Below are 41,163 nucleotides of genomic sequence, written 5' to 3' on the forward strand. Positions count from 1 at the left end.
AGCCTGCCGCCAGATCGCGCAGTGGTCGGCCGGCGAGACCGGCGACGTGCGGGTGGCGGTCAATGTGTCGAGCCGCCAGTTCGTCGAGGGCGACCTGGAAGGCGACATCCGCGCCGCCATCGGCAAGCACGGGATCGACCCGTCGCTGCTGGAACTGGAGCTGACCGAAAGCGCGCTGATGTCCAACGCCGAGCATACGATCAAGGTGCTGGGCAACCTCAAGCAGCTCGGTATCACGATCGCCATCGACGACTTCGGGACCGGTTATTCGAGCCTGGCGTACCTGAAGCGCTTCCCGATCGACAAACTCAAGATCGACATCGCTTTTGTACGCGAGGTGACGGTCAACCCGGACGACGCGGCCATCGCGCTGGCCATCATCGGCATGGCGCACTCGCTGCACATGCAGGTCATCGCCGAAGGGGTGGAGACAGCGGCGCAGATGGCTTACCTGCGGCGCCATCGCTGCGACGAAGTGCAGGGCTTTCATTTCAGCCGGCCGTTGCCGGTCAAGGAGTTCGGCGCCATGGTGCTGGCCAACCTGGCGCAGCCGCAGGAGCCGGAGTCGCCCGACAATCACCGCCAGACCTTGTTGATCGTCGATGACGATGTCAATGTGCTCTCGGCGCTGCACCGCTTGTTCAAGCGCGATAACTACCGGATCTTGACGGCGGTGTCACCGGCCGAAGGATTCGAGCAATTGGCGCTGCACACGGTGCAGGTGATCGTGTGCGACCAGCGCATGCCGGGAATGAGCGGAACCGAGTTTTTGAGCAAGGTCAAGGAGCTCTATCCGGACACGATCCGGATCATCTTATCCGGCTACACCGGGCTTGAAGCGGTGCTCGATTCGATCAACCGCGGGGCGATCTACCGCTTCTACACCAAGCCGTGGGACGAGACCCAACTGCGCGACAACGTGCGGCTGGCGTTTCATCATTACTGGCTGATGAACGGGCCGAAGGACGATCCGCATAATGCGCACTTTGTCGATGCCGGGCAGGTGGCGGCGGAGTAGGGATGCTCAGGCGCTGGCGAAGTGGTCGAACCCGGCCAGTTGCAAGTCGAGCGCCTGGCCGCGCGCATCGACCAGGCGCAGGCCCGGCGCCGCATCGATGGTCCCCACGCGCGTGACGGCGGCGCCGCTGGCGAGGCCGGCGGCCAGGATCGCTTCGCGCTGCGCCGGCGCGGCGCTAAAACACAACTCGTAATCGTCACCGCCGGCGGCGCAGAACTGGCGCCGCAGCGCCTGCGCCTGCGCGGCCAGCGCCGGCCCGGCCGGTAGCGCATCCACATCCAATGTAGCGCCGACCTTCGACGCGGCCAGGATGTGTCCGAGATCGCCCACCAGCCCATCGGAGATGTCGATCGCCGCGTGCGCCAGGCGCGCGCCGGCCAGGGCCAGGCCAAGCGCCACGCGCGGCGCCGGCATGTGCATGCGCGCGCCCGCCAGCAGCTGCGCGGCATCATCGAGTGCCACTTCCTTGCGGTACCCGGCCAGCGCCAGGCGGGCGTCGCCCAGGGTGCCCGAGATCCAGAGATCGTCGCCGGCGACGGCGGCATCGCGCCGCAAGGCGTGGCCGGGCGCCAGTTCGCCGAAGATGGTGATGCAGATCGTGAGCGGGCCTTTGGTGGTGTCGCCGCCGATCAGTTCACAGTCATGCAGGTCGGCCAGCGCAAACAGGCCGGCGGCAAATTCGCCGAGCCACGCCGGTTCGGCCGTCGGCAGCGCCAGCGCCAGCGTAAAGGCGACTGGCCGTGCGCCCATTGCCGCCAGGTCGGACAGATTCACGGCCAGGCATTTGTGGCCCAGCATGCGCGCATCGGCGCCGGCGAAGAAATGGCGGCCCTCGACCAGCATGTCGGACGAAATGGCCATCTGCATGCCGGGGGCGGGCGCGAGCAGCGCGCAATCGTCGCCAATGCCGAGCGCGGCCCGGCTTGGCTGTGCACGTTTGAAGTATTGCTTGATAAGGTCGAATTCTGAGAGCATGCGCAATTGTACTCCGGCATTCTCCGCCTTCTCCGCCCCCGGTGTGCCCCACCCCGGTGTCAGGTCTGACATTCGGACACGAACCCAGCCATTGGTTTTCAGTAAAGTCCAGCTCGTGTCCGTTTGTCAGACCTGACACCGGGGGTGGTGCTTACAGCTTGCCCAAGGTGACTTCGAGCAGGCGCCCCTTTTTCTTGAACTCTTCATTGACCGTCACCAGGATGCGTCCCTGGGCGTCTTCCGCGATCGAGGTCACTTCGCTGGTGGCGTCGGCACCCGTGCGCTTGTAGCCCGGCAGCAGGCTCGATAGGTCGGTCCATTTGTCGCCGTTGTCGTTCGACCACGCCAGGTAGGGCAGGCCATGCGCCTTGTCGAAACCGGCGGCGACGATCACGTTCGGCTTGCCCGCCGGCGAGAGCAGCTTGGTGATGTAGGGATAGCCGGTCCCGCCCGACAAGGGCTGCTTGAGCACGAACTTGTAGCTCTTGCCGCTGTCGTCGCTGCGCAGCAGGCCGCCTTCGACGCCGATGAACACGCGCTCGCTCTTGCCCAGGCTGGTGATCAGGTGCACATTGCGGTTTTCCAGCTCCGGCACGCTGATCGGCACTGGGACCATGGACGCCAGCGCCGAATTGTCGGCGTTCATGCTGTAGGCGCGCACGTAGGCCATGTCGAGCGGGCATTCGCCGCCGGTCAGCAGGCGACCACCGGCCACCTCGAAGGCCTGGTGGGTGCAGCTCATGCTGTCCATGCTGCCCATGATGGGCTTCCAGCTCAGGCCTTGGTCGTTCGAGACCTGCACGTTCTGGCCGGCGCCGCCGTTGGCGAACCAGCGCTTGCCGACTGCCTTGATGTCATTGACCTCCATGCGTTCGCAATAGGTCGCGTAGCAGATGCGGAAGTCTTTGTCCTTGGGAACGAAGGTCATCTTGGCCTGGTCGAGCTCGCATAAAGTGTGTTCGTCGGCGCTGCCCCAGGCGCTCTGCACCAGCATGGTCTTGCCGGCCAGCGCGCAGGTCGGCCGCGCGCCGCACTTCGACCTGCGCGCTGGCCGGCAGCTTGCACTCGCCCAGGGCCACGTTTTGCCAGGCCGACCTGGCGCTCACGCCGCGCGCGGTGGCGATCACCGCGGTGCCCTCGGCTTCGGTATTGGTCAGCGCGACATAGGCGTTCTTGTCGTCGATGGTGACGGCCTTCATGCCGCGCTCGTTACTCATCAGGATGTCGACGCGGGCCACCGGGTCGGGCGTCGGCAGCGGGGCGGGCTTGCCGGCGTCGCCACCGCCGCCGCCGCAGGCGGTAAGCAGGGTGGCGGCGATCAGGCCGGCGGGAAGGCATTTCTGGAAGTCGTTCATGGGCGTTGTCTCCGGACAGGTTGGGGCGCGCCGCGCGCGGACGGAGGTTCCGGCCGGCAGTGCCGCGATGTGGCATTTTCGGTCCGGGAGCGTCCCGGGATCTATTGCGTTTATGTCTAGGATTTGTATCAACTGTCGGCAATCTGTACCGTCTTGTGACGTCGAGCGAGCGTTCGCTTTGTTTTTCTTGCCGCAAAAAAGGCGTGTTTTACGGCAATTGACCCGCGCTTGGTGAAAATACGTACCTTGTTGAAAGATCACGTCTGATAAAATCGTCAGTCCCCGACAGTACACAGGAAGGCCGTACCAGCATGGATTCGTCACCAGAGAAGAAGGAAGAACTGCGCCAACAATTGCGCCTCGCCGCGCTCGAGTATCACGAGTGCCCCCGCCCCGGCAAGATCAGCGTCACCCCCACCAAGCAGTTACTCAACCAGCGCGACCTGGCCCTGGCGTATTCGCCGGGCGTGGCCGCGCCGTGCGAAGAGATCGTCAAGGATCCGGGCAACGCCTATAAATACACGGCGCGCGGCAATCTGGTGGCAGTCATCACCAACGGCACCGCCGTGCTGGGCCTGGGCAATATCGGTCCGCTGGCGTCCAAACCTGTGATGGAAGGCAAGGGCGTGCTGTTCAAGAAGTTCGCCGGGATCGATGTCTTCGATATCGAGATCAACGAGCAAGACCCGGACAAGCTGGTCGACATCATCGCGTCGCTGGAGCCGACTTTCGGCGGCATCAACCTGGAAGATATCAAGGCGCCCGAGTGCTTCTATATCGAACGCCAGTTGCGCAGCCGCATGAAGATTCCCGTCTTCCACGATGACCAGCACGGTACCGCGATCATCGTCGGCGCCGCCATCCTGAACGGCATCAAGGTCGTCGGCAAGGATATCCGCGAGTGCAAGCTGGTGGTGTCGGGCGCGGGCGCCGCGGCGCTGGCCTGCCTGGAACTGATCGTCGACCTCGGTTTCCCGATCGAGAACATCTATGTGACCGACCTGGCCGGCGTGGTCTACAAAGGCCGCGTCGAACTGATGGACCCGGACAAGGAGCGTTTCGCCCAGGACACCCCGTTGCGCACCCTGGCCGAAGTCATGCCGGGCGCCGATATTTTCCTGGGCCTGTCCGCCGGCGGCGTGCTCAAACAGGACATGGTCAAGGCCATGGCGGCCAATCCGCTGATCCTGGCGCTGGCCAACCCGACCCCGGAAATCCTGCCGGAAGACGTGAAGGCCGTGCGCGGCGACGCGATTATTGCCACCGGGCGTTCGGACTATCCGAACCAGGTGAACAATGTGCTGTGCTTCCCGTACATTTTCCGCGGCGCCCTCGATTGCGGCGCCACCACCATCACGCGCGAGATGGAAATTGCGGTCGTGCATGCGATTGCCGACCTGGCCCACGCCGAGCAGTCGGACGTGGTGGCCACCACCTACGGCATCAGCAATCTCTCGTTCGGCCCGGAATACCTGATCCCGATGCCGTTCGATCCGCGCCTGTTGATCCACATCGCCCCGGCCGTGGCCAAGGCTGCGTTCGAGTCGGGCGTGGCGACGCGCCCGATCGCCAACCTGGAAGCCTACGCCGACAGCCTGCAGCAGTTCGTGTACCGCAGCGGCACCTTCATGAAGCCGCTGTTCGCGGTGGCCAAGGCGGCCCCGCCGGAACTCAAGCGCATCGTCTACGCCGAGGGTGAAGAAGAGCGCGTGCTGCGCGCGGTGCAAGTGGTGGTCGACGAGAAACTGGCGCGGCCGATCCTGGTCGGCCGTCCGAGCGTGCTGGAGCAGCGCATCGTCAAATTCGGCCTGCGCTTGAAGCAGGGCGAGCATTTCGACGTCATCAACCCGGACCACGAAGACCGCTACCGCGATTACTGGCAGACGTATTACGCGATGACCATGCGTAAGGGCGTGACCCAGGAATACGCCAAGCTGGAAATGCGCCGCCGCCACAGCCTGATCGGCGCGATGATGATCCACAAGGGCGACGCCGACGGCATGATCTGCGGCACCTTCGGCACCACCAACTTGCACCTGCACTATATCGACCAGGTATTGGGCAAGCGCGACGGCGCCAATGTGTATGCGGCGATGAACTTCCTGATCTTGCCGGAACGCCAGATGGCCATCGTCGACACCCACGTCAACGAAAATCCGAGCGCCGAGCAACTGGCCGAGATCACCATCATGGCGGCCGACGAGATGAGCCGCTTCGGCCTGATTCCGCGCGCGGCCTTGTTGTCGCACTCGAACTTCGGTTCGGCCAACAGCGCCTCGGCCCAGAAGATGCGCGCGGCGCTGGCGCTGGTGCAGCAAAAGGCGCCGCAGCTGGAAGTCGATGGCGAGATGCACGGCGACGTGGCGCTCGACGCCAAGCTGCGCAAGCAGATGATGCCGCACTCGACCTTGCAGGGCGAAGCGAACCTGCTGGTGATGCCCAATATCGACAGCGCCAACATCGCCTACAACCTGCTCAAGACGGCGGCCGGCAACGGCATCGCGATCGGCCCGGTGCTGCTCGGCTGCGCCAAGCCGGTGCACATCCTGACCCCGTCGGCCACCGTGCGCCGCATCGTCAACATGACCGCGCTATGCGTGGTCGATGCGGTGTCGGAGCGCTGACCGGCAGCGAAGACCGCGCTTCGTTTTGCGCCAAGGACGGCCGCCATCTTCACGGATCGCGGCCGTTTTTTTGTAGTAAGAATGGCGCGGAATACCGTGTATTACTACATTTCATTACAGTTCAAGATAGGCGTAACAATCCGTAAGACGCTGCCCTTCTGCGTAGAAAACAGGCATAATATCCACGCAAGTCGTTGTTCATATTGCACGAAAGCCTTTTGCGTAAAGAATAGTCAAAACGATTCTGTTACAATGCTGAGTTGTTAACTGCGAGTCGGACGTGCAGATTACGGCACTCCAACTACACACGAATATCACGAATTATGCAAAAAACAACAAAAAAAGCCCTGATTACCGGAATCACCGGGCAAGACGGCGCCTACCTTGCGCAGTTGTTGCTTGAAAAGGGCTACGAGGTCACCGGGACCTATCGTCGCACGAGTTCGGTGAACTTCTGGCGTATCGAAGAGCTCGGCATCCAGGCGCATCCGAACCTGCGCCTGGTCGAATACGACCTGACCGACTTGTCCTCCAGCATACGCCTGATGCAGACCGCCGAGCCGGACGAGGTGTACAACCTGGCGGCCCAGAGTTTCGTCGGTGTGTCGTTCGAACAGCCGGTCGCTACCGCAAGCATTACCGGCCTGGGCGCAGTTAACCTGCTCGAAGCGATCCGCATCGTCAACCCGAAAGCGCGCTTCTACCAGGCATCGACCTCCGAAATGTTCGGCAAGGTCCAGGCTATCCCGCAAGTCGAAGATACCCCGTTCTACCCGCGCAGCCCGTACGGTGTGGCCAAGCTGTACGCCCACTGGATGACGGTCAATTACCGCGAGTCGTATGGCATTTTCGGTTCCAGCGGCATCCTGTTTAATCACGAATCGCCACTGCGCGGCCGTGAATTTGTTACCCGCAAGATTACCGATTCGGTCGCCAAGATCGTCCTCAACAAGCTCGACGTGCTGGAACTGGGCAACCTCGACGCCAAGCGCGACTGGGGTTATGCCAAGGAATACGTGGAAGGCATGTGGCGCATCCTGCAGGCCGAACAGCCTGACACCTTCATCCTGGCCACCAACCGTACCGAAACCGTGCGCGACTTCGTCACCATGGCGTTCAAGGGCGCCGGCATCGATGTCGAGTACAAGGGCAAGGGCGAAGCCGAGACCGGCCATTGCGCCCATACCGGCAAGCTGCTGGTGCGCATCAGTCCCAAGTTCTACCGTCCGTCCGAAGTGGAATTGCTGATCGGCGATCCGGGCAAGGCCTTGCGCGAGCTCGGTTGGGCGCCGAAAACCACCCTGGAGCAGTTGTGCCAGATGATGGTCGAGGCCGACATGCGCCGCAACGAACAGGGTTTTTCGTTCTGATATGACGGCCATGGTCACGGAAACGTCTCCCGCGCCCGGCGCCGAAGGGCAGGGCAAGCGTGCCCTGATCACCGGCCTGCACGGCTTCACGGGACGCTACGTGGCGCGCGAACTGGCCGCCGCCGGCTACCGCGTGTTCGGCACCGTGGTGCCGGGCCATGGCGATAGCCCCCTTGACACCGATGTGTTCGCGGTCGACCTGCTCGACCGCGCCGGCGTGGCTGCCATGGTCGAACAGGTGCGGCCTGATGTCGTGGTGCACTTGGCCGGCATCGCGTTCGTCGCGCATGCCAACGCCGAGCTGATCTACCGCGTCAACATCGTCGGCACCCGCAACCTGCTCGAAGCGCTGGCCGCCCAGCGCCACCAGCCATCGGCGGTGCTGCTGGCCTCGTCGGCCAATGTCTACGGCAACGCCAGCGCCGGCCAGATCGACGAGTCGCTCGCGCCCGCGCCGGCCAACGATTACGCCGTCAGCAAGCTGGCCATGGAACACATGGCGCAGTTGTGGAGCGACAAGCTGCCGATCATCATCGCGCGGCCCTTCAACTATACCGGTGTCGGCCAGGACGAGAACTTCCTGCTGCCCAAGATCGTCGCGCATTTCCGCAAGGCCGCACCCGTCATCGAACTGGGCAACCAGGCCATCGCGCGCGATTTTTCCGATGTGCGCATGGTGGCCGACAGCTACCGCCGCCTGTTGGTGGCCGACGTGGCCGGCCATGCCTTCAATATCTGCTCGGGCCAGGCGCACTCGCTGGGCGAGGTCATCGCGCTGATGGAGTCGATCGCCGGCTACCGGATCGAGGTCAAGGTCAATCAGGCCTTCGTGCGCGCCAAGGATGTGCTGGTCCTGATGGGCAACAATGAAAAACTGCGCGGCGCGATCGGCGGCCTGTCCCCGATTCCGCTGGCCGACACGCTGCGCTGGATGTACCAGGCGTGAGCCGCCTGCGCGTCGGCCTGGGAACGACCATGATCGAACCGGGCCTGACCGGCGGACGGCTGGACGGGATCGGCGTGTACACCCAGGCGCTGCTGCAGCACTTGCCGGGCGCCGGCTGCGATGTGGCCGCTTACTCGTATCCGCGTGCGCGCGGCGACGCCACGGCCATCAGCGTGGGCCGGCCCCTGCCGCAATCGTTCGAAGCGGCCAGCCTGACCGACCTGCTCACGCCGGCGGCGCACCGGGTGCACATGCCGGCCGATCTTTTTCACGCGACCGATTACCGTATCGTGCGCATGGATTGCCCGGTGGTGGCGACCCTGCACGATGCGCTGCCGATCAAGTATCCGCAGTGGTGCAGCCCCGGCATGCGGCGCGCCAAGAACTGGATGCAGCAAAAAGCGGCGCGCAAGGCACAACATGTGATCGCGGTGTCGAACTTTGCGATCGGTGAACTGGTCGAATGCTTCGGGGTCGATGAAAAGCGCATCAGCGTGGTGCCCAACGGTGTCGATGCGGCGTGGCTGCAAGCGCCCGATGCGGCCGCCGTGGCGCAGACCCTGCAGCGGAACGGCTTGCGTGCGGGTTATTTTTTGTTTGTCGGTACTTTGCAGCCGCGCAAGAACGTCGAGCGCTTGCTCAGTGCGTATTTGAGTTTGCCGGATGCGCTGCGCGCCGACCGCCAGCTGCTCATTGTCGGCGGCGCCGGCTGGCGCTGCGAAGAACTGATCGCGCGCATCGCCGCGGCGCAGCAGGATGGCGAGCAGGTGGTGTGGCTGAACCAGCTGACCGGCGCCGACGACTTGCGCCACGTGTATGCGGGCGCGGGGGTATTTGTGTTTCCATCCTTGTACGAAGGTTTCGGTATTCCCGTGCTCGAGGCGTTTGCGTCGGGGGTGCCGGTGGTGGCCTCGAATAGCAGTTCCTTGCCTGAAGTCACCCGGGGCGCGGCGCTTGACGTCGATCCGGGCAACACTGGCGAGATCGCCGCGGCGATGCAGGCGCTGGCGCGCGACGACGCGCTGCGGCAGCAATGCATCGCGGCGGGCCGCGCTCGCGCAGCCCAGTTGACCTGGCACGACACCGCGCTGCAGACCGCCGCCGTGTATCGTGCCGTCCTTTCCCAATAATCTGACGTCGACCTGAGCCATTTGCGAAACTATGCGTGTCCTACATTTCTATAAAACCTATTTCCCGGAATCGGTGGGTGGCGTCGAGCAGGTCATCCGGCAAATGTGCGTCGGCACCGGTCGCCTGGGCGTGCGCAATGAAGTGCTGACCCTGACGCGCCAGAAAGAAAAGCGCGACGTCGAGTTCGAAGGCCACAAGGTGCGCCTGCTGCCGCTCGACTTCGAAATTTCATCGACCGGGTTTTCGGTGGCCGCCTTCCGCGAACTGGCGCGCATGGCGGAAGATGCGGACGTGGTGCATTATCATTTTCCGTGGCCGTTCATGGACCTGGCGCACTTTATTTCGCGCATCAAGAAGCCGAGCCTGGTGACCTACCACTCCGACATCGTGCGCCAGAAACAATTGCTGCGCCTGTACCAGCCGCTCAAGCACCGCTTTTTGCAAAGTGTGGACACCATTGTCGCCACCTCGCCGAACTACATGGCCTCGTCTGCCGTGCTGGACCGTTATCGCGACAAGACACGCGTGATCACTTACGGGCTCGACAAGACTATTTATCCGGAGCCGGACCAGGCCCGCATGGACAAATGGCGCACCCGGATCGGCGAGCGTTTCTTCTTGTTCGTCGGCGTGCTGCGCTATTACAAGGGCCTGCATATTTTGCTCGATGCGGTTGCCAATACCGATTATCCGGTGGTGATCGTTGGTGCCGGTCCGATCGAGAACGAGCTCAAGGCGCACGCTGAACGGCTCGGCTTGACGCATGTGCTGTTCGTCGGCGCGCTCGACGAGGCCGACAAAGTGGCGCTCCTGACCTTGTGCTATGCGCTGGTGTTCCCTTCGCATTTGCGCTCGGAAGCGTTTGGCATTTCGCTGCTGGAAGGGGCAATGTACGGCAAACCGATGATTTCGAGCGAGATCGGCACGGGCACGACGTATATCAATATCGATGCCGAAACGGGCCTGGTGGTGCCGCCGAGCGATCCGCAAGCCTTTGGCGAGGCCATGCGCAAGCTGTGGGACAACCCGGAACTGGCGCAAGCGATGGGCAAGCGCGCCGAAGCGCGCTATTGGGAGTTGTTTACCGCCGAGCAGATGGCCAAGAGTTATACCGCGCTGTATCACGAACTGGTGGCGCGGCACGCAACGGTGGCGCTGGCCCAAGTGCAGGCCTAGGCCGGCCCGGCGCGGCGCTAGCTTGATGCCGCACCGTTGCCGAATACCGCCTCCAGGCCAGGGGCGTCGAGGCTGCGCTGGCACCACTGTTCGAGGTCCGCCTGGGTGGCTGCGGCGATACGTTGCGCCGCCGCTTCGGGCAGGTCGCCGAAACGCTTGCGCAACAGCTGCGTCAGCACGCCACGCAGGGCGCTGAGTTGTCCTTCTGTCAGACCTTCTGTCCTGCCCTTGGCCCAGCCTTCAGCCTGCCCTTTTTCGTTTCCCTTCTGAAAGCCGATGTCTTCGAATTCCTCGGCCCAGGTTGCATATTTACGTCCCATGTCGGTGACCTCCTCTGCACTGTCTAACGTGAACGACGCTGGCTCGCCGCGCCGCTTCGCCAGGCATTCGATCCATACCTCCACCGAGCGCATCAAGCTCGCTTGCGGCGCATCGTTGAACCAGGTGACGAGCGCGGGCAAGATCGTGTTTCTGACCTCGGAAGCGCTCGAAAGTTCCATCCGAAACAGCAGCGCCAGCAGGGTGACATTGGCTTCCAGCGCCGCCATGTCCAGGCGCTGCTGGTCGATCAGGACGTAGCGCTGGGATGGCTGGAACGGTGCCAGTTCGGTGGGCGCGTCCATGAGCAGCGTGGCCAGGTCGGTGCTGGCGCTCCACTGCGGCACGCCGTTGTAGAACACCAGCGGCAGCACCGGCGGCAAGTGCAAAGACGGCGGCAATTGATGCCGCTTGACCAGGTTCTGGCACAGCAAACCCACATAGTTCTGCATGCGCAGCGCCATCCAGCGGTCCACGCCGGACTGGAATTCGAGCAGGATGTACACGTACAGGAATTGCTCGCCGATCTTGACGCGCCAGACGATGTCGTTCTGGCGCGCCGCCAGGCCTTCGCTGACATACGCCGGATCGGCCGCTTCGAAGCAGGACAGCGCCACATCGTCGAACAGCTTGAACGGCGTGAAGCTCGTGACCAGCTCGCGCACCAATTCCGGATGGGCGAACAGCGAACGGTAACCGAGGTCGTGATGAGCGGACATGAGGCATTCTAGCCAGCGAACCCGCTGAACCTTTGCGCTGCATCAGTCGTGCGCGGCGTCGACGGTCTGCCATTCGGAACGGGTGTTGGCCGCAATCGTCTGGCAACTGTGCATCGGCGTTACGCGGCGTTTCCTGTAGTCGGCGTTAGGCCGACGCCGCTCTGTCGCCGAAGACGGCATCCAGACCCGGCGCGTCCAGGCTGCGCTGGCACCACTGTTCGAGGTCCGCCTGGTTGGCCGCGGCGATGCGTTGCGTCGCCGCTTCGGGCAGGGCGCCGAAACGCTTGCGCAACAGATGCGTGAGCACGCCGCGCAGTGCGCTTAGTTGCCCTTCGGTCCAGCCTTCGGCCTTGCCTTCTGCCTTGCCTTCTGCCTTGCCTTCGGCCTTACCTTCTGCCCGTCCTTCGATCTTGCCTTCCGCCTTGCCTTTTTCGCTTCCTTTCTGAAAGCCGATGTCTTCGAATTCCTCGGCCCAGGTTGCAAATTTGCGTCCCATATCGGCTATCTCCTCCGTACTGTCAAATGTAAACGATGCCGGTTCGCCGCGCCAACTCGCCAGGTTCTCGATCCAAGCTCCGACCGAGCGCATCAGGCTGGCCTGGGGCGCGTCCTGGAACCAGGTTGCCAACGCCGGCAAAACCTTGTTTCTGACCTCGGAAGCGCTTGAAAGTTCCATCCGAAACAGGAGCGCCAGCAGGGTGGCATTGGCTTCCAGCGCCTCGGCATCCAGGCGCTGCTGGTCGATCAGCACGTAACGCTGGGATGGCTGGAACGGCGCCAGTTCGGCGGGCGCTTCCATGAACAGCGTGGCCAGGTCGGTGCTGGCGCTCCACTGCGGCACGCCGTTGTAGAACACCAGCGGCAGCACCGGCGGCAAGTGCAAAGACGGCGCCAACGCATGCCGCTTGACCAGGTTTTGGCACAGTAAACCCACATAGTTCTGCATGCGCAGCGCCATCCAGCGGTCCACGCCGGACTGGAATTCGAGCAGGATATACACGTACAGGAAGTGCTCGCCGATCTTGACGCGCCAGACGATGTCGTTCTGGCGCGCCGCCAGGCCTTCGCTGACATACGCCGGATCGACCGCTTCGAAGCAGGACAGCGCCACATCGTCGAACAGCTTGAACGGCGTGAAGCTCGTGACCAGTTCGCGCACCAATTCCGGATGGGCGAACAGCGAACGGTAAGCGAGGTCGTGATGAGCGGGCATGAGGCATTCTAGCCAGCGAACCCGCTGAACCTTTGTGCTGCATCATTTGTGCGCGAGGCGAACCGCGCGCGGAAAGCGTCATTCACGCGACGACGGTCGGCGCGGCCGGCAGCGGCGCTTGCCTGTCCCAGGCGCAGCGCTGTATTTGTGCCGAAACATTGCTCTGCCATCAAAATGGCATCAATTCGTGCTCAGCAGCACGATTGCCGCCAAAAGCCGGGAACTGGTATGCTTGGCCGAGGGAATCGCAAAGGCCGGCCATGGTAAAGCAGTTATTACTTGTTGCGGGATTGCTGGCCGGCTCGCCTGGCCATGCCGGATTGCGGGAGGCGCCGCCGCAGCTCTTCATCACGACCGAACATGCACCGCCGGCCATCATGGTGGAGGGCGAGCGCGTGGCGGGCTACTCATCCGACAAGATCCACGAGATCATGGCGCGTACCGGACTGAGCTATTCGATTGACGTGTTGCCCTGGAAACGCGCGTTTACCTCGGCCGTGCAGCGTCCCAACGGCTGCGTCTACGCCACCACGCGCACGCCCGAGCGTGAGCCATTGTTCAAATGGGTGGGGCCGACCGACGAGGGCGCTTGGGTACTGCTGGGGCGGGCCGACCGCAACTATCAGCTGAGCACCCTGGAAGATGCGCGCGGGCTGCGCATCGGTACCTACAATGGCGACGTGCGCGACGACTATCTGCGCGCGCGCGGCTTCAAGGTCGATCCGGCCCCGAACGACATGCTCAACCCGCAAAAACTGTTGATGAACCGGATCGACCTGTGGGCGACCGGCCTGCGTCCCGGCGGCGGCGTGCTCGAACAAAACGGCTTCGCGGGGAAGATCGTTCCTGTGCTGGTGTTTAACCAGGTCAAGGCTTATCTTGCCTGTAACCGCGCCGTGCCGGACGCTATCATCGACAAGATGAGCGCCGCGCTCGATGCCATGAACCGCGACGGCACCTCGCGCCGGATCGAGCGCAAGTACGACAACTGGGCGCCGCGCAAGGCGAGCGAGGCAGAAGCCGGGCAAGCCGGGCCGGTGCGCTGAATTAAGTGTCAGGCCGGGTCGGCGCGCTTGAGCGCAATCGTCCTGCGCGCCGGTGCCGCCGCGCGGGCGCGCAGTTGCCCGCAGCCGCCATCGACATCTTGCCCGGCCGAATCGCGCAGCTTGGTCAGCACCCCGCGCCGATGCAAACTGGCCGCAATCGCGCGCGCGCTCTCCCAACTGGGCCGCTTGAACGCCAGGTCCGGGATGGTGTTGTACGGGATCATGTTCAGCACCGCGTACTTGCCTTTTAACAGGCGTACGATGCCGTCGATCTCGTCGTCCCCATCATTGACGCCTTCGAGCAAGGTCCACTGATACTGCACCGGATAACCGGTCAGGCGCGCATAAGCTTCCCCCGCCTCGACCAGTTGTTCGGGCGTGATGCGCGGCGCGCGCGGCAGCAACTGCTCGCGCAAGGCGGGCTTGGTGGTGTGCAGCGACAAGGCCAGTGCGGGTTTGACCACGCCCTGCGCCAAACGTTCAAACACGCGCGCATCGCCGACCGTCGAAAACACCAGGTTCTTGTGGCCGATATTGCCTTCCATGCCCAGCAGATCGATGGCCTCAAGCACATTGTCGAGATTGTGGGCCGGCTCGCCCATGCCCATGAACACCACTTTTTTCACCACGCGCTGGGTGCGCGCCAGCACCACCTGGGCGATGATTTCGCCGCTGCTGACCTGGCGGATCAGTCCTTCGCGTCCGGTCATGCAGAACTGGCAGCCGACCGCGCAGCCGACCTGGCTCGACACGCACAGCCCGTCGCGCGGCAGCAGCACGCTTTCGACCGCCTGGCCGTCGGCCAGCCCGACCAGCAGGCGGGCCGAGCCATCTTCGCCGGGATGCGAGGAAATCAGGCGCGCCATGCCTTGCAGCTCGGCGTCGAGCGCGGGAAGGGCAGTACGTACGCCAAGAGGCAGGAAGTCGTTGGGGCGGCGGCGTCCCTGGTCGTAGGGGCGGCCCTGGACCCAGTCGCGCAGCACGCGCTGTTCGTGCAAGGGCAGGGCGCCCAGGGCGCGCAGGCGCTGGCGGATCGTTGTAAGTTGCATCGCGCTATTTTATTGCATAACGCGATGCGGACGGCAGGATGCGACGAAAACGGCGCGCTCAGCGCGCCGCCGTACGGCCTTAGTACTGGACGATGCCGGAATGGTTGTTGCTGCCGTTCTGGCTCAGGCTGGCGGTATAGCCATTCCCGGTTTGCGTGATAAACGACACATTGGCCAGGGAATTATTGGCGTTGGTGCCGGTCTGGCTGACCGTTGCCTTGTTGGCGATGCCGTTCTGCGTCACCAGCGACTGGCTGGCATTGGCGTTCTGGGTCAGGGTGGTGAGGTTGTTGCTGCCTTTCTGATTGATGGTGCTGAGATTCTTGCTACCCGCTTGTTCGGTCAGGGCATTGTTTCCCGTGCCGTCCTGGGCAATGGTCGAATTGACGTTGTTGGCGCTCTTTTGGATCGCCTTGACGTTGTTGCCGGTGCCGGCCTGGTTGACCGTCACGGTGGCGTAGTCGGTTTGCGTCTGCGCCACCGTCACCCCGTTGGCCACGCCGTTCTGGGTGACAAACGCGCCCTGGTGGCCGGAATTGAGCTGGTTGACTGCCAGCTTGTTGTCGCTGCCGGTCTGCTTGGCAATGATCTCGAAGTCGGTCACGCCCTGCTGGTCGAGGATGGCGCTGTTTTTCTGGCCGTTCTGCGACAAGGTGGCGTTCGCTTGCGTGGCGCTGTCCTGGCGTACCGTGGCGCTGTTTTGATTGCCTGTTTGCAGCAGGGTTGCCGTCGTGCGCAGGGCTTTTTCCTGGCGGATGCCGGCATTGTTCTGGTTGCCCTGCTGGGTGATCGCGGCGCTGATATCCTTGTTGACGCCGATCTGGACAATGCCGCCGGTCTTGGCAACGGAGTCGCCCGCCTTGTTGTTGTCGCCCGTTTGCGTAATCGTGGCCTTGATCAGGCCAGTCGAATTTTGCTGCACCGTATAAGCGTTGTTGCCGGTGCCTTTTTGCGCGGTGATGGAATTGAGTTCAGCCTGGGCCGAGGTGGCGGCAAATGCCAGCGTCAGTGCGCTTGCCAGGGCGGATAAATGAAGTTTCATGAAATGCCTCCGTAAATGGACAGGGTCAGGATGGATACGATTCAGCGACCCCGGTAGCTGAATGCTGTGATGTTTTCTCAGTACTGGTGCACGCCGGCGAGGTTGGCGACACCGGTCTGCGCCAGCGCCGCCATGAATCTGTCGCCGTAGGGGGCTTGGCCGACCTGGCGGACACCTGCCTGGTTGCTGCTGCCTGTCTGCAGGATGTCAAGCTCGTTCCCGCCCACGCTTTGGCTCTGCACGACGACGTTATTGGTGCCGTGCTGGACAATCGCGCTGTTGTTCTGGACGCCGTCCTGCTCGCTGCTGGCGCTGTTGCCGGCGCCGCTTTGCGACACGGCCAGGTCGGTTCGCTCGCTGTCGAACTGGCTTGCCGTTGCGCGATTGGCATGGCCGGACTGCGCGATGCGGACCTGGGAAAATGCGAGGTAATAGTGCTGCCGCACCGCTGCCGTATTGCCAGTGCCGATTTGCGTCAGGCGTGCGCTGGAGTAATGGCAACCTTCCCGCTGAGTCATGTCGGCCTGGTTGGCGCTGCCGCTTTGCAGGGCGCTCACATGAATATGGCCGACATGGCTTTGCGCGAGCCGCGCGCTGTTTGCTATGCCGTCCTGCCCGACCAGCGCCTGGGTGTAATACACGACGTCCTGCACGATCGCGCCGCTGTTCGCCGTGCCGCGCTGTTGCACGCCGGCGTTGGTGAACGTTTCCGCATCCTGCCGGATCTGGCTGGTATTGGCGCTGCCCGTCTGGGTGGCGACGGCGTTGCGCTCGGCATGGGCCGGATGGTCCGGGAAAAACAGGCCGATGCTGGCGGCGAGCGCCGCGAAAAAGGTTTTCATGGAGATGCTCCGGGAGAGGAAAGGGGCGATACAGGATGCGTTCAGCGCCCCTGGTGCTGAATCAGCGTGGCAGTTTTTCCGCTGCCCGATTGGCTTATCCGCGCGTTGCCTTCGCGCCCGTATTGCGCGATGCGCGCTGTGTTCAGGCTGCCGTGCTGGTCGACATCGGCGCGGTGGCCGACGCCCTCCTGCACGATGCTGGCCTGGTTATCCTGCCCCGCCTGGCCGACGCTGGCGTGGTTGCCCTCGCCGCTTTGCAGCAAGTCCAGTGTGTTGGCGCTGCCTTCCTGGCGCAGCGTAGCGCGCTGCAACGAGCCGCGCTGCGCGAGCTTGATCCGCTGGCCGGCCCCGGCCTGGACCCCCTCGAAAACGTGCTGCCGCCCGGCCTGCTCGATGGTGGCGCTATTGCCCGTGCCTTGCTGGCGCAGCGCCAGGGCATGCGCTGGCGGCGCCGCGCCGGCCAGCTCGGACGGCGCCAGGTCGCCCGCGCGCGCCAGGCTGGCCGCGCACAGGCTGGCCAGGGCCAAGGCCAGGGCGGCGCGCAGCCGCAGTGTCATCCGCGCTGTCATGGCTGCGCTCCCGCGCCGCTGGCGGCCTGTTTCGCCGGCGCAAAAGGCGCGCGTTCGGCGAGGTAACGTTGCAGCACTGGATTGCTCCACTGCGACTCGTCCTGCAGCGCCCAGCTGCCTTCGCGCAGGCCCTCGACGATCAGGTGGGCGACGCCGGCTTCGAGCGCTTCGCTGACGCACAGCTGGGTCGGCTCGTTGCGCGTCATCCCGCCTTCCAGCTCAAGTAAATTTTTCACATTCACGAACTTAAAGACGCTCGGATGGATCTCATAGGAGTAGATCGTTTTTGTGGTCGACACGCTCTGCAAGACTTGCCCACCGCGAATATCGATGCTGCGCAGGTTCACCGTGACCTGGTCGACCCGGTATTGCGTGCTCATGCCAATGCCCAGGAAGCGTGCGCCCGCGCCGCCCGTGCGTACATTGCTTTCGTAGGCAACAATGCCGCCTTCGATCAGCAGCGACGCGGCCAGCAGCGGCGGAATCTGCACCGGCGCCGCGTCGGCCGGTTGCGGCATTTCCAGCGCGCGCACGATCTTGCGTTCGGTAAGCAGGTTTTGCAGGTTCTCGCGCTCGACCGGAATGAACCAGCCCGATTCCTTGAGCGCCTTGACCAACATCGACGACGCGCCCTGCGTCACGGCGGTGGAGAACGAGCTGTCCGGGGACGGCTTGTACTGTCCGGTCTGGTCGCGGATGCCATACACGGCAACGGCCACCTTGCCTTTTGGGGCGGGCAGGCTCAGCAGGTCGCGCGTGACCGGGGTGGCGGGCGCCAGTTGCGCCCCGGCCGTCACCGCCGATGGCGGATGGCGGAACGTGCAACCGGCCAGCAGGCTCGCTCCGGCGGCGGCGGCGATCGCCCAGCGCCGGGCGTTCATTGCGCCACCTCGAAGGTGGTGGTGGCGCCCGTGGACCTGTCGGTCGTGGTGATGCGCAACATCCCACCGCCGAGGTCGATGACGGTGATGGTGAAGTTCGCGGTGGAAAAAGTTCCGGGCACCAGCTTGCCATCCTGCCCCAGCAGTTTGGAGGTGGCCGCAGAGGCGAGTTGACTTAGCACAGTGCGTTCGAGCGTTTGATTGAACTGTGCGAGCGGCGACTGGTCGAAGATAGAAGAACCGCCCAGACCCGAGCTTTCCTTGTGCTTGCTCGTTGCGGTTGCACCGGCCAGCAGGTTGGCGCCGTTGGCGGGGTAACCGCCAAACGAGGGGTTCACTGGTTGGTACACGAGTTCGGTCGCGCTGGCACTGCTCGCCAGTACGGCGAGGCACAGCGTGGCTGCGCGAAAAATAGGGTGGAATGGCATGGCTGATTTCCTTACATATACTGAGTGGGTGGAGACAGCGTCAGAATTCGTCGGGCGCCAGGTCGGCGTCGTGGGTGCTCTTGCGCTCGGCGTCGGCTTCCAGCACCGCTTGCCAGGTTCGTTCGGCGGCGTCTTCGCTGAGCGATTTGATGGCCGCGCGGGCGGCCGGCAGGCGTGTTTCGAATACGCGGCGCTGGGCGAAGTCGATGCGCACTTCACTGCCGCGCCGTGCCGACGGGCGTTCGACGATGGCGAGGGTGAAGCGTTCACTGCCTTCTTTTTCGCGCCACGCGGCCATGAAGTACTGGCAGAAATCATGGCCGGCGACGGTGATCGACTGGCTGGTGACGACGCCGCTGTCGGTGTCGGACGCGAGGGCGCGCCTGCCCTGGTCCAGCGTGTCCCTTGCGTCTTGCGGCGCAGCTTGCCCGGCTGTCGCGCCGAGCATGCAGCCGAGCGACAGCGCGCACAGGGCGAGTAGGTTGGTGGTCTTGGGCATACGGCCTCGCGGTTTGTTGTTCTTGTGTTGTCGCCAGAAAAATCGGCGACGGCGGTGCTGATGGGGGCCTCGAAAAACCGTCGCGAGCGGTGCAAGTTTCGTCCGAGAAGCGCAGCCGTCCGAAGGTATGGTGAGCATCGCAGGGCGACAATTGCGCCGCGCAGTAGGTTTTTCGAGGCCCCCTGATGAGAGTCGAGTTTATCGAGCGAGACCCCGCTGGCTTTGATGGCTGTCAAAAATTCAAGGCCGGGATGTCAAGCGCTTCGGCTGGCTAAAAATCAATACTGGCGCGCGGAAATTTGACCCGGACAAGATCTGTCCCAAAAGAAAATCGCGCCGCCGTGAGGGCGGCGCGATCACGCTGCGGGGAGGAGGGGATGATGCTAACAACCTAGGGTGGGCGGCAGGCCTGTGTTGGCCGGCATCGTCGCGTGTTTGCGAGGCCGGCCATGCAAGGCCGTTCAGCGCGGTGCGCGGCGTTTGCGCGCGGCGTACAGGCCGCCCAGCGACAGCGTGACCAGCGCGAGCGTGCCCGGTTCCGGCACATCGCCGCGGCCAGGCAGGGCTGCGCCGGCGATCAGGAAGATATCGCCATAGCCGCCCGTGTCGCACGGCCCGACGGGTTTGCCGTCGGCCAGCGTCGGGCCGGACGTTTTGCCGCCGGTGCCGAAGCAACCCATCCATACCTGCACCGACAGCGTATCGTAGCCGGCGCCTTCGAGTCCTTTCAGATCGAGGCTGGGAATGTAGTTGATGAATTCCACGGCATCCGACGCCTGGTTGGTATTGACCAGCTGGCCGCCAGTGGGGCAGTTGCTGCCGTTCGGGGAGGGATACGATACCGTGTCGCTGACCACGCAGATCGCGCCGACCGTCAGCGCAAAGTCGGTCGAGCCTGGCGTGGTCACGCCGCTGCCGTTGAAGGTCTTTGTCGATTGAAACAGCGACGGGTCCTTGAAGATATCCAAGGGGTCGAGTTTCTGCGTTTCGAAGTACTTGTTGGCGAGGTTGCCGTCGGTATCGCGCAGCGTCACCAAGGCCCAGATCGGCAGGCTGGCGGTGCTGTTCTGCGGATTATTGAAGTCGAAAGCGATCATCATCTGGTGGTAGTCGCCATCGAAGGTCAGCTTGTTGTTCAGTGTGGACAGGCCCATGTCCCAGCTGAACGCGGTGTCGTTGGCCAGCAAGCCGTTGTTGGCGGGATCGTTCTGGTCGCCCGTGAAGAAGTAATCCTTCTGGCCGCCGTTGATGGTTTTGAAGCCATTTTCCGACGGCAGCGCCGCGTCGCCGTTGGCCAGCGTGGCGCCGCCGTTCGATGCGACCACGATCGCGTCGTGCAGCGCACCCTGCGCCGCGCTGAAGGTATAGTCGCCCGTGAAGCCACCGGCGCCACTGCCGGACAAGTAGTTCAGTACGCCCGTCGAACACGAAACAAAATTGCCGTAGGTTGCGCAGGCAGAGTTGGGCGTGGGGTAGGTGCTGGAGTAGATTGGCAGCGGTCCTGCCAATGCCGCGTTGAACGTGCTGCCGGCCAATCCCAGCAGCGCAAGTGCGACGCAACGACGTGTGATCGAGTTCATTTTGGGCATCCCTATGTGATTATTCTTATCGCATGGATGAGCATGGAACGTGCCAGTTTCGTAACTCTTTGTTTTGATTCAGATCATAAAAAATATTGCCTGGAATATGTAAAGAATTCCGACAGGTAAGTAATATTTTCAAATAGTAAGGGTTGATTTTCAGGTAAACAGGCGGTGCTCGGCGCAGGGGGCGGGGATTCGACGGCGCCCGGGCAGCGTGCCAGGGTCCGCCATCATCAATCCATCGCGCCAGCCAGGCCAGGCAGGTCCACGGCTGGCCCAAGCGCTCCGGCGATTCCCATTGCGTGTGAAATGACCGGCTGTGTCGCGGGTTGACATGTGAAGCCAAGGTGAGTGACGCGTAAATAGCGCGGCCCTGGGCGCGCATGGGCCGCCCGTGCCCCGCAAAGCGCGCCGATCGATGGTGGCACACCGCTTGCTCAAGCAGCTTGTAGCGGTACTCGTTCCGCCGCCCGCGTCGCCCCACACTCAAGGAGATTCTCATGACACAAGCAAGCACGCCAACCGGCATCAGCAGCGCCATCGACGGCGTCAATTCCGCCATCCTGAACGTCACCTGGGATGGACCTATCACCGACGGCAACGGCGCCTTCCTGATCCAGTTCTTCTCTCGGGCCAACCCGTCCGCCACCCCGGTGCAGGCGCCCAACCAGCCTGCCGGCGGCTTTCCCGTCAGCGCTGCCGGCAACAACTACAGTGTGGCGCTGACCTTCCTCTCGGCCGATGCGGCGAAGAACTACAACGAGAATTTCCAGGCCCAGGTGCAGGCCAACGCGACCGCGCCGAATACGCCGAGCGCATGGGGCTTGCAAGTCTGGTGGAATATTGGTTTCGCCATCACGGTGACGATCGGCAGCACCTCGCTCACGCTCAGGGAGCTGCCCAACGGTATCTACGTGCTGCCGGTGTCGGTCGACAATCCGCTGACGGTCACCTACGCCGACCTCAAAAGTTTTGTCGCTAAACTACCCGGCGCCATCAGCTTGCCGACCAATTTCCCGAATGGTCAACCGATCAGCAGCGCCCTGCAGGTCACCGCGTTCGCCATCGACGTCAAGCGCGCCACGTTCGAATTCGATTTCACCGCCCTCATCAAATGGGAAATTTTCACCGGGCTGACGGTCGACAGCATCGGCTTTGACATCCAGCGCACCAACGGCGTCAATTTGCTCGCTGCTTGAGCGAGTCCACGGGCCGCCGCACAGTTGCCGCGGCGGCCTGTCCCCTGGTTCTTATCTGGAGTCTTCATGCCTGCGCCTCCCGTGCCGCCCCTGCACACCGTGGTCCAGTTCGCGGCCTGTCTCGACATCGGTCAACGCAGGCTGCTGCTGGTCGGCGGCAATGCGCTCGCCGGGCAGCCACAAGTCTATGCCGGCCGCTTGCTGCCGGGCGGCGCGCCGTTTGACCTGAGGGCGTTCGCCAACACGATCCTGGGCGCCCTGTTTGACTTGAGCCTGCCGGCCGGCTTCCCCGCGCTGCCGATCGACACCTTGGACGCCACCATCACGCGCGCCGCGACGCCGGCGCAGTCGCGCTATCGGTTCGACGCCAGCTCCAGCGTCGTGGTCGGCAATCCGTTCCAGGCCGTGCTGCCGATTCCCGTGCAGTTCAACGGCTTCCAGATCGCACTGCGCTCGGACGCCGGCGCCGCCGGCAAGCAACTGCGCCTGAGCACCGTGGTCACTTCCAGCAGCGGCGCGCTGGCCGGCCTCGGCGACGTCAGCGGCAGCGTGGTGCTGGGCCAGGGTACGTATGCGCTCGGCGTGAGCATCGCGCACGAGGTCAGCATCTCAGGTTTACTCGGCTCCTTGCTCGATTGCCAGATCCCGCCCGCACTGGCGCTGTTCCTGCCGACCTTCAAGCCGCTGACCGCCGGCATGCCGCTGCGCATCTATTACGCCAACGCCGATGTCGAGGGCGGCACGCCGGCGCAGCCCGACAGCTATCTGCGCGGACTGCATGTCGACCAATGCGTGGTCGAGATCCTGGATCAGCAGTTCTCGATCGTCATGGACTGGCGCGGCGCCGCCGACTACAGCTTCGGCGCCAGCGTCGCGCCGCTCGACTTTGGCTTCTTCAAGTTGACCGGGCCGGCCGTGCCGCTGCTGCCGTCGCCCGGTCTGGGCGGCCCGCAGCTCACGGTGGGGAGCTCCCCGGCCGGTCTGGCGATCAGCCTGGGCGCGACGCTCGGTTTCCCCGACCTGGCGCCCCTGTCGCTGACGCTGACGGCGCAGGACCAGAGCAGCGCCGGCCAGGTGTTTTCCGGCACTATCGCCTACCAAGGCACGGTGCTCGGTGTGAGCAACCCGACCCTGGGCATCGCCTGGAGCAAGGCCGATGGTTTCCGGCTGGGTCCCTTTCCCGAGCCCTCAGGCCTGGACAGCTTCATCGATTTCGCCAAGCAATTGCAGGCGCTGTCGCAGCAACCGCGCAGCGGCTGCCAGGCGCTCACGTCGTTTGCGTTCAAGCGCGCCATCACCACCAAATTCCATTTCAATGCCGGCCTCGGCAGCGGCACGACGACGCCGCCATCAAGCGGCGGCGTCACCGTGTACATCGGCGGCACCTATGACATCTATATCCTGGGGCAACTGATCTGCACCATCACCTTCGACCCGATTTCGCTGACGATCGCCGTGCCGGGCAGCCTGGGTGACTTGGGCAACGCCATCGTCGCCACCCTGCTCGGCAGCGCGGAAGCGCTGGTGCGCGGCTTGTGGAACGACCAGGATGCGTTCTTCAAGTTGCTGGCGGCGCAGGCGCTGATCAAGGGCGGCCAGGAGGTCATCGACCAACTGATCTGCAACGCCGGCGGCGAGGCGGTGGGCAAGCCGGTCGTCGACGAGACCGCCGCTGAACTGGTGGCGGCGGCCGAGGCGGGAGCCATGGACACGCTGCTGGCGGCGGCCACGGTGCTGGCGGCGGCGACCGCGGCGCTCAGTTTCTTCGCCAGCATCTGGAAGTGCATCAGCGGCGAGCAGAAAAGAGAGAACGCCGCGGCGCAACGGCGCCATGACCAGGCCGTGCAGCGCATCGAGCAACTGCTGGCGATTAACAATTTTGTGGCCACATATGTGTTCGACGGCAGCCAGTGCCATGCCCAAGCCCGCTGGGATGGGCTCGATATCAGCGATCCGAACGCCACGCTGACGGCCACGTTGGTGGACTTGACGGGCGGCGGCGGCTCGCAGGATTTCCCTGTCGATATCAACGCCGACAGCTTGACGGCACCGATGGCGCTGCTGCCCGGCCGCAGCTACAAGCTGATGTTATGCGGCAGCTATTCCTTTAACGACTCACCCTGCTCCGGCATCCCGGTGGACGACGATATCAGCGTCGACATCCTGACACCGACGCTGACGGCCGCCTACCAGCCGGCCGCCAACCAGGTCGTCGCCAACTGGCCGCCGACAGCGGGGTTCAGCACGCCGGACGGCACGCCGGTGTCGGCCGTGCTGTATCTGCTCAGCCTGTGGGACACGGTCGCCGGACAGCCGGTGGCCGGCATCGCGGCATCGGTCCCGGTGAGCGGCCCGGCGCCCGCCGGCGGCTACCGCGCCAGCTTGTCGCTGCTGCCGGCGCAGCCGCCGTATTTCCACCCCCAGGGTGGCACACGTTACCAGCTGCAACTGCAGGCTTGCGCCAACCATGCGCTGTTTGACAGTGCCGGCGTGCGCGGCGACGCCTTCGCAGCCGGCCGGGGCATCGACCACACGCTGATCGGCATCAGCTTTGACGTTCAATAGGGAGGACAGCATGTCCAAGCAGACCGCAGCGGCCTTGAAGTCGTATTTTCTGACGGGAAGTATTCCGACCCAGGATCACTTTGCCGCACTGATCGACTCCGGCGTCAACCTGCTTGACGCCAACCTGACGATCGACGCGCGCCAGCGGCTCGGCATCGGCTGCACGCCGACGAGCACGCTGAGCGTGCAATCGCAATACAACCTGGCGCTGTCGGGCAGCGTGAGCACCACCAACGGCTCGGCCACGGTGCTGGGCACGCAGACCCGCTTCACGGCCGAGACCACGGTCGGCGCCGTGCTGAGCATCGCGGGCGGCCTGTACACGGTGAGCGCGATCGCCAGCGATACCAGCCTGAGCATCGACCCGGCGTTCCCGCCGGCGCCGGCCCCGGTGGCCAGCCAGGCGCCGGCGCTGGCCGACGCCGGCGTCTCGCTCAAGTGCGCCGATGCGGCGGGCCGGACGCGGCTGGAACTGCGGCCGGACGGCGCCTTGCAGGTCGGCGCCTTGCAGGTGGGCGCCGTGACGGCCGCCGGCAGCGTCAGCGCGGCCGGTTTCAGCGGCGATGGCGCCGGCTTGCGCAATATTCCGGTCGGCGCGCTGACGGGCACCTTCAGCGCGGCGCAGATTCCCGATATTCCGATGAGCAAAGTGGTCGGCAACCTGGCGGCGGCGCGCATCGGCGGCGTGCTGAGCATGGCGCAATTGCCGCCCATCCCCGCCGCCACCATCAGCGGCCAGTTGGCCGTGGCCCAGATTCCCGACCTCTCCAGCCGCGAGGTGCTGCTGTATGCGTCGGCGCCGCTGGTGCCCAAGGGGACGCGCACCAGCGTCAGCTGGCTGGCCGACTACGGCTACCAGCTGACGCTGGTGTTCCTTGGCGCGAATGGCCCCAGCACCTTGTCCGTGGGTCCCGGCCCCGGCAGCTACACCTTGCTGGTTAACCAACGCACCCTGTTCACACTGACCGCCACCAGCGCCAGCGGCGTGCTGAAGACGCAACGCCAGATCTGGATCGACACGTATTAACCCGCAGTACCCTTTCAACCACAGCAAGGAGATCATCATGACACTGCTCGAAGCGCTGCAAGAAAAAAGCCAGATCCTGCCCGCCAACCCCGGCTGGCAACAATGCCTGCAGGATGTCTTCACCGTGTATCAGCCAAGCGTGGCCGATTTCGCCCAGGCGATCTACACCACCTGGACCGCCGCTGGCGTGGCGCCGGCGTCGCGCGTCAGTTTCGTGCAATTGACGGCCGGACTGAACGGCATAAACGACGCGGCCGGCAACCCGGTTTACGGCATGGCCGCCATCGGGCCGGTCGTCAACGGCTTTTATATGGAAGTGATGATCTACGTCGATACGGTGACCCTGCGCAATGAAATCGGGACCAGCACACAGCAGCCGGGCAATACCAGCGCGCTGATCTCGATGTCGGACAACCACCCCAACGATGACCACGATCAGGGCGGCACCTGCGAACTGGACGACGAGGGGCTGGTGGGCAATATGACGATCCACTGGCGCGCCGCCAGCAGTTCCGCCGCCACCGACTCGGTGATGCTGACGGCCTTCCGGGTCAGCAACGGCAACTGGACCGACCTGGCGTCGATGCCGCTCAAGCTGGCCGACGGCAGCTGGGTAGCCTATGCCAATCCGGTGCCGACGCCGGACACCACCGTCACGTACGCCTTCGATTTCATGATCAACAACTGTACGGTGACGTTCTGGTTCGATCCCTACATTGGCGATCACGACAAGGGCAAGCAAGCCCCGGCGCTCGCCTGAGGGGACACGCCGGCCTGCGGGCAGGCGTGTGTCGATGGGCGCCGTTGCAGGGCGACGGACAACAAAAAACCCGCTCTCCATAACGGGGGCGGGTTGTAGGCGCTGTTCGACTTCAACTTGCTGTGTTCTGTGGTGCCGGGAGCCGGAATCGAACCGGCACGCTGTTTCCAGCGCGGGATTTTGAGTCCCGTGCGTCTACCTATTCCGCCATCCCGGCAACGCGACCCGCATTATGGCCCATTTGTCCGGTTCAGGCAACTATTTCGCGTTTGACACCGGCCTGAGCGTCCCTTGGGCGACAAGCTCATGCCAGGCCGGGTGGGTTTCGGACCTCGACAAGCCCGCATCGCCCCAGTCTTGGCGGAGGACGGCGTGCGCTCATTTCAGCCGCTGTTGGCGTTGCCTCGCTTCTCCACGGAAAAATCTTCAAGTTTGACGATGCGCTCTTCCATGCCAACATATCCGTCGATGCCTCGCTTTCTTGTCGTTCAAGCTGGTTCAAGCAAGTGTTCTTCGCCTTCGGACGCGAATTCGGAGGTCCAACGGTGATCAGTCTTCGAAACGATCATTCGACTATGGCTGATGCCGTCGATCGCATTGAGCATGTCGACGGCTGCCTCCACCTTGTCATCGCCATGATACTTTTGCGTATAGAGGAGCCGTATTAAAAAATCTTCAGCCTTGGGAATACGCCCTTGCTTTTCCCACTTTGCGACAGATTGCTCTGTGCACCCAAGTAACTTGCCTAACGCTATCTGGGATAGCGGTAATGCGCTGCGCAGGTATCGGAATTCAGCGCCTGTGAGCTTGCCAGGTTTATGCGCCAGTGCGAGGCATACGGCTCGAATAAGCCCGTCAAGGTCGTGATATGAAACGGCTATCCCATACGGTGTTTCTTTCTCGACGTAGCCATTTTTCAGCCATACGTTGCGCAAGCCTCCATCGGTAAAGTGATACATTTTTCCTTCTCCTATGCGTACATCGCGGTAACGACGATCAAGCCCGGGCCATCACTGACCGCGACGATGACAGCAAGCCGATTTCCGGCGCAAACGTGCGCCATTTTGCAGTCGATGGAACCCTTCATGGCGTTCGGTTCGGGAGTTCGCTTGATCCGCCCGGCTCTCAATGTTTCAAGCACGCATGCTTTCGTGATTCTTCTGGAACGCATTTGCTCCTCAACATGCTTTGTGAAGAATAGCTTGGAAGTATCTTTGGACTCATCCTGTATCAGGGCTTCAAGCTGCTGCATTGAGACACACGCCGCTGTCGTTGGTTCCGCAACTTGTGGGACCAGATGAGCCGCTGGAAAACGACGACGACCGATAAGCCAAGCTGATCGAAGCGCCGTTTTCAACAGGCGCCAAGCCCCATGCTACATTGTGGTTTTTTCAATGTGGCCATTCATGAAACAACGCATCCTCGGCTTCGACCTGGCCCGTTCCCTTGCCGTGATCGGCATGGTGATCGTCAATTTCAAGATCGTCATGCACGCCAGCACGCCCGACGCGCCTTGGTGGCTGGCGATCTTCGATGCGCTCGACGGACGCGCCTCGGCCCTGTTCGTGGTCCTGGCCGGGATCGGCCTGTCGCTGCTGTCGAAGCGGGCGCGCGAGTCCGGCGACGCGGCCGCACTGCGCGCCGCCCGCGGCGGCATCCTGAAACGCGCCGCCTTCCTGTTCGTCGCCGGCCTGCTGTACGTGCAGGTCTGGCCGGCCGACATCCTCCACTACTACGGCGCCTACATGGTCATCGGCGCGCTCGCGCTGTCGTGGCGCGGCGGCGCCGTGCTGGCCGCCGCCGCCGCCATGCTGGCCGGCTTCGTCCTGCTGGCCGCGCTGTTTGACTACGGCGCCGGCTGGAACTGGGACACGCTCGCCTACGCCGGCTTCTGGACGCCAACCGGCTTTCTGCGCAACCTGTTCTTCAACGGCTTTCACCCGGTGTTCCCGTGGGCCGGCTTCCTGTTGCTGGGAATGGCCCTCGGCCGGGTCGACCTGCAATCGCCCACGGCGCTGCAGCGGGTCTTCATCGGCGGCCTTGCGATGGGCGTCGCGGCCGAATCGGCGATGGCGATCGGCGCCCTGTTCGCCGCGCCGGCGGGCGGCATCTGGCAGCACCTGTGGTCATCCGGCCCGCTGCCGCCGCTGCCGCTGTACTGGATCGCCGCCGCCGGCGACGCCATGGCGGTGATCGCGGCCTGCGTCTGGATCGGCCAGCGCTGGCCCCACGCGCGCCTGCTCACGCCCCTGGTGCATACCGGCCAGCTCGCGCTCACCCTGTACATCGCCCACGTCGTCATCGGCATGGGCGTGCTCGAAGCGCTTGGCCTGCTCAATGGCCGCACGCTCGCCTTCGCGATCGGCAGTGCGCTGGTCTTTTCGGCCGCCGCGATCCTGTGCGCGCACCTGTGGCGCCGCCGCTTCGCGCTTGGACCGGTGGAGTCGCTGATGCGGCGCTGTACCGGGTGAGCGCGCGCTTACTTCCGCGCCACGCCGCCGACGGCGCGCGCAAGGTGGTCTGCCGGGCATGGCGCCGCGGCCGATGCCGGCCAGCGTGCAGTATCGGCACAAGCAGCAGTTGTCGGCGCGCGTGCGCACCTTTGCCGGCTGGCTGCGGGTGGTGTTCGCCGCCGCCTGAACCTGCCAGGCCAGCGGCTTCAGGCCCGCGGGCTCAGGGCGCGCGCTGGTACAGGCGGAAGCGTTCGTCGCGGTCGGCGGCGCGCCGGCCTTCCCACAGCAAGCGCCATTCGGCGCCCGGCGGCGGCTTGGCCGATTCGCGCTCGTCGTGCACTTTCACGCTGTCCTGCAGCAGGATCAGGTCGCACTTGCCGGCGCCGATGTGATCGAACGGCAGCTTGCCGTAAAACGCCAGCGACGCGCGCTGCGGCGCACCCACGTTCGAATTGATGCAGCCCGCACCGGGCGGCAGCGAGGCGGCGATCTGGCGCGCCACGACCGCGTAGCTCTTGCTGTAATTGAAGTCGGGCAGGAACAGCGTCATGAGCAGCACCCACAGCAAAATCAGGCCGCCCGAGGACAGCACCACGGCGCGCCACAGCACCGCCGGCTGGCGCGAGATGCGCCAGTGGACCAGCGCGATCCAGCCGATGGTCGCCCCCAGCGCCACCACGAACGCCAGCACCTCGACTTCCGGGCGGAAGCCGGGCAGCAGCTTGAGCGCGTTCTTGGCCAGCTGCGCCGGCCAGCCGGTCAGCTTGGCGATCCAGAACAGCCAGACGATCGCGCCGAGCATGGTCAGCACCATCACCGAGAACCAGTCGATGGCGTTGATGGCGCCGCGCTTCATGGTCGGCAGCCCGAACGCGGCCATGATGGCCAGCGGCGGCAGCAGCTTGAGCAGGTCGCCGTTTTCCGGCAGCGGATCGCACAGGATCAGCAAGGTGAGCGCGCCGACGAAAAACAGCGGCAGCACGATATGCAGCAGGTGGTCCTGGCGGCGCCACGCGTAAATGGCCCAGCCGGCGAATGGCCAGGCCGGCCAGAAGAACCAGATCCCGACCCGGAAGAAGGTCTTGATCGAGATCCAGCTCGGCAGGCCGATCTGGTTCGCGGTCCAGGCCAGCCAGCCGCTCACGGGATTGACGCCGTACGGCTGGATCGACACGGCCGGCAGCACCCAGAGCATGGCGATCGCCAGCGCGGTCAGCACCGCCAGAGCGAGGTGGCGCAGGGTCGGGGTCAAGGGCACCGACAAAAAGCGCGTGCACGCGAACAGGGCCAGCAGCAGGGTGATCGGGGTCAGCAGGCCGCGCGTGAGCACCAGCGCGCCCAGCGACAGGCCGATCAGGACGGCATTGCGCAGCGTCTGCGCTTCCACGTAGCGCACCGCGCGGTACAGGAAATAGGCGACCAGGCCGCCCTGCAGGGTGACGGCCAGGGTTTCGTGGCTGAACATCAGCAGGCCCAGGCAACCGAGATAGATCAGGGCGGCGGTGTCGGCCAGGGTGCGGCCATAGTCGTCCGGTTCGGGCTGGCCGCCGAAGGCCAGGCGCAGCGGCTGCGCATCCTGGCGCCGGCCCAGGTGGAAGGCGGTCCACCAGACCGAGGCCGTGCCGGCTAAAAAGATGCCGATGGTCGACATGCGCGCCGCCATCATGTCGCCCATGAGGCCGCCGAACAGCTTGATGCACAGCGCCCCCAGCCAGAAGGCCAGCGGGCCGTCGTCCGGCACGCGCATGCCGGCGATATTGGGCAGCAGCCAGTCGGCCAGGCCGCCGTGGGCCATGGTCCACATGATGCCGAAACTGCCGGCATCATCTTTCCAGTCGGCACGTCCAATCAGGCCGGGCAAGATGTACAGCAGGCCCAGCGCAAACAAGGCCCAGCGCGGCAGGGCCAGGGTGGCGGCGGCGGAAAGACGGACGGGTTTCATCGATAACGGGGGCATCGGCAATGGGGAAAAGACGTAGTATCAACGAAAAAAAAGCAGCCGGGGGCTGCTTTTTAGGTATGCACGGCAAAAACTTAGCCGTTTGCAACCGCGGTTTTGGAGCCGACGGCGCCAAATTTCTGACGGAACTTCTCGACGCGACCGGCGGTGTCGACGATTTTGTGCTTGCCGGTGTAGAACGGGTGCGATTCAGCCGAGACCTCGATCTTCACCAGTGGGTATTCTGCGCCCTCGTGGGTGATTTTTTCGCGGGTCTGGATGGTCGAACGGGTAACGAATTTGAAATCGCACGACAGGTCGTGGAAAACAACGTCGCGGTATTCTGGATGGATATCTTTACGCATGGTCTTGCCTCGGTTAGTTTGGTAGCCAAACTGCACTTCGTCGGTCGTCTTGCCTCGTGACCCGATTGCCGCTCACTTGCCAGGGGTTAAATACTGCAACCGGCGATTATACAGCTTTTTTAGGGGTCAGACCCCGGTTCTTCTTTTAGGGGGTCTGACCCCGGTGTCCCCGAAGTCACCGAAGTCCCCATCCTGGCGTATCCCCAGCGCAACACCGGGGTCTGACCCCCAAGGGAACAACCGGGGTCAGACCCCGGTGTTGCGCTGGGGATACGCTTCATGCGCCGCCGCCGTGCCAGAAACGAAAAAGGACAGCCGCGGCTGTCCCTTGTTGATGCTACGCGCAGGATTTACCCGCCCCGGCGCATCATGTCGAAGAACTCATTGTTGTTCTTCGTGGCCTTCATCTTGTCGAGAGGGGGAGGGGTCAGACCCCGGTTCTTCTTTTAGGGGTCTGACCCCGGTGTATCCGAAGCCACCATCGGGCGTATCCCCAGCGCAACACCGGGGTCTGACCCCCAAGGGAACAACCGGGGTCAGACCCCGGTGTTGCGCTGGGGATACGCTTCATGCGCCGCCGGCGTTGCCAGAAACGAAAAAGGACAGCCGCAGCTGTCCTTTGTTGATGCTACGCGCAGGAATTACCCGCCGCGCCGCATCATGTCGAAGAACTCATTGTTGTTCTTCGTGGCCTTCATCTTGTCGAGGATGAACTCCATCGCTTCGATCTCGTCCATCGAGTACAGCAACTTGCGCAGGATCCAGATTTTCTGCAACTGGTCGGCTTTGATCAGCAACTCTTCGCGGCGGGTGCCCGATTTGTTCAGGTTGATCGCCGGATACACCCGCTTCTCGGCCAAACGGCGCTCGAGGTGGACTTCCATGTTGCCGGTGCCCTTGAATTCCTCGTAAATCACGTCATCCATGCGCGAACCGGTTTCGATCAGGGCGGTGGCGATGATGGTCAGCGAGCCGCCTTCTTCGATATTGCGCGCCGCACCGAAGAAACGCTTCGGACGCTGCAGCGCGTTGGCGTCCACACCACCGGTCAAGACCTTGCCCGAAGCAGGGATGACGGTGTTGTAGGCGCGCGCCAGGCGGGTGATCGAGTCGAGCAGGATGATCACGTCTTTCTTCATTTCGACCAGGCGCTTGGCCTTTTCGAGCACCATCTCGGCCACTTGCACGTGGCGCGTGGCCGGTTCGTCGAAGGTCGAGGCAACCACTTCGCCGCGCACCGAGCGCTGCATTTCGGTCACTTCTTCAGGACGTTCGTCGATCAGGAGCACGATCAGGGTGCAGTCCGGGTGGTTGGCCGTGATCGCATGCGCGATGTGCTGCAAGATCACCGATTTACCCGACTTTGGCGAGGCCACCAGCAAGCCGCGCTGGCCCTTGCCGATCGGGGCGATCAGGTCGATGATGCGGCCGGTGATGTTTTCCTGGCCATTCATTTCGCGCTCGAGGCGCAGCGGCTCGTTCGGGTGCAGCGGGGTCAGGTTCTCGAACAGAATGCGGTGCTTGCTCGCTTCCGGAGATTCGCCATTGACCTTGTCGACCTTGACCAGCGCGAAATAGCGCTCGCCGTCTTTCGGGGTGCGCACTTCGCCTTCGATCGAATCGCCCGTATGCAGGTTGAAACGGCGGATTTGCGACGGCGAGATATAGATATCGTCGGTCGAGGCCATGTAGCTGGCGTCCGGCGAGCGCAGGAAGCCGAAGCCGTCCGGCAGCACTTCGAGCGCGCCGTCGCCAAAAATTTGTTCGCCCGATTTCGCGCGCTTCTTGAGAATGGCGAACATCAGTTCTTGTTTGCGCAGGCGGGCTGCGTTGTCGATATCGAGGCCAATCGCCATCTCCAATAGTGCGGAGACGTGCATGGCCTTCAGTTCAGATAAGTGCATGAGTTGAGTCCCGTGACGGGAAGTAAAGGTAGGGGAGGGAACTGCGTGGGTTAATCATCTGGGAAGAAGTCAGTCGAGGCCAACTCGCTTCCCGGCCGGACAAGACGGCAGCGCGGGCGCGCCGACGTCACATTGTACTAACAATCAGATATTGCTGTCGAGGAAAGCGGTCAGCTTGCCTTTGCCGTTGTTGCCGACCATGCGGGCCGCTTCAACACCGTTCTTGAACAGAACCAGGGTTGGAATGCCGCGAATGGCGAATTTGGCGGGAACCTGCTGGTTGGCGTCGACGTCCATCTTGGCAATGACAACCTTGCCATCGTATTCCTGGCTGATCTCTTCGAGGATCGGAGCGATTTGCTTGCACGGACCGCACCATTCAGCCCAGAAGTCGACCAGCACGGGACGGTCCGACTTGAGGACGTCCGCTTCGAAAGATGCATCGCTAATGTATTTAATATTTTCGCTCATGTTTTCCTCTAAATGAGGTAGGGGGTCAATAACGCCTGGAGGATAAGCCGACCCTGCTTCGGGGACCATCGCTATCACCAGCCAGTTCCTTTTTATCTTGCAACACTATGGTGGTGACGGTGTGCACAAATTCAATATAGGGAAGGGCGGCAGAGGGTATCAGGCGGGGATTTAGCCGAAATAATAACCTATTTTCCCGAAACGGGAGAGGGATTGTACAAATTCTCGTGTCCGGGCGCATTCGGGTCCTGCGCCGGCCCCCTCAGCGGACCGAGCGCGGCCTGCAATTCCAGGGCGCTGATCGGCTTCTTGAAGGCGCCCAGCACGTTCAGTCCGTGCGCCCTGGCCAGCCGTTCGGCCGCCTTGCGCACGCCGCTGTCCATGCCCGAGAGCAGCATCACGCCACCGCCGAAACCGGCCGCGGCGGCCGCCTGCATGAACTCGATGCCATCCATGTCCGGCATCGACAGGTCGCAGATCAACAGGGCCGGGGGATCGAGCGCCAGGCTGGCCAGGGCGCGCCGCGCATCCGATTCGGTGCGCACCTCGAAGGCGGCCACCCCGCCGCCGGCGCCGCCGCTGTTGCCCAGATCGGCCAGCATGTCGGTCAGCAGTTCCAGCATGAAATGATCATCGTCCAGCAGCAGCACGCGGATGCGTGGCGGCGTGGCCTGTGTTACGGGCTCGTCCATGGTTGTCTTTAGCGGCTGTTATTGTCGTTATCGGCAGCGCTGCGTCAATTTTGTAGCGCGTGCGCCACTATTATCACGGAGAACGCCCGCCAACGGCAGCCTTGTGCACGTTTTTTTAGGCGTCGCTGGCAAAAGTGGTGTTCTGCATGATCTGCTCGGTGATGCGCGCCAGCAGCGGCCACAGCTGCGCGACCAGGGCTTTCGCCTCGGCCCGTTCGGTGGCCGGGCTGCCGTGCGCCAGGTTTTCCAGCCGCAGGCACAGCTCGCCCATGCCCATCGCCCCCACCGTGCGCGCCGACGACTTGATGCGGTGCCCCAGTTCGCGCACGCGGGCGATGTCGCCGGCCGCCAGCGCCGCTTCCATCTCCTCGAAGCCGGCCTGGGTGGTTTGCAGGAACTTGAAGGCGAACTTGCGCACCTTGTCCTGGTTATAGCTGAGCAGCTTGGCCAGCACCGTCAGGTCGATCACCTCCGGGTCGCCGGCCACCGTGCGAAAGCCCGGCTGGGCCGGCAGCGCCGGCGCCGCCGCGGCGGCCGGCGCGCGCGCAGGCAGCCAGCGCGCCACCACTTCGCACAGCAGCGCCGGCTGGGTTGGTTTACTGATGAAATCATCCATGCCCGCCTCCATGCAGCGCGCCCGGTCCTCGCTGGTGGCCGTGGCTGTCATGGCCAGCACGCGCAGGCCGGCCAGGCGCGGGTCGAGGCGGATCAGGCGCGTGGCCTGCAAACCGTCCATGACCGGCATCTGCACATCCATCAGCACCACGTCGAAACCGGTCTTGGCCAGCAGGTCGAGCGCTTCCAGGCCGTTCTGCGCCAAGCACACCACACAGCCGGCTTCCTCCAGCATTTCGAGGGCGATCTGCTGGTTGAAGGTATTGTCCTCGACCAGCAGGATGCGCGCGCCGCGCAGCAGCGCATCCTGGCCGGGCACGCGCGCGCCGGCGCTCGCCTGCGGCTCCTGGCCGCGGCCCGCGCCGACGGCGGCCGATTGCACGGCGCCCGGATCGAGCTTGCCCACGCGCGCGGTGAACCAGAAGCAGCTGCCGCTGCCCGGCTGACTGTCGACGCCGACATCGCCCCCCATCAGCTGCGCCAGCTGCTTGCAGATGGCCAGGCCCAGGCCGGTGCCGCCGTACTCGCGCGTGGTCGAGGTGTCGGCTTGCTGGAACGACTGGAACAGCTTGGCCGTCTGCTCGGGCGTGAGGCCGATGCCGTTGTCGCGCACCTGGAAGCGCAACAGGCAATCGTCCGCGCGGTCGTCGATATTGTCGATCCGGATCGTGATGCTGCCGCTGTCGGAAAACTTGATCGCATTGTGGGTGTAGTTGATCAGCACCTGGCCCAGGCGCAGCGGATCGCCCTGCAGCGCGCGCGGCAGCGCCGGATCGAGCTCGAACACCAGCGCCAGGTCCTTGGTGGCCGCCTTGGGCGCGACCACGGTCGACAGGGTCTGGATTACATGGTCGAGCGTAAACGCGACCATCTCCACTTCCAGCTTGCCCGCCTCGATCTTGGAAAAATCGAGGATATCGTCGATGATACCCAGCAGGTGCTCGCCGGCGAAGCGGATTTTTTCGATGTAGTCGCGCTGGCGCGGATTGAGGTCGGTCTTGAGCGCCAGGTAAGCCATGCCGATCACGCCATTCATCGGCGTGCGGATCTCGTGGCTCATATTGGCCAGGAACTGACCCTTGGCCATGCTCGCTTCCTCGGCCACCTTCTTGGCCTGGTCCAGCTGCGCGGTGCGCTGCTGCACGCGTTCTTCCAGGTGCTCGTTCAATTCGCGCAGCTGCTGCTCGGTGCCGATGCTGGCGCTGATATCGACCATCATCGTGATCAGGTACTCGCACTGCCCCTGCTCGTTGCACACGGTTTTGCGGATGGTGCGCACATGCAGCTCGCGTCCGAGGCGCGCGTTGTACACCGTCTCCACATCGTCCAACATGACGCCGCCGGCAAAGGCTTCGCGCTCGCGCGCGCTCAGCGTGCCCTGCAAGCCTGGCTGCTCGCCGCCCAACTGCGCCGGCGCGAGCCCGAACTGGGTTTCGCAGGCGCTGTTCATCAAGGTCACGTGGCCCCCGGCATCCTTGATATACAGGCCGATCGGCATCATCTGCAAAATCTCGTGCAGGCGCGCCGCCAGCGTCTTGAGGGCCTGCTCGGCGCGCTGGCGTTCGCTGATGTCGCGCAGCGACACGATGGTCAGCTTATGCCCCTGCGACAGCATCGGCGTGCGGTTCACTTCAGCCGGGAACTGGCTGGCGTCGCGCCGCTGCGCCGTGATCACCCGGTTCGGCGCGCCCGGCTCGCGCACGCCGGGCGCCAGCCGCTCGGCCGGCATGCCGACCAGCGCTTGCACCGCATAGCCAAAACTGCTCGCGCACAAATGGTTGGCGTAGCGGATGCGGCCATCGGCGTCGAGGATCAGCATGGCCTCGGGCGAGGCTTCGAGCACGGCGCGCACGCGCGCCTCCTCGGCTTCCTTGCGGTCGCCGATATCGGCCATGGTGCCGGAGACGCGCAACGCGGGCGTGCCGGCGTCGCGGCCGAGCACGATGCCGCGTCCCAGCATCCACCGCCAGCGGCCATCCTTGCAGCGCATGCGGAACTCGCACGCCAGCACATTGTTGCTAGACGCCGGCGACTTCAGGCAGGCCGACAGGTCGCCCTTCAGGCGCGCCACGTCTTCCGGATGCACATGCAGCAGCCAGGCGTTGAAATCGACCGCGAATTCATCGGCCGCATAGCCCAGCAACTCCTTGAAGCGCGCCGACAAGGCCAGCTCGCCGCTGTGCTGGGTCCACTCCCAGGTGCCGTGGCCCGAGCCATCGAGCGCGAAGCGCAGCAGGTTCTCGCTGCCGGCCAACTGCACGCGCGTGTCGGCCAGCAGGGCGCGTTCGGCGCGCAGCGAGGCCGCCAGGCGGTGCGCGCGCAAGCAGGCCGCGGCGGCCACCAGCAGCAGCGCCAGCAGCGCCAGCGCCGGCAATACGCCGGGAAAGGCCAGGCGCGCATCGGGCCGCGCCTCCTGGTACAGGAAACCATCGAGCGAAAAATCGGCCGGCAGCAGGCCCAGGCCGGCGTAGGCCGAAGCGATGGCGCGCCAGCGCGCCGGATTGCTGTAACCCGGTTCCAGCATGTCGGCCTCGATCAGCGGCACGATCCCGCGCGCCTCGTACAGCAAGTGCTCGCGGCTGAGACGATGCGGATAGCGCGCGCGGATCAGGTCCACCGTCTCGGCCTGGTGCGCCAGCGCGTGCTCCCAGCCGCGCAGGGTGGCCGCGCGCATGGCGGCCGCGCGCGCCGGATGCTCGCGCAGCTCGGCCTCGCTGGTAAACAACAGGTCGCCGTAAAAATCGATGCCCGCCGCGCGCGGCGTGAGCGTGGCAAAGCGCGCATGTTCGCGCTCGAGCAGGTACGGCTGGTCGGTGCTGAAGGCCGACATGGCCGCGACCCGGCCGTTGGCCAGGTCGCCCACGTTGTAGCTGTGGCGCATTTGTCCATAGTTGGCCAGCGGCGGGCCGAACTTTTTCATGAACACCAGCAGCTCCACGCTGTTCGACGAAATCATCACCGTGCCGCTGGCGGGCAGCTGCGGCTGGCCGGTCGCATCGGCGCGCACCAGCAGCACCGCCGGCGAATGCTGGAACACCGACGCCAGCACCACCACCGGCTTGCCGCGCCCGCGCGCCACCAGCAAATTGGTATTGGCCACCCCGTACTCGGCCGCGCCCGACGTCACCGCCGACACCGCGTCGTCGCCGCGCTCGGCCTCGCGCAAGGTCACCTCCAGCCCCGCCTCGCGGTAAAACCCCTGCTCCTGGGCCGCGTAATAGCCGGCGAACTGGAACTGGTGCTGCCATTTGAGCTGCACCACCACCTTTTCGAGCGCCAGCGCCTCGCCCGCGGCCAGCGCCGCCGCCAACAGCGCGCACGCACGCCAGCGGCGCAGCGCGGCGCGGGGGCGGGTGAACGAGGTCGGAACGGACATGGCGCGGCCATCGGAAGAGGTTTAGGCTAAGCTCCATAGTAGCCATTTTTTGGCGCACAGAATTTACCAACAGGAATCTTCGCCTATCGTGCGGGTAAAAGTGTCGTATTTCTGCCGCGCGGGTGCGCTTGTCCCGCTCAGCCGACCTTGCCGGTGAACTGATACAGCTGGCCGGGATGCCACATTGTCACGACCGACGCGACCTGGCCGAGGGCCTTGGTCTGCCGCTTGAGCACCAGGCAGCACTGGCGCGGCCCGACCGCCAGCATGCTGGCGATGTCGCGCGGGGCGGGCAGGGCCTCGATGCTGTAGCTGGCGCTCTGCAGGGGCGCGGCCTTCATCAGATGCTCGTTGGGCGTGATGGCCGAAAAATCCTGGGCCAGGTACGCGGGCGCGCAAGCCGGATTGACCCAGCGGTCCTCGACCTGGATCGGCGCCTCGTTCTCGAAGTGCACGATCACCGAATGGAACAGCGGCTGGCCGGGCGCCAGCTCGAACTGGCGCGCCAGCAGCTCGCTGGCGCGGCCCTTTTCGAGCAGGTGCAGGCTGCTGCGGTGCGCGTGGCCGCGCGCGCGGATCTCGTCGGCGATGCTGTTGATCTCGACCAGCGTGGCCTGGTATTTTTGCGGAGCGACAAAGGTGCCCGACCCCTGGCGGCGGGTGAGCACCTGCTCGGCGGTCAGTTCGCGCACGGCGCGGTTGACGGTCATGCGCGAGACCCCGAACTGGCGCACCAGGGCTTGCTCGGACGGCACCACATCGCCCTCCTTCCAGCGGCCGGCGGCGATCTCGCCGAGCAGATAATCCTTGATGCGCTGGAAAATCGGCGTCGTATCTTGCGCAATCTGCTGTTCCAAACTACTCTCCGAAGGCCGGCTCAAAAACCGATTTTAGCACCGTGGCCGCGCGTCCGGATTCAAAAGCAAGCGCCGGGATGACCGCCCGGGCCGCGCCGCCTACGATGGATGCCTGCGAACTCGATCGCGAACCACAGCGGGAGCACAGCCATGAAACCAGCAATGAACACAATCGTTACCGACAATCCGGCCGCAAGCTACGACAACGACGACGCGCGCTGGGCCGCCGTGCAGCGGCGCGACGCCGGCGCCGACGGCCGCTTTTACTACTCGGTGCGCACCACCGGCGTGTACTGCCGGCCCTCGTGCGGGGCGCGCGCCGCCCTGCGCGCCAACGTCGCCTTCCACGCCAGCGGCGGCGACGCCGAGCGGGCCGGCTTTCGTCCCTGCCTGCGCTGCAAACCCGACCAGCCGCCGCTGGCCGAGCGCCACGCGCGGATGGTGGCGCACGCCTGCCACCTGATCGACGCCAGCGACGCCGAGCCGGACCTCGACAGCCTGGCCGGCGCCTGCGGCATGAGCCGTTTTCATTTTCACCGCATCTTCAAGCAGCACACCGGCATCACCCCCAAGGCATATGCGGCCGCGCGCCGCGCCGGCAGGGTCGATCTTGGGCTGGCCGGCGCCGCCAGCGTCACCGAAGCCATCTACGCGGCCGGCTACAACTCCAGCGCGCGCTTTTACGCCAGCGCCCCCGCGCGCCTCGGCATGACCCCCACCGCCTGGCGCGCCGGCGGCAGCGGCGCCGTGATCCGCTTCGCCATCGGCGCCTGCTCGCTCGGCGCGATCCTGGTCGCGGCCACCGACAAAGGCATCTGCGCCATCCTGATCGGCGACGACCCCGACCTGCTCGCGCGCGACCTGCAGGACCGCTTTCCCGCCGCCGACCTGCGCGGCGCCGACGCCGGTTTTGAGGCGACAGTCGCGCGCGTGGTCGGCCTGGTCGAAGCGCCCGGCGTGGGACTCGACCTGCCGCTCGACGTGCGCGGCACCGCCTTCCAGCAGCGCGTATGGCAAGCCCTGCGCGAGATCCCGGCCGGGCAGACCGTCAGCTACGCCGAACTGGCCGCGCGCATCGGCATGCCGACCGGCGCGCGCGCCATTGCCGGGGCCTGCGCCGCCAATCCGGTGGCCGTCGCCATCCCCTGTCACCGGGTGGTGCGCACGGACGGCGCGCTGTCCGGCTACCGCTGGGGTGTCGAGCGCAAGCGCATCCTGCTCGATCGCGAGAGCGAAGGCGGGGGTGGGGCGTGAATGCCAACGTGGCCGACTGGGGCCAGGTTGGCATCGACCTCGATGCGCACGGCTGCGCGGTCGTGAAGGGCATGCTCGACGCCGCGACTTGCCGCGCCTATGCCGGCGCGTATGACGACCAGGCGCGCTACCGCAGCCGGGTGGTGATGGAGCGGCACGGCTTCGGGCGCGGCGAGTACCGCTACTTTGCGTATCCGCTGCCCGAAGGCCTTGCCGCGCTGCGCACAGCGCTGTATGGACCGCTAGCGCGCATTGCCAACGGCTGGCATGAAGCGATGGGGCTCGGCGCGCGCTTTCCGGCGCGGCATGTCGAGTTCCTGGCGCGCTGCCACGCGGCCGGGCAGGAGCGGCCCACGCCGCTGATCCTGCGCTATGGCGAGGGTGACTACAACTGCCTGCACCAGGATCTGTACGGCGCACACGTATTTCCCTTGCAAGTGGCGGTGTTACTGTCGCGGCCGGGGGACGACTTCACGGGAGGCCAGTTCGTGCTGACCGAACAGCGTCCGCGAATGCAATCGCGGGTCGAGGTAGTGGAGCTGGGGCAGGGCGACGCCGTGATTTTTCCGGTGAACCAGAGGCCGGTGAACGGCACGCGCGGCGTGTACCGCGTCGCCATGCGCCACGGCGTCAGCCGCCTGCGCTCCGGGCAACGCCACACGCTCGGCATCATCTTCCACGACGCCGAATAGTCCTACAACCGGGGTCAGAGCTTTAATTGGTAATTGTTGCGCCTGTTCCATATTATTCCTACGGTCGTGATCAAAACTCTTATAACCCATGCCCTTATACATAAGTCGCCAGGACCCAATAAAGTCTTTTACATTCAATGAGTTGCAGAGGGGCTTGTAAACTTTGCCGAGATCGCGTTTACTCTTGCCTTTTGGGCGGCGCATTGGACA

General features: G+C 64.3%; 35 protein-coding genes and 1 tRNA gene (1 of these 36 only partly in view). 14 read left to right on the forward strand and 22 right to left on the reverse strand.

Annotation, left to right across the window (positions count from 1 at the left end; translation table 11 throughout):
• Window positions 1-1,018, forward strand: the end of a protein-coding gene (locus F0185_RS27335; RefSeq protein ID WP_167230079.1) for an EAL domain-containing protein. 1,568 nt of this gene lie to the left of the window's left edge; only the last 1,018 of its 2,586 coding nucleotides appear in the window; the start codon falls outside the window, past its left edge; it ends in the stop codon at window positions 1,016-1,018.
• Window positions 1,019-1,024: 6 nt separating this feature from the next.
• Here F0185_RS27335 and thiL read toward each other — a convergent pair whose 3' ends face one another.
• Together thiL and F0185_RS27345 are read right to left on the reverse strand one after the other, a co-directional pair.
• A complete protein-coding gene (gene thiL, locus F0185_RS27340) occupies window positions 1,025-1,993 on the reverse strand; it encodes a thiamine-phosphate kinase (protein WP_167230082.1) in 969 nt (322 codons plus the stop codon).
• A 151-nt stretch (window positions 1,994-2,144) separates the two neighbouring features.
• A complete protein-coding gene (locus F0185_RS27345) occupies window positions 2,145-2,987 on the reverse strand; it encodes a hypothetical protein (RefSeq protein ID WP_167230085.1) in 843 nt (280 codons plus the stop codon).
• A gap of 672 nt (window positions 2,988-3,659) precedes the next feature.
• On the opposite strand from F0185_RS27345, the gene F0185_RS27350 reads away from it, so the two are divergent.
• From F0185_RS27350 to F0185_RS27370, 5 genes are all read left to right on the forward strand, one after another.
• On the forward strand, window positions 3,660-5,972 hold the full coding sequence (locus tag F0185_RS27350) for an NADP-dependent malic enzyme (protein WP_166898028.1): 2,313 nt from the start codon (window positions 3,660-3,662) through the stop codon (window positions 5,970-5,972).
• Between the two features lie 323 nt (window positions 5,973-6,295).
• Window positions 6,296-7,342 (forward strand): GDP-mannose 4,6-dehydratase, encoded by a 1,047-nt coding sequence (gene gmd, locus F0185_RS27355; protein WP_166898027.1) that lies wholly within the window; start codon window positions 6,296-6,298, stop codon window positions 7,340-7,342.
• A gap of 10 nt (window positions 7,343-7,352) precedes the next feature.
• Window positions 7,353-8,288, forward strand: coding sequence for an NAD-dependent epimerase/dehydratase family protein (locus tag F0185_RS27360; RefSeq protein WP_370664075.1), 936 nt, complete (start codon window positions 7,353-7,355; stop codon window positions 8,286-8,288).
• Window positions 8,285-9,418 (forward strand): glycosyltransferase family 4 protein, encoded by a 1,134-nt coding sequence (locus F0185_RS27365; protein ID WP_370664076.1) that lies wholly within the window; start codon window positions 8,285-8,287, stop codon window positions 9,416-9,418. The genes F0185_RS27360 and F0185_RS27365 overlap by 4 nt, the downstream gene beginning before the upstream one ends.
• 31 nt (window positions 9,419-9,449) lie before the next feature.
• The gene (locus tag F0185_RS27370; RefSeq protein WP_166898025.1) at window positions 9,450-10,595 is read left to right on the forward strand and encodes a glycosyltransferase family 4 protein; all 1,146 of its coding nucleotides are present in this window, start codon (window positions 9,450-9,452) and stop codon (window positions 10,593-10,595) included.
• 17 nt (window positions 10,596-10,612) lie between these two features.
• Here F0185_RS27370 and F0185_RS27375 read toward each other — a convergent pair whose 3' ends face one another.
• Both F0185_RS27375 and F0185_RS27380 read right to left on the reverse strand, forming a co-directional pair.
• Entirely contained in the window at window positions 10,613-11,632 is a 1,020-nt protein-coding gene (locus F0185_RS27375) for an Rpn family recombination-promoting nuclease/putative transposase (protein ID WP_167230091.1), read from the reverse strand.
• Window positions 11,633-11,777: 145 nt separating this feature from the next.
• Complete coding sequence (locus tag F0185_RS27380) at window positions 11,778-12,845, reverse strand: Rpn family recombination-promoting nuclease/putative transposase (protein WP_167230094.1); 1,068 nt, start codon at window positions 12,843-12,845, stop codon at window positions 11,778-11,780.
• A 260-nt stretch (window positions 12,846-13,105) separates the two neighbouring features.
• Here F0185_RS27380 and F0185_RS27385 point away from each other — a divergent pair, with 260 nt between their 5' ends.
• On the forward strand, window positions 13,106-13,891 hold the full coding sequence (locus F0185_RS27385; protein ID WP_167230097.1) for a substrate-binding periplasmic protein: 786 nt from the start codon (window positions 13,106-13,108) through the stop codon (window positions 13,889-13,891).
• A gap of 8 nt (window positions 13,892-13,899) precedes the next feature.
• Here the strand turns inward: F0185_RS27385 and F0185_RS27390 are convergent, their stop codons facing one another.
• From F0185_RS27390 to F0185_RS27425, 8 genes are all read right to left on the reverse strand, one after another.
• Window positions 13,900-14,940, reverse strand: coding sequence for an RNA methyltransferase (locus tag F0185_RS27390; protein ID WP_167230100.1), 1,041 nt, complete (start codon window positions 14,938-14,940; stop codon window positions 13,900-13,902).
• Window positions 14,941-15,019: 79 nt separating this feature from the next.
• A complete protein-coding gene (locus tag F0185_RS27395) occupies window positions 15,020-15,982 on the reverse strand; it encodes a hypothetical protein (RefSeq protein ID WP_167230103.1) in 963 nt (320 codons plus the stop codon).
• Between the two features lie 77 nt (window positions 15,983-16,059).
• Window positions 16,060-16,824 (reverse strand): hypothetical protein, encoded by a 765-nt coding sequence (locus F0185_RS27400; protein WP_167230106.1) that lies wholly within the window; start codon window positions 16,822-16,824, stop codon window positions 16,060-16,062.
• Window positions 16,825-16,865: 41 nt separating this feature from the next.
• Entirely contained in the window at window positions 16,866-17,393 is a 528-nt protein-coding gene (locus F0185_RS27405; protein ID WP_167230109.1) for a hypothetical protein, read from the reverse strand.
• The gene (locus F0185_RS27410; protein WP_167230112.1) at window positions 17,390-18,274 is read right to left on the reverse strand and encodes a CsgG/HfaB family protein; all 885 of its coding nucleotides are present in this window, start codon (window positions 18,272-18,274) and stop codon (window positions 17,390-17,392) included. The genes F0185_RS27405 and F0185_RS27410 overlap by 4 nt, the downstream gene beginning before the upstream one ends.
• Window positions 18,271-18,702 carry a curli assembly protein CsgF gene (locus F0185_RS27415; RefSeq protein WP_167230115.1) on the reverse strand — a complete coding sequence of 144 codons (432 nt, stop codon included), beginning with the start codon at window positions 18,700-18,702 and terminating at the stop codon, window positions 18,271-18,273. Before F0185_RS27415 ends, F0185_RS27410 begins: the two co-directional genes overlap by 4 nt.
• 40 nt (window positions 18,703-18,742) lie before the next feature.
• Window positions 18,743-19,201, reverse strand: a complete 459-nt coding sequence (locus F0185_RS27420) for a CsgE family curli-type amyloid fiber assembly protein (RefSeq protein WP_167230119.1) — start codon at window positions 19,199-19,201, stop codon at window positions 18,743-18,745.
• A gap of 461 nt (window positions 19,202-19,662) precedes the next feature.
• A complete protein-coding gene (locus tag F0185_RS27425; RefSeq protein WP_167230122.1) occupies window positions 19,663-20,781 on the reverse strand; it encodes a PEP-CTERM sorting domain-containing protein in 1,119 nt (372 codons plus the stop codon).
• A 503-nt stretch (window positions 20,782-21,284) separates the two neighbouring features.
• Here F0185_RS27425 and F0185_RS27430 point away from each other — a divergent pair.
• The 4 genes from F0185_RS27430 (at window position 21,285) to F0185_RS27445 (ending at window position 26,335) form a co-directional block, all read left to right on the forward strand.
• Window positions 21,285-21,983, forward strand: coding sequence for a hypothetical protein (locus tag F0185_RS27430; protein ID WP_167230125.1), 699 nt, complete (start codon window positions 21,285-21,287; stop codon window positions 21,981-21,983).
• 66 nt (window positions 21,984-22,049) lie between these two features.
• Complete coding sequence (locus F0185_RS27435) at window positions 22,050-24,548, forward strand: hypothetical protein (protein WP_167230128.1); 2,499 nt, start codon at window positions 22,050-22,052, stop codon at window positions 24,546-24,548.
• Between the two features lie 10 nt (window positions 24,549-24,558).
• Window positions 24,559-25,575: a hypothetical protein gene (locus tag F0185_RS27440; RefSeq protein ID WP_167230131.1), complete on the forward strand. Its 1,017-nt coding sequence runs from the start codon at window positions 24,559-24,561 to the stop codon at window positions 25,573-25,575.
• A 37-nt stretch (window positions 25,576-25,612) separates the two neighbouring features.
• Entirely contained in the window at window positions 25,613-26,335 is a 723-nt protein-coding gene (locus tag F0185_RS27445) for a hypothetical protein (RefSeq protein ID WP_167230134.1), read from the forward strand.
• Between the two features lie 130 nt (window positions 26,336-26,465).
• Here the strand turns inward: F0185_RS27445 and F0185_RS27450 are convergent.
• The 3 genes from F0185_RS27450 to F0185_RS27460 all read right to left on the reverse strand — a co-directional run bounded on the left by F0185_RS27450 (window position 26,466) and on the right by F0185_RS27460 (window position 27,587).
• A tRNA-Leu gene (locus F0185_RS27450) sits at window positions 26,466-26,552 on the reverse strand.
• Between the two features lie 271 nt (window positions 26,553-26,823).
• Complete coding sequence (locus tag F0185_RS27455) at window positions 26,824-27,294, reverse strand: hypothetical protein (RefSeq protein WP_167230137.1); 471 nt, start codon at window positions 27,292-27,294, stop codon at window positions 26,824-26,826.
• An 11-nt stretch (window positions 27,295-27,305) separates the two neighbouring features.
• Complete coding sequence (locus F0185_RS27460; protein WP_167230140.1) at window positions 27,306-27,587, reverse strand: DUF4258 domain-containing protein; 282 nt, start codon at window positions 27,585-27,587, stop codon at window positions 27,306-27,308.
• 154 nt (window positions 27,588-27,741) lie between these two features.
• On the opposite strand from F0185_RS27460, the gene F0185_RS27465 reads away from it, so the two are divergent.
• Complete coding sequence (locus F0185_RS27465) at window positions 27,742-28,806, forward strand: DUF418 domain-containing protein (RefSeq protein ID WP_167230142.1); 1,065 nt, start codon at window positions 27,742-27,744, stop codon at window positions 28,804-28,806.
• Between the two features lie 202 nt (window positions 28,807-29,008).
• On the opposite strand, the gene F0185_RS27470 is transcribed toward F0185_RS27465, so the two are convergent.
• The 7 genes from F0185_RS27470 to hutC form a co-directional block, all read right to left on the reverse strand.
• Window positions 29,009-30,730: an ArnT family glycosyltransferase gene (locus F0185_RS27470; RefSeq protein ID WP_167230145.1), complete on the reverse strand. Its 1,722-nt coding sequence runs from the start codon at window positions 30,728-30,730 to the stop codon at window positions 29,009-29,011.
• A 92-nt stretch (window positions 30,731-30,822) separates the two neighbouring features.
• Window positions 30,823-31,092 (reverse strand): type B 50S ribosomal protein L31, encoded by a 270-nt coding sequence (locus F0185_RS27475; protein WP_054268338.1) that lies wholly within the window; start codon window positions 31,090-31,092, stop codon window positions 30,823-30,825.
• Between the two features lie 641 nt (window positions 31,093-31,733).
• Window positions 31,734-32,996, reverse strand: coding sequence for a transcription termination factor Rho (gene rho / locus F0185_RS27480; RefSeq protein ID WP_054268339.1), 1,263 nt, complete (start codon window positions 32,994-32,996; stop codon window positions 31,734-31,736).
• Window positions 32,997-33,140: 144 nt separating this feature from the next.
• Window positions 33,141-33,467 carry a thioredoxin TrxA gene (gene trxA / locus F0185_RS27485; protein WP_126076315.1) on the reverse strand — a complete coding sequence of 109 codons (327 nt, stop codon included), beginning with the start codon at window positions 33,465-33,467 and terminating at the stop codon, window positions 33,141-33,143.
• A gap of 188 nt (window positions 33,468-33,655) precedes the next feature.
• On the reverse strand, window positions 33,656-34,159 hold the full coding sequence (locus F0185_RS27490; protein WP_167230147.1) for a response regulator: 504 nt from the start codon (window positions 34,157-34,159) through the stop codon (window positions 33,656-33,658).
• 115 nt (window positions 34,160-34,274) lie between these two features.
• On the reverse strand, window positions 34,275-38,150 hold the full coding sequence (locus F0185_RS27495; RefSeq protein WP_167230179.1) for an ABC transporter substrate-binding protein: 3,876 nt from the start codon (window positions 38,148-38,150) through the stop codon (window positions 34,275-34,277).
• Window positions 38,151-38,287: 137 nt separating this feature from the next.
• Complete coding sequence (hutC, locus tag F0185_RS27500) at window positions 38,288-39,007, reverse strand: histidine utilization transcriptional repressor HutC (protein WP_167230182.1); 720 nt, start codon at window positions 39,005-39,007, stop codon at window positions 38,288-38,290.
• A 162-nt stretch (window positions 39,008-39,169) separates the two neighbouring features.
• Between hutC and ada the strand changes: the two genes are divergently transcribed.
• Window positions 39,170-40,261, forward strand: coding sequence for a bifunctional DNA-binding transcriptional regulator/O6-methylguanine-DNA methyltransferase Ada (ada, locus tag F0185_RS27505; RefSeq protein WP_187362666.1), 1,092 nt, complete (start codon window positions 39,170-39,172; stop codon window positions 40,259-40,261).
• On the forward strand, window positions 40,258-40,953 hold the full coding sequence (locus F0185_RS27510; RefSeq protein WP_370664077.1) for a 2OG-Fe(II) oxygenase: 696 nt from the start codon (window positions 40,258-40,260) through the stop codon (window positions 40,951-40,953). Before ada ends, F0185_RS27510 begins: the two co-directional genes overlap by 4 nt.
• Window positions 40,954-41,163: the final 210 nt, after the last annotated feature.

It is taken from the genome of Massilia rubra (genome assembly GCF_011682065.1).
GTDB classification, from domain to species: domain Bacteria; phylum Pseudomonadota; class Gammaproteobacteria; order Burkholderiales; family Burkholderiaceae_D; genus Telluria_A; species Telluria_A rubra.

What these genes read in the sequence shown, in the direction of transcription:
- F0185_RS27420 (WP_167230119.1), bottom strand. Translation starts at nt 19,201, where the DNA reads ATGCCCAAGACCACCAACCTACTCGCCCTGTGCGCGCTGTCGCTCGGC.
- F0185_RS27415 (WP_167230115.1), bottom strand. Translation starts at nt 18,702, where the DNA reads ATGCCATTCCACCCTATTTTTCGCGCAGCCACGCTGTGCCTCGCCGTA.
- F0185_RS27440 (WP_167230131.1), top strand. Translation starts at nt 24,559, where the DNA reads ATGTCCAAGCAGACCGCAGCGGCCTTGAAGTCGTATTTTCTGACGGGA.
- F0185_RS27390 (WP_167230100.1), bottom strand. Translation starts at nt 14,940, where the DNA reads ATGCAACTTACAACGATCCGCCAGCGCCTGCGCGCCCTGGGCGCCCTG.
- F0185_RS27445 (WP_167230134.1), top strand. Translation starts at nt 25,613, where the DNA reads ATGACACTGCTCGAAGCGCTGCAAGAAAAAAGCCAGATCCTGCCCGCC.
- F0185_RS27380 (WP_167230094.1), bottom strand. Translation starts at nt 12,845, where the DNA reads ATGCCCGCTCATCACGACCTCGCTTACCGTTCGCTGTTCGCCCATCCG.
- F0185_RS27360 (WP_370664075.1), top strand. Translation starts at nt 7,353, where the DNA reads ATGGTCACGGAAACGTCTCCCGCGCCCGGCGCCGAAGGGCAGGGCAAG.
- trxA (WP_126076315.1), bottom strand. Translation starts at nt 33,467, where the DNA reads ATGAGCGAAAATATTAAATACATTAGCGATGCATCTTTCGAAGCGGAC.
- F0185_RS27460 (WP_167230140.1), bottom strand. Translation starts at nt 27,587, where the DNA reads ATGCAGCAGCTTGAAGCCCTGATACAGGATGAGTCCAAAGATACTTCC.
- F0185_RS27385 (WP_167230097.1), top strand. Translation starts at nt 13,106, where the DNA reads ATGGTAAAGCAGTTATTACTTGTTGCGGGATTGCTGGCCGGCTCGCCT.
- F0185_RS27400 (WP_167230106.1), bottom strand. Translation starts at nt 16,824, where the DNA reads ATGAAAACCTTTTTCGCGGCGCTCGCCGCCAGCATCGGCCTGTTTTTC.
- F0185_RS27465 (WP_167230142.1), top strand. Translation starts at nt 27,742, where the DNA reads ATGAAACAACGCATCCTCGGCTTCGACCTGGCCCGTTCCCTTGCCGTG.
- F0185_RS27470 (WP_167230145.1), bottom strand. Translation starts at nt 30,730, where the DNA reads ATGAAACCCGTCCGTCTTTCCGCCGCCGCCACCCTGGCCCTGCCGCGC.
- F0185_RS27405 (WP_167230109.1), bottom strand. Translation starts at nt 17,393, where the DNA reads ATGACAGCGCGGATGACACTGCGGCTGCGCGCCGCCCTGGCCTTGGCC.
- F0185_RS27370 (WP_166898025.1), top strand. Translation starts at nt 9,450, where the DNA reads ATGCGTGTCCTACATTTCTATAAAACCTATTTCCCGGAATCGGTGGGT.
- F0185_RS27345 (WP_167230085.1), bottom strand. Translation starts at nt 2,987, where the DNA reads ATGCTGGTGCAGAGCGCCTGGGGCAGCGCCGACGAACACACTTTATGC.
- F0185_RS27350 (WP_166898028.1), top strand. Translation starts at nt 3,660, where the DNA reads ATGGATTCGTCACCAGAGAAGAAGGAAGAACTGCGCCAACAATTGCGC.
- F0185_RS27410 (WP_167230112.1), bottom strand. Translation starts at nt 18,274, where the DNA reads ATGAACGCCCGGCGCTGGGCGATCGCCGCCGCCGCCGGAGCGAGCCTG.
- F0185_RS27425 (WP_167230122.1), bottom strand. Translation starts at nt 20,781, where the DNA reads ATGAACTCGATCACACGTCGTTGCGTCGCACTTGCGCTGCTGGGATTG.
- ada (WP_187362666.1), top strand. Translation starts at nt 39,170, where the DNA reads ATGAACACAATCGTTACCGACAATCCGGCCGCAAGCTACGACAACGAC.
- F0185_RS27455 (WP_167230137.1), bottom strand. Translation starts at nt 27,294, where the DNA reads ATGTATCACTTTACCGATGGAGGCTTGCGCAACGTATGGCTGAAAAAT.
- F0185_RS27375 (WP_167230091.1), bottom strand. Translation starts at nt 11,632, where the DNA reads ATGTCCGCTCATCACGACCTCGGTTACCGTTCGCTGTTCGCCCATCCG.
- F0185_RS27395 (WP_167230103.1), bottom strand. Translation starts at nt 15,982, where the DNA reads ATGAAACTTCATTTATCCGCCCTGGCAAGCGCACTGACGCTGGCATTT.
- F0185_RS27490 (WP_167230147.1), bottom strand. Translation starts at nt 34,159, where the DNA reads ATGGACGAGCCCGTAACACAGGCCACGCCGCCACGCATCCGCGTGCTG.
- thiL (WP_167230082.1), bottom strand. Translation starts at nt 1,993, where the DNA reads ATGCTCTCAGAATTCGACCTTATCAAGCAATACTTCAAACGTGCACAG.
- F0185_RS27435 (WP_167230128.1), top strand. Translation starts at nt 22,050, where the DNA reads ATGCCTGCGCCTCCCGTGCCGCCCCTGCACACCGTGGTCCAGTTCGCG.
- F0185_RS27430 (WP_167230125.1), top strand. Translation starts at nt 21,285, where the DNA reads ATGACACAAGCAAGCACGCCAACCGGCATCAGCAGCGCCATCGACGGC.
- F0185_RS27495 (WP_167230179.1), bottom strand. Translation starts at nt 38,150, where the DNA reads ATGTCCGTTCCGACCTCGTTCACCCGCCCCCGCGCCGCGCTGCGCCGC.
- gmd (WP_166898027.1), top strand. Translation starts at nt 6,296, where the DNA reads ATGCAAAAAACAACAAAAAAAGCCCTGATTACCGGAATCACCGGGCAA.
- rho (WP_054268339.1), bottom strand. Translation starts at nt 32,996, where the DNA reads ATGCACTTATCTGAACTGAAGGCCATGCACGTCTCCGCACTATTGGAG.
- F0185_RS27475 (WP_054268338.1), bottom strand. Translation starts at nt 31,092, where the DNA reads ATGCGTAAAGATATCCATCCAGAATACCGCGACGTTGTTTTCCACGAC.